At 61.9% G+C, this 57,671-nt stretch carries 50 protein-coding genes and 1 tRNA gene (2 of these 51 running past the window's edge); 39 read left to right on the plus strand and 12 right to left on the minus strand.

What is annotated here, in order from left to right:
* Positions 1-998 carry the 3' portion of a VWA domain-containing protein gene (locus tag FHP91_RS12395; protein ID WP_144309899.1) on the plus strand. Its footprint begins 586 nt before the window's first position, so the window shows 998 of its 1,584 coding nt (coding positions 587-1,584); its start codon lies beyond the left edge, outside the window; it ends in the stop codon at positions 996-998.
* Positions 995-1,828 (plus strand): Rossmann-like domain-containing protein, encoded by an 834-nt coding sequence (locus FHP91_RS12400; RefSeq protein WP_144309900.1) that lies wholly within the window; start codon positions 995-997, stop codon positions 1,826-1,828. Before FHP91_RS12395 ends, FHP91_RS12400 begins: the two co-directional genes overlap by 4 nt.
* Here FHP91_RS12400 and FHP91_RS12405 read toward each other — a convergent pair.
* The 3 genes from FHP91_RS12405 to FHP91_RS12415 are packed head-to-tail and all read right to left on the minus strand — an operon-like array spanning position 1,825 to position 3,335.
* Positions 1,825-2,205, minus strand: coding sequence for a VOC family protein (locus tag FHP91_RS12405; RefSeq protein WP_144309901.1), 381 nt, complete (start codon positions 2,203-2,205; stop codon positions 1,825-1,827). The genes FHP91_RS12400 and FHP91_RS12405 overlap by 4 nt on opposite strands.
* On the minus strand, positions 2,205-2,693 hold the full coding sequence (locus FHP91_RS12410; protein ID WP_144309902.1) for a hypothetical protein: 489 nt from the start codon (positions 2,691-2,693) through the stop codon (positions 2,205-2,207). The genes FHP91_RS12405 and FHP91_RS12410 overlap by 1 nt, the downstream gene beginning before the upstream one ends.
* A gap of 6 nt (positions 2,694-2,699) precedes the next feature.
* Complete coding sequence (locus FHP91_RS12415) at positions 2,700-3,335, minus strand: hypothetical protein (RefSeq protein ID WP_144309903.1); 636 nt, start codon at positions 3,333-3,335, stop codon at positions 2,700-2,702.
* Between the two features lie 188 nt (positions 3,336-3,523).
* Here FHP91_RS12415 and FHP91_RS12420 point away from each other — a divergent pair, with 188 nt between their 5' ends.
* Positions 3,524-4,663, plus strand: coding sequence for a 50S ribosomal protein L11 methyltransferase (locus FHP91_RS12420; RefSeq protein WP_144309904.1), 1,140 nt, complete (start codon positions 3,524-3,526; stop codon positions 4,661-4,663).
* A gap of 3 nt (positions 4,664-4,666) precedes the next feature.
* On the opposite strand, the gene FHP91_RS12425 is transcribed toward FHP91_RS12420, so the two are convergent.
* A complete protein-coding gene (locus FHP91_RS12425; RefSeq protein ID WP_186301536.1) occupies positions 4,667-5,383 on the minus strand; it encodes a response regulator transcription factor in 717 nt (238 codons plus the stop codon).
* A 9-nt stretch (positions 5,384-5,392) separates the two neighbouring features.
* Positions 5,393-7,435 carry a PAS-domain containing protein gene (locus tag FHP91_RS12430; protein ID WP_246116296.1) on the minus strand — a complete coding sequence of 681 codons (2,043 nt, stop codon included), beginning with the start codon at positions 7,433-7,435 and terminating at the stop codon, positions 5,393-5,395.
* 232 nt (positions 7,436-7,667) lie between these two features.
* Between FHP91_RS12430 and FHP91_RS12435 the strand changes: the two genes are divergently transcribed.
* The 7 genes from FHP91_RS12435 (at position 7,668) to moaE (ending at position 13,511) form a co-directional block, all read left to right on the plus strand.
* Complete coding sequence (locus FHP91_RS12435) at positions 7,668-9,308, plus strand: acyl-CoA synthetase (RefSeq protein ID WP_144309905.1); 1,641 nt, start codon at positions 7,668-7,670, stop codon at positions 9,306-9,308.
* 7 nt (positions 9,309-9,315) lie between these two features.
* Entirely contained in the window at positions 9,316-9,441 is a 126-nt protein-coding gene (locus FHP91_RS21625; RefSeq protein ID WP_281281789.1) for a hypothetical protein, read from the plus strand.
* A 45-nt stretch (positions 9,442-9,486) separates the two neighbouring features.
* Entirely contained in the window at positions 9,487-10,911 is a 1,425-nt protein-coding gene (locus FHP91_RS12440; protein ID WP_144309906.1) for a solute carrier family 23 protein, read from the plus strand.
* 172 nt (positions 10,912-11,083) lie between these two features.
* On the plus strand, positions 11,084-11,587 hold the full coding sequence (mobB, locus tag FHP91_RS12445; protein ID WP_144309907.1) for a molybdopterin-guanine dinucleotide biosynthesis protein B: 504 nt from the start codon (positions 11,084-11,086) through the stop codon (positions 11,585-11,587).
* On the plus strand, positions 11,584-12,783 hold the full coding sequence (locus FHP91_RS12450; protein WP_144309908.1) for a molybdopterin molybdotransferase MoeA: 1,200 nt from the start codon (positions 11,584-11,586) through the stop codon (positions 12,781-12,783). The genes mobB and FHP91_RS12450 overlap by 4 nt, the downstream gene beginning before the upstream one ends.
* A gap of 7 nt (positions 12,784-12,790) precedes the next feature.
* Positions 12,791-13,045 carry a molybdopterin converting factor subunit 1 gene (moaD, locus tag FHP91_RS12455; RefSeq protein ID WP_144309909.1) on the plus strand — a complete coding sequence of 85 codons (255 nt, stop codon included), beginning with the start codon at positions 12,791-12,793 and terminating at the stop codon, positions 13,043-13,045.
* 4 nt (positions 13,046-13,049) lie between these two features.
* A complete protein-coding gene (gene moaE / locus FHP91_RS12460) occupies positions 13,050-13,511 on the plus strand; it encodes a molybdopterin synthase catalytic subunit MoaE (protein WP_144173241.1) in 462 nt (153 codons plus the stop codon).
* A 102-nt stretch (positions 13,512-13,613) separates the two neighbouring features.
* On the opposite strand, the gene FHP91_RS12465 is transcribed toward moaE, so the two are convergent.
* A complete protein-coding gene (locus FHP91_RS12465; protein WP_144309910.1) occupies positions 13,614-14,150 on the minus strand; it encodes a phasin family protein in 537 nt (178 codons plus the stop codon).
* 278 nt (positions 14,151-14,428) lie between these two features.
* On the opposite strand from FHP91_RS12465, the gene clpB reads away from it, so the two are divergent.
* Positions 14,429-17,020, plus strand: coding sequence for an ATP-dependent chaperone ClpB (gene clpB / locus FHP91_RS12470; RefSeq protein WP_144309911.1), 2,592 nt, complete (start codon positions 14,429-14,431; stop codon positions 17,018-17,020).
* Between the two features lie 84 nt (positions 17,021-17,104).
* Here clpB and FHP91_RS12475 read toward each other — a convergent pair whose 3' ends face one another.
* The 3 genes from FHP91_RS12475 to FHP91_RS12485 form a co-directional block, all read right to left on the minus strand.
* Positions 17,105-20,488 (minus strand): EAL domain-containing protein, encoded by a 3,384-nt coding sequence (locus tag FHP91_RS12475; protein WP_144309912.1) that lies wholly within the window; start codon positions 20,486-20,488, stop codon positions 17,105-17,107.
* 228 nt (positions 20,489-20,716) lie between these two features.
* Positions 20,717-21,829: an Eco57I restriction-modification methylase domain-containing protein gene (locus tag FHP91_RS12480; RefSeq protein WP_186301537.1), complete on the minus strand. Its 1,113-nt coding sequence runs from the start codon at positions 21,827-21,829 to the stop codon at positions 20,717-20,719.
* 210 nt (positions 21,830-22,039) lie between these two features.
* Positions 22,040-22,249 (minus strand): cold-shock protein, encoded by a 210-nt coding sequence (locus FHP91_RS12485; RefSeq protein WP_144173251.1) that lies wholly within the window; start codon positions 22,247-22,249, stop codon positions 22,040-22,042.
* A gap of 295 nt (positions 22,250-22,544) precedes the next feature.
* Between FHP91_RS12485 and ylqF the strand changes: the two genes are divergently transcribed.
* From ylqF to FHP91_RS12590, 21 genes are all read left to right on the plus strand, one after another.
* Positions 22,545-23,459 (plus strand): ribosome biogenesis GTPase YlqF, encoded by a 915-nt coding sequence (ylqF, locus tag FHP91_RS12490; protein ID WP_144309914.1) that lies wholly within the window; start codon positions 22,545-22,547, stop codon positions 23,457-23,459.
* On the plus strand, positions 23,459-24,283 hold the full coding sequence (gene folP, locus FHP91_RS12495; RefSeq protein ID WP_144309915.1) for a dihydropteroate synthase: 825 nt from the start codon (positions 23,459-23,461) through the stop codon (positions 24,281-24,283). The genes ylqF and folP overlap by 1 nt, the downstream gene beginning before the upstream one ends.
* A 101-nt stretch (positions 24,284-24,384) precedes the next feature.
* Positions 24,385-25,746, plus strand: coding sequence for a phosphoglucosamine mutase (glmM, locus tag FHP91_RS12500; protein ID WP_144309916.1), 1,362 nt, complete (start codon positions 24,385-24,387; stop codon positions 25,744-25,746).
* Positions 25,747-25,832: 86 nt separating this feature from the next.
* Entirely contained in the window at positions 25,833-26,582 is a 750-nt protein-coding gene (gene tpiA, locus FHP91_RS12505) for a triose-phosphate isomerase (protein ID WP_144309917.1), read from the plus strand.
* 32 nt (positions 26,583-26,614) lie between these two features.
* Positions 26,615-26,965: a preprotein translocase subunit SecG gene (gene secG, locus FHP91_RS12510; RefSeq protein WP_144173261.1), complete on the plus strand. Its 351-nt coding sequence runs from the start codon at positions 26,615-26,617 to the stop codon at positions 26,963-26,965.
* 65 nt (positions 26,966-27,030) lie between these two features.
* Positions 27,031-27,116: transfer RNA gene (locus tag FHP91_RS12515), tRNA-Leu, on the plus strand.
* A 75-nt stretch (positions 27,117-27,191) separates the two neighbouring features.
* Positions 27,192-27,566 (plus strand): NADH-quinone oxidoreductase subunit A, encoded by a 375-nt coding sequence (locus FHP91_RS12520; protein ID WP_144309918.1) that lies wholly within the window; start codon positions 27,192-27,194, stop codon positions 27,564-27,566.
* A gap of 47 nt (positions 27,567-27,613) precedes the next feature.
* Positions 27,614-28,090: a NuoB/complex I 20 kDa subunit family protein gene (locus FHP91_RS12525; protein WP_144173266.1), complete on the plus strand. Its 477-nt coding sequence runs from the start codon at positions 27,614-27,616 to the stop codon at positions 28,088-28,090.
* A 16-nt stretch (positions 28,091-28,106) separates the two neighbouring features.
* On the plus strand, positions 28,107-28,712 hold the full coding sequence (locus FHP91_RS12530; protein WP_144309971.1) for an NADH-quinone oxidoreductase subunit C: 606 nt from the start codon (positions 28,107-28,109) through the stop codon (positions 28,710-28,712).
* A complete protein-coding gene (locus FHP91_RS12535) occupies positions 28,705-29,958 on the plus strand; it encodes an NADH-quinone oxidoreductase subunit D (protein ID WP_144309919.1) in 1,254 nt (417 codons plus the stop codon). The genes FHP91_RS12530 and FHP91_RS12535 overlap by 8 nt, the downstream gene beginning before the upstream one ends.
* Positions 29,959-29,998: 40 nt before the next feature.
* Positions 29,999-30,475: an NADH-quinone oxidoreductase subunit NuoE gene (nuoE, locus tag FHP91_RS12540; RefSeq protein WP_144173270.1), complete on the plus strand. Its 477-nt coding sequence runs from the start codon at positions 29,999-30,001 to the stop codon at positions 30,473-30,475.
* On the plus strand, positions 30,472-31,791 hold the full coding sequence (nuoF, locus tag FHP91_RS12545; RefSeq protein ID WP_144309920.1) for an NADH-quinone oxidoreductase subunit NuoF: 1,320 nt from the start codon (positions 30,472-30,474) through the stop codon (positions 31,789-31,791). Before nuoE ends, nuoF begins: the two co-directional genes overlap by 4 nt.
* Positions 31,785-34,127: an NADH-quinone oxidoreductase subunit NuoG gene (gene nuoG / locus FHP91_RS12550; protein ID WP_144309921.1), complete on the plus strand. Its 2,343-nt coding sequence runs from the start codon at positions 31,785-31,787 to the stop codon at positions 34,125-34,127. The genes nuoF and nuoG overlap by 7 nt, the downstream gene beginning before the upstream one ends.
* Positions 34,127-35,176, plus strand: a complete 1,050-nt coding sequence (gene nuoH / locus FHP91_RS12555) for an NADH-quinone oxidoreductase subunit NuoH (RefSeq protein ID WP_144309922.1) — start codon at positions 34,127-34,129, stop codon at positions 35,174-35,176. Before nuoG ends, nuoH begins: the two co-directional genes overlap by 1 nt.
* 10 nt (positions 35,177-35,186) lie before the next feature.
* On the plus strand, positions 35,187-35,672 hold the full coding sequence (gene nuoI, locus FHP91_RS12560) for an NADH-quinone oxidoreductase subunit NuoI (protein ID WP_144173279.1): 486 nt from the start codon (positions 35,187-35,189) through the stop codon (positions 35,670-35,672).
* 46 nt (positions 35,673-35,718) lie between these two features.
* Positions 35,719-36,321, plus strand: coding sequence for an NADH-quinone oxidoreductase subunit J (locus FHP91_RS12565; RefSeq protein ID WP_144173281.1), 603 nt, complete (start codon positions 35,719-35,721; stop codon positions 36,319-36,321).
* A gap of 34 nt (positions 36,322-36,355) precedes the next feature.
* Positions 36,356-36,661 (plus strand): NADH-quinone oxidoreductase subunit NuoK, encoded by a 306-nt coding sequence (gene nuoK, locus FHP91_RS12570; RefSeq protein ID WP_144173284.1) that lies wholly within the window; start codon positions 36,356-36,358, stop codon positions 36,659-36,661.
* Positions 36,662-36,673: 12 nt separating this feature from the next.
* Positions 36,674-38,698, plus strand: a complete 2,025-nt coding sequence (gene nuoL / locus FHP91_RS12575) for an NADH-quinone oxidoreductase subunit L (protein ID WP_144309923.1) — start codon at positions 36,674-36,676, stop codon at positions 38,696-38,698.
* Between the two features lie 69 nt (positions 38,699-38,767).
* Positions 38,768-40,246, plus strand: a complete 1,479-nt coding sequence (locus FHP91_RS12580) for an NADH-quinone oxidoreductase subunit M (protein ID WP_144309924.1) — start codon at positions 38,768-38,770, stop codon at positions 40,244-40,246.
* 37 nt (positions 40,247-40,283) lie between these two features.
* Positions 40,284-41,777: an NADH-quinone oxidoreductase subunit NuoN gene (gene nuoN / locus FHP91_RS12585; RefSeq protein ID WP_144309925.1), complete on the plus strand. Its 1,494-nt coding sequence runs from the start codon at positions 40,284-40,286 to the stop codon at positions 41,775-41,777.
* A gap of 84 nt (positions 41,778-41,861) precedes the next feature.
* A complete protein-coding gene (locus FHP91_RS12590; RefSeq protein ID WP_144309926.1) occupies positions 41,862-42,413 on the plus strand; it encodes an NUDIX domain-containing protein in 552 nt (183 codons plus the stop codon).
* A 170-nt stretch (positions 42,414-42,583) separates the two neighbouring features.
* Here FHP91_RS12590 and FHP91_RS12595 read toward each other — a convergent pair whose 3' ends face one another.
* Complete coding sequence (locus FHP91_RS12595) at positions 42,584-43,579, minus strand: formylglycine-generating enzyme family protein (protein WP_222105194.1); 996 nt, start codon at positions 43,577-43,579, stop codon at positions 42,584-42,586.
* Positions 43,580-43,874: 295 nt separating this feature from the next.
* On the minus strand, positions 43,875-44,864 hold the full coding sequence (locus tag FHP91_RS12600; RefSeq protein ID WP_144309927.1) for a DMT family transporter: 990 nt from the start codon (positions 44,862-44,864) through the stop codon (positions 43,875-43,877).
* Positions 44,865-44,963: 99 nt separating this feature from the next.
* Here FHP91_RS12600 and FHP91_RS12605 point away from each other — a divergent pair, with 99 nt between their 5' ends.
* From FHP91_RS12605 to FHP91_RS12635, 7 genes are all read left to right on the plus strand, one after another.
* The gene (locus tag FHP91_RS12605) at positions 44,964-45,908 is read left to right on the plus strand and encodes a LysR family transcriptional regulator (RefSeq protein ID WP_144309928.1); all 945 of its coding nucleotides are present in this window, start codon (positions 44,964-44,966) and stop codon (positions 45,906-45,908) included.
* A 272-nt stretch (positions 45,909-46,180) separates the two neighbouring features.
* Positions 46,181-46,393 carry a helix-turn-helix domain-containing protein gene (locus FHP91_RS12610; protein ID WP_144309929.1) on the plus strand — a complete coding sequence of 71 codons (213 nt, stop codon included), beginning with the start codon at positions 46,181-46,183 and terminating at the stop codon, positions 46,391-46,393.
* Positions 46,390-48,516: a type I restriction-modification system subunit M gene (locus FHP91_RS12615; protein WP_144309930.1), complete on the plus strand. Its 2,127-nt coding sequence runs from the start codon at positions 46,390-46,392 to the stop codon at positions 48,514-48,516. Before FHP91_RS12610 ends, FHP91_RS12615 begins: the two co-directional genes overlap by 4 nt.
* Positions 48,513-49,979 (plus strand): ATP-binding protein, encoded by a 1,467-nt coding sequence (locus FHP91_RS12620; RefSeq protein WP_144309931.1) that lies wholly within the window; start codon positions 48,513-48,515, stop codon positions 49,977-49,979. The genes FHP91_RS12615 and FHP91_RS12620 overlap by 4 nt, the downstream gene beginning before the upstream one ends.
* Positions 49,980-50,178: 199 nt before the next feature.
* Positions 50,179-51,558, plus strand: coding sequence for a restriction endonuclease subunit S (locus tag FHP91_RS12625; RefSeq protein ID WP_144309932.1), 1,380 nt, complete (start codon positions 50,179-50,181; stop codon positions 51,556-51,558).
* Entirely contained in the window at positions 51,555-52,481 is a 927-nt protein-coding gene (locus tag FHP91_RS12630; protein ID WP_144309933.1) for an FRG domain-containing protein, read from the plus strand. The genes FHP91_RS12625 and FHP91_RS12630 overlap by 4 nt, the downstream gene beginning before the upstream one ends.
* An 11-nt stretch (positions 52,482-52,492) precedes the next feature.
* On the plus strand, positions 52,493-55,612 hold the full coding sequence (locus FHP91_RS12635) for a type I restriction endonuclease subunit R (RefSeq protein ID WP_144309934.1): 3,120 nt from the start codon (positions 52,493-52,495) through the stop codon (positions 55,610-55,612).
* Between the two features lie 210 nt (positions 55,613-55,822).
* On the opposite strand, the gene FHP91_RS12640 is transcribed toward FHP91_RS12635, so the two are convergent.
* A protein-coding gene (locus tag FHP91_RS12640; protein WP_144309935.1) for an adenosylcobalamin-dependent ribonucleoside-diphosphate reductase crosses the window boundary here: on the minus strand, positions 55,823-57,671 show its 3' portion. The gene runs 1,019 nt beyond the window's last position; 1,849 of the gene's 2,868 nt are visible here — the last part of the coding sequence; the start codon falls outside the window, past its right edge — the gene reads right to left on this strand; its stop codon occupies positions 55,823-55,825.

Below are 57,671 nucleotides of genomic sequence, written 5' to 3' on the forward strand. Positions count from 1 at the left end.
GCCTGGGCCGGGCGCAAGCGGCTCGTCAGCCCGACACCGACAGCGCCCGACAAACCGACATCCAGCGCGCGGCACAAGCCACGCGTCAGTTCTCACGCCGCGTGCGCGTTCCCGACTTGCCCGGCGAAACCCGCGGGATTCAACGCTCGGACCGCATTAGCCGCATGCTGCCGGTGGAGTCGGTTCTGCTCGGGCACCCAAAACTTCGTTTGGTCTGGCACGCCCGACGCGCCGAGCGCGCCTTGCTGACCTACGAAGACGATGACCGGATGTCGGAGGTCGTGCACGAGATCAGCACGGTGTATTTGCCGACGCCCGCGCCCACACCGGCGCCGCGCCCCGAGATGGGGCCGATGCTCATTTGCGTCGATACCTCCGGCTCCATGCAGGGTGGCGCTGAGGCGGTGGCCAAGGCGGTGGTGCTGGAGGCGGCGCGCAGTGCGCATGCGCAGCGGCGCGATTGCCGGGTGTTTGCGTTTGGCGGGCCCGGTGAGGTGCTGGAAATTCAGCTGTCGATGGATGTAGACGGCGTGGTGCGCCTGACGCAGTTTCTTGGTCAGGCCTTTCGCGGCGGCACCGATATTGGTGGGCCGCTCGAGCGTTGTCTGGATGCGGTCGCCACGGCGCAGTGGGCGCAGGCTGACCTGCTGCTCGCCACCGATGGCGCCTTTGGTGCAACGCCGGCGCTGGCCGAGCGACTGGCCAGCGTAAAAGCGCATACGGGCTTGCGCGTGCAAGGCGTGCTGATCGGTGACCGGGAGACGGTCGGGCTGCTTGAGCTGTCGGATGCCATCTTCTGGGTGCGCGACTGGCGACGATTCGGCCCCAGCGATGTCGAATCGCCGGTCCACAGCAAGAGTCTTACCGCCGAGTACTTCCCTGGGGCGCTCAGAACGCCCGAGAACCGGCGTTCGACGGTATCGGGTGGCGAGGCCTCACAAGCGGTGCGCGCGGGCCAGCACGCGGCGATAACGCCGTCTTCAAAGGAGCGACCATGAGTTTTGCCAACGACTACCTGAAGCAACTCGAACAGATCGCCGCACGGCACCCGCTGCCATGCGTCCGTGCGTTGCATCTGCCGCCGCTCGAAGCGGCCGGCAGCAAGAACGGCGAGTTCTGCGCGATCGAGCTCGAAGACGGCGCGTTGGGGCTGTCGTATGTGCTGCTCGACGACACGCTGCGCCAACTGCTCGATGGGCGCGACGGCTTGGGCGTGGTCGGGGCCGAGGCCGTGACGCTGGCGCGTGCCTACGCCGAGGGTGAGGGCGTCGCACGTACGCTCGGCTTCGCCGCGGCCAATGCGATCACCCGGCATTTTCTCGACCGGACGGGTTACGCGCCGCCTGACAGCGTGGACTCCATCGGGGGGCTGCGGCCCGAGGCCGGCGACCGTATCGGCATGATCGGCTTCTTCCGGCCGCTGGCCGATCGCATCGTGGCATCGGGTGCGCGCTTGGTGGTGGTGGAGTTGAATGCCGATCTGGCCGGGATGCAAGCGGGCTATGAAGTCACCACGGACGCCTCGGCGCTGGTCGACTGCAACAAGGTGTTGTCGACCAGCACGATCCTGCTCAATGACACGCTCGAGGGCATGCTGGCGCGATGCGAGCGCGCCAACTGCATCGCCTTGATCGGCCCCAGCGCCGGCTGTCTGCCGGATGCCTTGTTTGCGCGCGGCGTCAGTTCGCTGGGTGGCAGCTGGGTGACGGACCGCGAGGGCTTCATCGCGGCGCTGGCGGCGGGTGAGGGCTGGAGCCGCCATGCGCGCAAGTGCGCCGTGACACCGGCCGACTGGCCAGGCTTCGAGCGGCTGCTGTCCAGCGTTTAGGCGGGGTTCGAGACTTCGATCAGGTTGCCGTCCGGATCGCGGAAATACACCGACAGGATCGGGCCGGTGGCGCCGGTGCGCGGAATCGGGCCGTCAAGCACCGCGACGCCGCAGTCGGCCAGATGGGCGATGACCTCGGTCAGCGGTGTGCTGCTAATGAAACACAGGTCGGCGCTGCCTGGCAGCGGCGCGTTGGCATGCGGTTGCAGCTCGGCGTGATGCTGATGCAGGTTGATCTTCTGGTGGCCGAAGGCGAGCGCGATGCGGCCGCCGCCAAAGACGACTTTCTCCATCTTCATGACGCGTGTGTAGAAGTCGCAACTCGCGGCGATGTCGGCGACCGTCAGTACCAGGTGGTCAAGGTGGCTGATACGCATCAGATCTCTCGTGTTTCTCCGTCGATGATGAAGCCGATGGTGCGCCGTGGCGCCTCGGGCTCCACCTTGGCCACATAGCACAGCAGCTGGATCGAGGATTGATGCGCAAGCAACATGCAGGGCGCGCCATTGAGCGTGCCTTCGACCCGGATGCCGTGAAAACTCTCTTCGGCCAGCAAGCTGACATTGATCTGCACGCCGCCATGCAGAATGGCGAGGATGGCGGGCTGCGCGTCGTGGGGCACCTGGGTGCGCCACTCGGTCACGGTGTCGGCCAGGCGGCGCATCAGGGCACCGGCTGACTGATACAGATTCTGCTCGGCCGGATGTGTTGGTTTGGCCGGCGTGGCTTGCGGCACACCGGCGCCGGGCGGCACGGGGCATTGCATCAGCTCGGGCTTGGCCGTGCGAATGCGGGCGATCATTTCGTCCGGGCCGACGACGATGGTGGTGGTGTCGTGCTTGGGCGGTGTCGGGGGTGATGACATGGCGTGTCAGAATCCTCTCAGCAGCTCGGTGATTATTTGTTCGATCGGCGCGATCAGCTCGGGGACGGTGCGGCGAAGCACCACGAACACCAGCAGCGCGATGGCAATCCAGATAGCCAGACGACTCAGCCCGCTGCCACCCGTGTCGCGCGGGAGTCGGCGCACGCCGGTGGCGAGGGCGGTGGCTTTTGAGTGGTCCGGGTCGGGGTCGGTCCGGTGGGTGTGTGTGGCGTGCGCATGCGCGGGTGCGGCCGTGGTGTTGCGGTTGTTCGGGTTCATGAATTCGGCGAGTTTTCCGGTCAGTTGAATCGCATGTTTGCCATGGTTCAGCAGGGCGGCTGTGCCGTTGAGTTGTTGTGTGGTGTCGACTTTTGGCAGCCACACCAGCCCGCCGCCAAAAATGGGATGCATCTGGACAGCATGGCCGGTGGCGTATTCGACCACGCGAATGCAGTTGGTGGCGCGGGCCCCGTTGACGACGGCACTGCCCCAGCCGGAGCGGCCCACGACCGGGCCGGCGTCGGCAGGCAGGCTGTCGGTCATGCGAGAAACGCGGCGCAGCACACGCATGATGACGCGCCAGATCATGACGAACACAAATAGACTGAAAATCAGCCCAAAGGGGATGGAAAAGTGATTCATGGGCCCGGATCGAGGCAGCAGGGGGATCAGCCTAGCCGAGCCGGCCGGCCGAGGGCAAGCCGGCGCGCGTACAATCCGCTTTTGCTATTGCGGTGTGCCACCAGGGCCACCGTGCCGACGATCGAGACCGATGTGAAAAACGCCCGCCTGTGTGTGACGCTTTGCCCGACCTGTTTTCGGAGGCCGGCATGACCGAATCCGAACAGCCGATGATCGAATGGACTGTAGGCTCGCGCACCCAAAGCGCGCAGTGGCGCTCTGAGCGGGGCGCGCCGCCGCCGCGTCGGGTGGTGACGGCTGACGACACCATGAGCGCCGACACCGCCTACCGGCTGGCCTGCGAGGGCACGGCCTTGTTGTGGAAGGGCGACTATCACAACGCGCGCCAGCTCCTGCAGGCGATGAGCCGACGCGTGCAGCGCAGCCGGCGGGGTCCGTCGGACGACAAATCGATCGCCGAGCGCTTTCATCTGCATCGCCAGGCGCAGGCGCAGCAGGCGCGCACCTTGGGCATGGTGCTGGTGCCGGTGGCGGCGGGGCATCGTGTGTCGCTGCGCCGCGCGCCGGACGTGGCCGAGGCCTGCATGAGCGTGTTTGGCGCGGCCAAGGTCGACTACGCCATCTCGCTGCGCGAACTGCTTGGCCTGGTGGGGGCGTATCAGTGGCGGCTCAAGGGCGTGAGCGTGCCCGCGCTGGACGCGACGATTACCCCGCACTACGGCGTGTTTTCGCCGATTCGGGGTGAGTATGTCGACCTGGTTGCACAGGCGCCGCTGCCGGCCACGACGCTGGCTTTTGACATTGGCACCGGCTCCGGCGTGCTGGCGGCCGTGCTGGTTAAGCGCGGGATAAAGCAGGTGGTTGCCACCGATACCGACCCGCGGGCACTGGCGTGCGCGCTGGACAACCTGACGCAGCTCGGTGTGGCCAAGCAGGTTGCGCTGCAGAAGATGGATCTGTTCCCTGAAGGCCGCGCGCCCTTGATTGTGTGCAATCCGCCCTGGGTGCCGGCGCGGCCATCGGCCCCGATTGAAGCGGCGGTGTACGACCCCGACAGCCGCATGTTGCGTGGCTTTCTGGCCGGGCTGGTCGAGCATCTCGCGCCGGGCGGCGAGGGTTGGCTGATTCTGTCGGATCTGGCCGAACACCTCGGTCTGCGCACCCGCGAAGAACTGCTGGCATGGATCGATGCCGCGGGTCTGGCGGTGCACAACCGCCATGAAATCCGTCCGCGCCACGCCAAGGCGCAAGACACGGATGACCCCCTGCATGCGGCGCGCGCGGCCGAAATGACCACGCTGTGGCGCTTGGTGGCGAAGCGCGCTTAGCGGCTACTGCCAGTCGACCGTCGCGGCGAGCAGGTAGCCCGCGCCGTAGACGGTCTTGATCAGCTTGGCGTGCTGGGGGTCTTCGTCCAGCCGGCGGCGCAGGCGCGAGATGCGCAGGTCGATGCTGCGATCAAGCGCGCACACGTCGCGACCATCAAGCAGCTGGTCGCGCGAGAGGATCTGGTTGGCGTGTTCGAGCAGAACGGTCAGCAATTGCGCTTCGGCCACGCTCAAGGTGTCTTCGGTGCCGTCGGGGCTGATCAGACGGTGCGTGCCGGTGTCGAAGCGCCAGCCGGCAAAATGCGCGCGTCGGGTTGCACTGCCGTTACCGACGGCCGGTTCGCTCTGGTAGCGACGCAGGATGCTGCGCACCCGGGCGATCAGTTCGCGCGGTTCGAAAGGCTTGGTCATGTAGTCGTCCGCGCCCAGCTCCAGACCCATCACCCGGTCGTGGGTGTCGCCACGACCGGTGACGATCAGCAGCCCGAAACGATGGCGCGCACGCAGTTGCTGCATGACGTCCAGCCCGTCCATGTCCGGCAGGCCGAGGTCGAGAATGGCGACCTGCGGGGTCTGGATACGTAGATGGCGCAGGAAGTCGCCGCCGGTGGCGAACAGTTCGCAGCGGAACTCAAAACGTTGCAGCGTCGATTCAATCAGTCGGGCGATGGCCGGGTCGTCTTCAATGACGTGGATCAGGGGCCGGGGCGGGTGTGACATGCCGGTCTCCTAGCGCGCGCCGCGGCGGTTGAGTGCGGCGGCGAGTTTCTCGCGGGTAAAGGGTTTCTCGAGCAGCGGGGCGCTGCTGTCATCCTGGTGACGTTCGCCCACCTCAGCGTAGCCGCTCATCAGAATCATCGGGATCTCCGGCCGGAATCGGCGCACGAAGCGCGCCAGCGCCCAGCCGTCCATCCCGCCGGGCATGACCACGTCGGAGAGCACCATGGCGATCTCCGGGACGTTCTCGACCAGGTCCGCCGCCTCGTAGCCATTCTCGGCCTCCAGTACGGTGCATTCGAGCGAGGCGAGCTGGGTGCGTACGACCTTGCGCACCTCCGGATCGTCCTCGACCAGCAGTACGACGCGGCCGCGCAGATCGATGTCCAAATCCTTGGCGTTCTTTGGGGGGGTAATGCTTTGGCTACCGGCGGGCGCGCTTGGCAAGAGCAGCGCTACCTGCGTGCCGACTGCCTGCCGGCTGCGGATGCGAATGGCGCCACCCGATTGCTTGACGAAGCCATACACCATGGCCATGCCCAGCCCGCTGCCCATGCCGAACTTCTTGGTGGTGAAGAAGGGCTCGAAAACACGCGCCAGCACGGCGCCGTCCATGCCTGTGCCGTTGTCGGCAATGGTGATCTGGACATAGTCGCCGGGGGGCACTTCCAGCTCGTCGGCGGCGCTGGCGTCGAGCGTGTCGAGTGAGGATTCGATGCGCAGCTCGCCGCCGTTGGGCATGGCGTCGCGGGCGTTGAGGGCGAGATTGAGCAGGGCGCTTTCGAGCTGATTGGGGTCGGCCAGCGCGATCAGATCTGCGGCGTGCGAGGCGGTTGAGAGTGCGATGGTGCTGGGCATCGAGCGGCGCACCAGACGCGCCATGCCGAGCACCAGTTCATTCACCTCGACCGGCTGGGCTTCCATCGGCTGCTGGCGCGAGAAGGCCAGCAGGCGCTTGATGAGCGCGGCGCCACCTTCGGCAGCGGTCAGGCACGGGGCGACAAATTCGCTGGTCTCGGGGGCATCGCCGAGTGCGTCGCCGAGCGCCATCAGGTTGCCCATCACCACGGTGAGCATGTTGTTGAAGTCATGTGCCAGGCCGCCGGTGAGCTGGCCGATGGCTTCCATTTTCTGTGCCTGGGCCAGCGCGTTCTGGGTGCGGCGTTGCTCGGTCATGTCGACCGCGTGCACAAAACAGCCGATCACCTCGCCGTCGGGGTTGATGTCGGGGAGCAGGGTACTGCGTGCAAAGATGCGGGCGCCGGTGGTGGAGGTTATGGCGTATTCGTAGGTGACTTCGTGGCCGTCGAGCGAGCGGCGCACATGCGGCTCGACCTGGCGGAAAAGTGTCTCGCCGATGACGTCGACAATTGGCTGATCGACCATGCTCTGGCTGGTCCAGCCGAACCACTCGGCGTAGCGCTTGTTGGCGTAGCGGTAGGTCCAGCTGGCGTCAAAGTAGGCGATGTGAGCGGGGATGGTGTCGGTGATCAGGCGCAGCTTGGCTTCGCTGTGCTGGAGTGCGGCGGTGATCTGGTGGTTGGCCTCGATGGCGGCTTTCAGCTCGGTGTTGGCGTCGGTCAGGGCGGCGGTGCGCTCGCGGATGTGGCCTTCGAGCTCGGCCTGATGGCGGTCGATCTGTGCGTGCTGGCGCTCGGCTTCGGTGATGTCGGAGTACAGCGCGATGAAGCCCTGGTGCGGCAGGGGAAAGCCCTGGATTTTCAACAGCGTGCCGTCGGGGCGCTGGCGCCGGGTGTCGTGCGAAGTGAAACGCTGCGCGGCGGCTACCCGTTCGGCCACTTGCTGCTCGATGTCGCCTTCGCCATATTCGCCGCGCTCCGCGTTGTGGCGGATGAAGGCCGCGAAAGGCGTGCCGGGCGCCGCCAGCGCCTCGGGGAAATCGAGCAGGGTGAGAAAGCTGCGGTTGCAGGTCACCAGGCGCAAGTCCTGATCGAAGATGGTGACGCCCTGATTGATGTGGTCGAGACCGGCGGCCACCATTTCGCGGTAGCGGGTGTCGCTGATCTGCTCGGGCGTGTCGGGAGTCGAAGTCATGGTCCTGTCCAAAAGGCGCCGACGCCGCGCCCGTGTGGAAACGCTTCGATTCTAGTGGCTGTCGGGCCGAATTTTCGGCCCGACAAGATTGAGTACATTTGCCGACAAGTTTCGACAAACTTTGATGTGACCCTTCGTCCTTGATGCACTGGCAGCTCGGCGAACGCCTGATGTTGCCAATCCGGAGTCCCGGCCTCGCTGCCGGCTCGTTACGGTCAACAAGGAGACGAAGGTGTCGAGCACTGCCTATCAAAACGGCCTGGAAAAGAATCCGGCCAACTATGTTTCCCTCTCGCCGCTGAGCTTCATCGAGCGCACCGCGGCGGTGTACCCGAAGCGCATCAGTGTGATCCACGGCGCGCGTCAATTTACCTGGGCCGAGACCTACACCCGTTGCCGGCAGCTGGCTAGCGCGTTGCGCCAGCGCGGCATTGGCGAGGGCGACACGGTGGCGGTGATGCTGCCCAACGTGCCAGCCATGTTTGAAGTGCACTTTGGTGTGCCGATGATTGGCGCGGTGCTCAACACGCTGAACACTCGGCTTGATGCCGAAGCGCTGGCCTTCATGCTTGGCCACGGCGAAGCCAAGGTGCTGATCACCGATCCGGAGTTCGCCGGTGTGATCGGCGAGGCGCTGGCGCTGCTCGACGGACCGCGTCCGCTGGTGATCGATGCGCTCGACCCCGAGTACCCGGCCACCGACCGGCTCGGCGAGGTCGAGTACGAAGATTTCATTGCCGCCGGCGAGCCAGACTTTGCCTGGCAGATGCCGACCGACGAGTGGGCGCCGATCGCGCTCAACTACACTTCGGGCACCACCGGCAACCCGAAAGGCGTGGTCTATCACCACCGCGGCGCGTATCTGAACGGCGCCTCGAACATCATCAGCTGGGGCATGCCGCAGCACGCCGTGTATTTGTGGACGCTGCCGATGTTCCACTGCAACGGCTGGTGCTTCCCCTGGACCATGGCAGCCAACGCCGGCGTGAATATCTGCCTGCGCAAGGTCGACGTGGCGTTGATTTACGAGCTGATCCGCAAATATCAGGTCAGCCACTTCTGCGGCGCGCCGATCGTGCACGGCATGCTGATCAATGCCAATGAGGCGCTGCGCGCCGGCATCAGTCACAAGGTGTCGGCGCTGATCGCCGGCGCCGCGCCCCCGGCCGCGATCATCGAAGGCATGGAGCGCATCGGCTTCGACATCACCCATGTGTATGGCCTGACCGAAACCTATGGTCCGGCCGCGGTGTGCGCCAAGCACCCCGAGTGGGACGCGCTGCCGATCGACCAGCGCGCTGAGCGCAACGGCCGCCAGGGCGTGCCCTACCACATGCAGCAGGCGATCAGCGTGCGCGACCCGCAAACGCTGGAAGCCGTGCCGGCCGATGGCGAGACCATGGGCGAGATCATGTTCCGCGGCAACCTGGTGATGAAGGGCTACCTGAAGAACGAGAAGGCCTCCGATGAAGCTTTTGCCGGCGGCTGGTTCCGCACCGGCGACCTGGCCGTGGTGCATGCCGATGGTTACGTGAAGATCAAGGACCGCTCCAAGGACGTGATCATCTCCGGCGGCGAGAACATCTCCTCGCTGGAAGTCGAAGAAGTGCTGTATCGCCACCCGGCGGTGATGACCGCCGCCGTGGTCGCCATGCCCGATGCCAAGTGGGGCGAAGTGCCCGCCGCCTATATCGAGGTGAAGGAGGGCGCGATGGTCAGCACCGACGACATCGTCAAGCACTGCCGCGCGCATCTGGCCCGCTACAAGGTGCCCAAGCACATCGAATTCTGCGAACTGCCCAAGACCTCGACCGGCAAGATCCAGAAATTCGTCCTGCGTCAGCAGGCCCGTTCGACCGATTGCATCGCCTGAGGCTGACATGACCGATACCGATTACCTGGCTGCCGTGATCCGGTGGCAGGCGCTGATGCGCCGCGTGCTGGCGGTTACCGCCTATAGCGGTCTGGTGCTTGCCTTTTACGCCCCCACGTTGCGCTGGCCCTGAGGTTGACGCGCTTAAACGATTTATCAGAAGGGAAGGAGACTGACTGTGCTGTTGAAAAGAGAACACGGGGCGGAACAACCCCATTGGCCACTCGGGCCATTCAAGATCCGGATTCCGTTCGTGCACTACCGTTGGGAATACCCGGAAATGATTCAGGGCCTGATCATGTTCGTGGTCGGCCTGGCGATGATTCCGTTGCTGCAAAAATACCTCGGCATGCCCTACGAGGCGGCGCTGGCCTTCTGTGTGGTTGCCGGTGTCGGCTACATGCTGCCCGCGCTGCTCGGCGTGCCGCTGGTGCCCGGCTGGATTACGCCGGCGATTCCGGTGGTGATCCTGTACCTGCAGGGTTTCGAGCCCGGGCCGGAGGCGATCAAGGCGCTGTTCGCGCTGCAGATCGAGGTCTTTCTCATCTTTCTGGTGCTGGGTATCACCGGTATGGGCAATCGACTGGTGACGGTGATTCCCAACTCGCTCAAGTCCGGCATCATCATCGGCGCCGGCATTGCGGCGATGATGGGTGAGTTGAAAGTGGGCGGCCGTATCGACAACACGCCGATCTCGCTGATCATCGGCTCCATCGTGTCGGCCTATGTGCTGTTCTCGCTGTCCTTCAAGAACATTGTCGAGAATAACGTGTGGGCCAAGCGCATCTCCAACTTCGGCATGGTGCCGGGCATGATTCTGGCCATGCTGGTTGGCTGGGCCGTGGGTGAATACCCCATGCCTGACGTGCAGTGGGGCATCACCAATCCGGACTTCGCGCTGATGTGGGACTACCTGGTGTTCAGCACCGGCATGCCCGACGCGAGCACCTTCATGCTGGCGCTGCCGACGGCTGTCATTGCCTATGTGATCGCCTTTGGTGACATTGTGGTCGGCTTCACGCTGGTCAAGCGGGTGGACCACCTGCGCGAGGACGAGAAGATCGAGGAGGGCATCACCCGGGTGCACCTGGTGACCGCCATCCGCAACGGTATCCACGCCTTCTTTGCGCCGTGGCCCGGTCTGGCCGGCCCCTTGTGGACGGCGGCCCATGCCACCGTGGCCGAGCGCTATGCGCTGGGTCGCAAGGCGATGGACTCCATCTACTCCGGTGGCGGCACCTTCTGGATCACCGGCTTCTTCGCGCTGTTCATGCTGCCACTGGTCAGCATCTTCAAGCCGGTGCTGCCGATTGCGCTGTCGCTCACGCTGGTGCTGACGGCCTACATCTGCATCATGGTGGGGATGGAAGAGCTGAAGAACTCGACCGAGCGCGGCGTGGCCGGCATTGTGGCGGTGACGCTGGCGATGCCTGATCCGAAATCGACGGTGTATGCCGTGGTGATCGGCCTGGTGCTGTACTTCCTGATCGAGCGCTCGCATCACATCGGCACGCGCGACAAGGAAGATCTGAGCATCCTGGGTGACAGCACCGCCGACCTCGAAGCCGGTGACACGCATGGGCGCAAGCTGCCGGCCAATTGATCGCAGCCGTCGTTGAATCGCGCCGCCGAACGCCCTCATCCGTGAGGGCGTTTTTTTGTCCACGTTCAACACCAATGCACCCCCGGATCTTGATCGAGATCGGAGGCGCCGCGCGGGTCTTCGGGGTATCCTTGGCCTCCTCAGTCGTAAAACCATTAGGGCGGAAACTACCTTGAAGGTCTTTGGCATTGCCGGGTACTCCGGTTCGGGCAAGACAACGCTCATCGAAAAACTGATTCCAGAAATCCGCTCGCGCGGCTTGGTGGTGTCGGTGATCAAGCACGCGCATCATGGTTTTGATCTCGACCGCCCGGGCAAGGACTCGTGGCGACACCGCGAAGCCGGTGCCCAGGAGGTGCTGATGCTCTCGAGTGGCCGCTGGGTCTTGATGCACGAGTTGCGTGAGACGCCGGAACCCACGCTGGACCAGCAACTGGCGATTCTGTCGCCTTGCGATCTGGTGCTCATCGAAGGCTTCAAGGCGGCGCCAGTGCCAAAGGTCGAGGTCTATCGCCCGGCCAATGGCAAGCCGCCGCTGTGGACCGACAACCCGCATGTGGTGGCCGTCGCCACCGACGCTGCGACTGATACGCCTTTGCCGGCGCTGGATGTGAACGATCCGGTGGCGGTGACCGATTTCATTCTCGACTACCCGATGGAAGACTTTCAGCCATGAGCCTTCTCTCTTTTGAAGACGCGCGCGCGCAATTGCTGGCGCAGGCCCGGCCAGTCGCTGGCACTGAACTGGTGAGCACACTCAAGGCCCGCGGTCGCGTGCTTGCCGATGATCTGGTGTCCGAATTCGATGTGCCGCCGCTCGATAATTCCGCGATGGATGGTTACGCCGTGCGCTGCGCGGATGTGTCCCTTGCCGGCACACGCCTGCCGGTATCGCAACGCATCCCGGCCGGTGCGGTCGGACATCCGCTCGCCGCCGGGTCGGTCGCGCGCATCTTTACCGGTGCGCCGGTCCCGCGGGGCGCTGATGCTATCGTGATGCAGGAGTTGTGCGAGCGCGAGGGCGACACGGTCACGATCAATCATGTACCGCAAAAGGGTGACTCCATCCGCCGGCGCGGCGAAGACATCGCTCTCGGAAAATCGGTGCTGACTGCCGGCACCCGCCTGCGCGCGCAGGAACTGGGTCTGGCCGCATCGATCGGCATCCCCGCCGTGTCGGTGCATCGTCGTCTCAAGGTGGCGATCTTCTTTACCGGTGACGAACTCGTGATGCCCGGCGAGCCGCTGCGCGAAGGCGCCATCTACAACTCCAACCGTTTCGTACTTAACGCGCTGCTCGATGGCATGGGCTGCGAAGTGACCGACCTGGGCATCGTCGCCGATACGCTCGACGCGACCCGCCAGGCGCTGCGCGCCGCCGCGCACGGTCACGATGTGATCATCACCTCGGGTGGCGTGTCGGTGGGTGAAGAAGACCATGTCAAACCCGCCGTCGAGGCCGAGGGCTCGCTCAACTTGTGGAACATCGCCATCAAGCCGGGCAAGCCGCTGGCCTATGGCCGGGTGGGGGAGGCCGCGTTTATCGGTCTGCCGGGCAACCCGGTGTCCACTTTTGTGACCTTTCTGTTGCTGGTGCGACCGTTTTTGCTCACATGTCAGGGCGTGCGCGAGGTGTTGCCGAAGCCGGTGCAACTGCGGGCCGACTTTGACTGGCTCAAGCCGATCAAGCGGCGCGAATTCCTGCGCGTTCAGGTCAATGCCGAGGGCGGCTTGAGCTTGTTCGACAATCAGGGCTCTGGTGTGCTGACGTCCACCGTGTGGGCCGATGGCCTGGCGGAAGTCCCACCGGGCGAACCCATCCGGCGCGGTCAGATGGTCTCCTACACGCCTTTCTCCGATCTTCTGGATTGATTCGCCAATGAATCTGACTATTCTTTATTTCGCCAGCCTTCGAGAGTCGCTGGGCATGGCAAAAGAGGCTGTCGTGCTGCCTGCCGATGTTGCTAGCGTTGGCGCGTTGCGCGTGCATTTGAGTGCACGCGGTGAAACCTGGCAGCGACTCGCGCCGGGAAACAATGTGCGGGCGGCTGTCAATCAGCACATGGCTGCGGACGAGCAGGTGCTGGCCGCGAACGACGAAGTGGCTTTTTTTCCGCCGGTAACAGGAGGCTGAGGCGATGGAAGTTCGAGTCCAGGAAGCCGATTTTGATGTGGGCGTTGAAACACGGGCCTTGTCTGCCGGGCGTACGGACATCGGCGCGGTCAGCACCTTTTTGGGACTGGTGCGTGGTGCGTCGGACGGCGTGCAGTGCATGACGCTCGAGCATTATCCGGGCATGACCGAGCAGTCGTTGGCCGAGATCGTCGCCGAGGCAAAGCAGCGCTGGAGCTTGCTCGCCGTGCGCGTGATTCATCGCGTGGGGCCGCTCCAGCCGGGGGCGCAGATCGTCTTTGTCGGTGTGGCCAGTGCGCACCGCGGCGAGGCGATTGCGGCCTGCGAGTTCATCATGGATTTTCTCAAGACGCGCGCGCCGTTCTGGAAAAAAGAACAGACACCCGAGGGCAGCCGGTGGGTCGATGCGCGCGACACCGACGATACTGCCGCAGCTCGCTGGCTGGATGTGGAGTCCCGACGCTGAGATGCCGGCGTTTTGATGTACGACCGCGTTGTGTCGTTGCATAAAAAAACGGCGTCCTCGAAAGGACGCCGTTTTCATACCTGGCAGTAAGCCGGGTCGGTATTACTTCCGGCGAGCCGGAGCGCGCTTGGCCGGCTGCTGGGCGGCGGCGCCGACCTGCGTGAAGGCCTGGAAGGCTTCGGTCGAGGCACGCGTCATTTGCTCGAAAGCAGCGCGAGCGTTGTCCATGGCACCTTGCACAGCGCCCATGGCGTTCTGGTCGGTGATGGGCATGCCGGTGAACATCTTGTTGATGGCTTCGAACACGTCGTTGCCGCCGGTGGCCAGCTGCTCGCTGACCATCTTGCCGACTTCGGTCTGTGCCTGAGCAGCCACTTCAGCGATCTCGCGGGCGCAAGCGAGCATGCGCTCGGTCGAAGCCTGTGCGTATTCGGTGCGCAGGCGAAGCATGTCTTGCGGGTCCTGCGTGGTGGTCATCGCCTTGGCGTTGTTGACACCGTCTTCGAACAGGGTCTTGGCCGTGCGAACCTGCAGTTCCATGATGCGCTGCGAGTTTTCGATCGACATCTGCGCCAGGCGCATCGCCGCTTCGAGGTTCTTTTTCTGCAGTGCGTTAAGTTGCTCGGGTTTGATCGCCATGGTGATTCCTCCTCGCTCAATGAATTGGATTTGAGCCGACTGACAGGTGTTGCGCCGTAGCAGAAAAAATTTCCGGCGGCCACAGACGTCTCAATTCACTCAAAGTAACACATTGAGGAATACGAGAATACGCTTATGGATCAGATATGTTCATGTTCAAACGGATGTTTGTTGCATTGCAGCAACAGATTCCGGATGAATGCTGCATTAGCGTCTTGAAATGTTCGTGGTGACGCCCCATTTAGGGAGCAACGGGTCAAACGGAAAAGGATGTCTTCATGCGCTTCGACAAGCTCACCACCAAATTTCAACAGGCGCTGTCCGATGCGGGCAGCATTGCCGTCGGAAACGACCAGCAGTTTATCGAACCTCAACACTTGATGCTGGCGCTGCTTGAGCAGGATGACGGCAGCACCGCGTCTTTGCTGCAGCGCGCGGGCGTCAATGTAGCGCCGCTGAAATCTGCGCTCAAGAGCAGCATTGAGCGCTTGGCGAAGGTTGAAGGGCATGGCGGGGATGTTCAGATCGGTCGCGATCTCGGCAACCTGCTTAATCTGACCGACAAGGCGGCGCAGAAGCAGGGCGATGCGTTCATCGCGAGCGAGATGTTCCTCCTGGCATTGGCTGACGACAAGGGCGAAACCGGCCGCTTGCTGCGTGAGCACGGGCTGGTGAAGAAGCATCTGGAGTCGGCGATCGCCGCGGTTCGCGGCGGCCAGAACGTGGGCTCGCAGGACGCCGAGGGGCAGCGTGAGGCCCTGTCAAAATATTGCCTGGATCTGACCGAACGCGCGCGCCAGGGCAAACTCGATCCGGTGATCGGCCGTGACGACGAGATCCGCCGTGCGGTGCAGATCCTGCAACGTCGCACCAAGAACAATCCGGTGCTGATCGGCGAGCCAGGTGTGGGCAAGACCGCCATCGTTGAAGGCCTGGCCCAGCGCATCGTCAATGGTGAGGTGGCCGAGACGCTCAAAGACAAGCGGGTGTTGTCGCTCGATATGGCGGCGCTGCTGGCGGGCGCGAAGTACCGTGGCGAGTTCGAAGAGCGGCTCAAGGCGGTGCTCAAGGATATTGCCCAGGACGAAGGGCGGATCATTCTGTTCATCGACGAGATTCACACCATGGTCGGCGCCGGCAAGGCCGAGGGTGCAATGGACGCGGGCAATATGCTCAAGCCGGCGCTGGCGCGCGGTGAGCTGCATTGCATTGGCGCGACGACGCTGGATGAATACCGCAAGTACATCGAGAAGGATGCCGCGCTGGAGCGCCGCTTCCAGAAAGTGCTGGTGGATGAGCCGAGCGTGGAGTCGACGGTGGCGATCTTGCGCGGCTTGAAAGAGAAATACGAAATCCACCACGGCGTGATCATCACCGACCCGGCGATTGTCGCTGCCGCGGAGCTGTCCAATCGTTACATCACCGACCGCTTCCTGCCCGACAAGGCGATCGACCTGATCGACGAAGCCGCCTCGCGGATCAAGATGGAGATCGACTCCAAACCCGAGGTGATGGACAAGCTGGACCGCCGCATGATCCAGTTGAAGATCGAGCGCGAGGCGGTCAAGAAGGAGAAGGACGAGGCTTCGATCAAGCGTCTGCAGCTGATCGATGAACAGCTCGAAAAGCTCCAGCGTGAGTACAACGATCTGGAAGAAATCTGGAAGGCCGAGAAGGCGCGGGCGCATGGCTCGGCGCATATCAAGGAAGAGATCGACGCCTTGCGCGCCAAGATGGCCGAGTTGCAGCGTGGCGGCAAGTACGAACAACTGGCCGAGCTGCAGTACGGCAAGCTGCCGCAGCTCGAGGCGCAGTTGAAGGCCGCCGAGCAAAATGGTGAGTCCGCTGTGCCAAACCAGTTGCTGCGCACCCAGGTGGGTACCGAAGAGATTGCCGAGGTGGTGTCGCGTGCGACCGGGATTCCGGTGTCAAAGATGATGCAGGGCGAGCGCGACAAGCTGCTCAAGATGGAAGACAAGATGCACGAGCGGGTGATTGGTCAGGATGAGGCAGTCCGGCTCGTATCGGATGCCATCCGCCGTTCGCGTGCCGGGCTGTCGGATGAGAACCGGCCCTACGGCTCCTTCCTGTTCCTGGGCCCCACGGGTGTGGGCAAGACCGAACTGTGCAAGACGCTGGCCGAGTTTCTCTTTGATAGCGAAGAGCATCTCATTCGTATCGACATGAGTGAGTTCATGGAGAAACACTCGGTGGCCCGCTTGATCGGCGCACCGCCGGGATACGTGGGTTACGAGGAGGGCGGGTATCTGACCGAACTGGTGCGTCGCAAGCCCTATTCGGTGATCTTGCTCGACGAGGTCGAGAAGGCGCATCCGGACGTGTTCAACGTGTTGTTGCAGGTACTCGACGATGGCCGCATGACCGATGGTCAGGGCCGCACGGTGGACTTCAAGAACACCGTGATCGTCATGACCTCCAACCTGGGCAGCCAGATGATTCAGCAGATGGCGGGTGATGATTACGGCGTGATCAAACTGGCGGTGATGGCCGAGGTGAAGACATACTTCCGGCCCGAGTTCATCAACCGCATCGACGAGGTGGTGGTGTTCCACAGCCTGGATGAGAAGCACATCGCGAATATTGCGCGCATCCAGTTGCAGCATCTCGAGAAGCGTCTGGCGCGCCTGGAAATGGGTTTGCAGGTGTCGGAGGCGGCATTGGCCCAGGTGGCCGACGCGGGCTTCGACCCGGTGTTTGGTGCGCGGCCGCTCAAGCGGGCGATTCAGGAGCGCATCGAGAATCCGCTGGCCAAGGCGATTCTGGAGGGGCAGTTTGCGGCCAAGGACGTGATCCGGGTCGACGCCGACGGCAGCAGAATGCGATTCGAAAAAGCGGCCGCAGTCGGGTAAGTCTTTCCGTTCTGCGGATCAACGCAAGTGAGGCGCCCCAGGGCGCCTCACTTGCGTATGCGCTTGATGTGCCGGGCGCTTGCCTTAACGGTGCGATCGGCCGTCGACGATGAACTGGATACGTTCAAGCAGGTCTTGGCTGCTTTCAGTTACATTGGCCAAGGCGCGCGTGGCGGCGTCAGCGTTGCCGGCGAGGTGGTGCATGACCAATTGTTCGCCATGGGCGTGCAGGTTTTGGTGCAATGTGTCTAGCGTAGCCAGCGGGCCAGGCGGGCGGGCGCCCGGCAGCTTCTTGTCGAGCCACTGACCAAAACGACAACGATGGGGGTTGGTTTCTGGCACGTCGGAAGATTCGTCGTGCACAAAGTGGTTGAGCTGGTTGATCCAGTCGCGGTGCTCGGAGGCGACATACAGCAGCTCGATATCCTGGTGATCCAATTGGCCGGTCTGTGCCCAGGCGACAGGGGCCGTCCAGCCTTGTGCCCACGCCGTGAGGGCTTCGGCGGACATCGGGCGGGCAATGCCATAGCCTTGCGCTTGCTCGCAGCCCAGTTGCAGCAAGAGTTTGCCGTGTTGTTCCGTTTCGACACCTTCGGCGATGACCTCGCGGTGAAACGCCCGCGCCAGTCCGAGCACGCCTTCCAGGATGGACAGGTCGCCGGGGTCGTGGAGCATGTCGCGCACAAAGCCTTGGTCGATCTTGAGCACGTGGACCGGCAGGCGTTTGAGGTAGATGAGCGATGAGTAGCCGGTGCCGAAGTCGTCAAGCGCGAAGCGCACCCCGAGATCGGCGCAGGCGGCGATGACCTTGGAGACATGGTTGATGTCTTCGAGCGCACTGCTTTCCAGGACTTCCAGTTCCAGGTGGGCCGGTGGCACGTCGGGGGCCTTGTCGAGCAAGGCCTGCAGTCGTTCGACAAAATCGGCTTGTTGCAGATGATTCGCCGAGACATTGACGCTGACCGTAATTTCGATGCCGGCTTGTTGCCACGTGTCGATCTGTGTCAGCGCCGCCGCGATGACCCATTCGCCCAGCGCAATGTTTGTCGGATCGGTTTCGATATCGGGCAGGAACATGCCGGGCTCCAGCAGACCGCGTTCGGGGTGCGCCCAGCGGATCAGCGCTTCGGCGCCGATCAGCGCGCCGGTCCGCATGTTTACTTTGGGCTGGTAATGCAGCACAAACTCGTTGTTGGTGAGGGCCTGCCGGATGCGGGCGATGCTTTCATGTCGGCCGCGTACGGCACGTTCGTGGTCGGCGTCAAAAAGGTGAAAACGATTCTTGCCGGTCTGCTTGGCCTGGTACATGGCCTGGTCTGCCTGACGTATCAGTTGGTCGGAGTCGAGGTCGACGTCGCCCTGATAGTGTGTCAATCCGATGCTGCCCGAGATCTGCAGCTGTTGCTGGTCGATATGGATGGGCTCTGAAATCTTGGTCAGCAACCGATGCATGATCGCTTCCACGGCGGCGGCGTCGTGGATGTCGGGCAGCACCATGACGAACTCGTCGCCACCGAAGCGTGCGACGGTATCTTCTTCGCGAAGCGTCTCCAGAAGGCGTTCGGCGGTGGCGACCAGCACGCGGTCGCCTACCGCGTGCCCCTGTGTGTCGTTGATTTTCTTGAAACCGTCGAGGTCGAGGTAGGCCAGGGCCAGCTGTGTCCTGTTGCGACGGGCCCGGGTCATGGTTTGGCCAAGGCGATCGGCCAGCAGCACACGATTCGGCAAGCCAGTGAGATCGTCAAAGAAAGCGAGGCGCTCGAGTTGTTGTTCGTTTTCCTTTTGACGACTGATGTCCGAGAACACAGCGACGTAGTGAGACACTGCGCCCTTGGTGTCGCGAACGGCCGAAATCGTGAGGAGCTCAGGAAAAATCTCGCCGGATTTTCGTCGGTTCCAGATCTCGCCCTCCCAGAATCCCGCTTCTAGAAGGTTTTGCCACAAGGAGGCATAGAACGCGGCGTCGTGACGGCCGGACCGAAAAATGCGCGGATTCTTGCCGATTCCTTCATCACGAGCGTAGCCGGTGATCCGGGTGAACGCGTCGTTCACGTTCAAAATCGTGCCCTCGGCGTCGGTAATGAGAATGCCTTCCCGGGCGGCGGCGAAGACACTCGACGTGAGCTGCAGCTCGACTTCGGCGACCTTGCTGGCTGATACGTCGATCTGGGTTCCAGAGACCGTTGCCGGCGCGCCGGAGGCCGTCCGTTCGGTAATCTGACCGCGCTCCAGCAGCCAGATCCAGTGCCCGCTCTTGTGGCGCATTCGGACTTCACATGCGTAGTGTGGGTTTTCTCCGGCGAGGTGCTGAGCGAACAGGGTCGCGGATCGCTCCCGGTCGTCGGGGTGAAGCAGTTGGTCGCGGCGGTGGGCGGTCAGTGTGTGCAACTCAGCGCGCGAGTAGCCGAGCATCTCGGCCCACAGATCATTGATGACGATGTTTCCGCTCTGGATATGCCACTCCCAGGTGCCCGCCCGCGTGCCCTGAATGATTCCTTCCAGGCGCATCTGGTTCTGAACCAGCAAGGCTGTTTTTCCGCGAACAACGTATCTGAGGCGCAGATTCCAGAAAAAAATCCAGGCCAGCAGCGCAAGGGTCGCCAGTGCGTAGGGCCAGTAGGCCAGGACATCAATACCTCGGTTGGGCAAATGGGTGCCGGCCCATTTCCAGTTCAATCCCTCCAGTGCACCAGTGCTCCGAGCGCGCGCGATTCCTTTGTTGAGAATGGAGCGCAGCAAGCGATTGCCGTCCTTGACGGCCATGGCATTGCGGCCGACATACAGCGGGTCGCCGACCTTCTTCATGCGCGTATTCAGGCCGTTGCTGTAGAGGTAGTGCAAGACAATCTGTTCGTCGCCGATCAGTGCGTCGGCGTGGCCCTCAATGACGGCCGCGCTGGCCTGGGCGAAAGAGTCGGTTGCCACAAGGGTGAAGTCGATGCCGCGGGCGAGCAGGTAGTCCAGTGCGTAGTCGCCGCGCTGAATGGCGATCCGCTTTCCGTGGAGGCTCGCGAGGTTGGTGACGTCCGGTCGGTCCGCCGCGACAAAAATGGTGGCCGGAATCTCGAAGACGGTATCGGTGAAGTCGAAATCACGGTCCCGCTCTTCGCTATAGAAGAAGCTGGTCAGCACCTGTGCGCGGTTTTCCAGGACGGCGCGTTGGGCTTCGAGGAAAACCGCGTCGGTGAATTCGGCGTGAAAACCGAATTCGGTGCTGATCCAGGTGGCAAGCTCGATCATCATGCCCTTGCGGGCGCCCGTGGCGGGGTCGACGAATTCGAAAGGCGGGTAGTTTGTCTGGCTGACGAAAACGATCGGGCCCGCCGTATTCAGGAATGCGCGCTCCTGGTCGGTGAGCGCCGCCGCGGACGCTGTTTGCGCCTGCGCAGAGGTGCTGACCATGGCGTAAAGACAGGCCAGCATCATACCTAGCAGGAGGTGCTTGATCGATCGGCGTGACATGCTCATGGGTCAGATCAGGGGCACGAGGCGCAACACGGATGCGTTGTCCCATGCGTCGGATTGGCAGCGAGGTCGTGGCGCGATGATAGCCGGAAACGGTCTGTTTCAGCCATGCGTCAGCGCTGGCGGTGATCTTGCGGCGCGGCCCTTTGGGCGCGGTCGGTCATCGGCTCGGGGCTGCGACGACAGTGCGTGCCGCTTGGAACGCCGGCGGGGCGGGGGGCCATGTGCTGCTCAGTGTTGGTCGGTGATGAGTGCGCGAAAGCCATCGGGCAGAAGCAGCGTTTGCAGGCTGCGCTGGGTAAACAAGAAGCGTCCATCCACCCGGAAGCCCAGCGCCTCCCAGGGCACCGCCGTATTCAGCAAATGGACGGCCTGGTCCATTGGCATGCGGGTGTCGTGGGGAAACAACGCGAGAATTGCGCCGTCGTAAGCGCGGGCCGGGTGCAGAAAAAAGGGCGCGTCGCGGCGGGTGCGGCCATTGACGTAGATGCGCGGCGCGTCGCTGAGCGGATACGTGCGGCCCCAGTGCCACCAGTTGCTTTCGTCGAATCGACGCACGCGACGAGAGAGCAGGCGGAGCTTGTGCGGGAGCAGGTCGGGGTGTGGCTGATTGTAGAGCATGCGCCGGGTGGTGCCGCTGTCGACAGTTTGGGAACACACAAACTCGACGTTGCCGCCCGGGTGCGCGAAGACATCATCGGCACCCGACACGGCGCCGACCTTGACCGAAAAGAGCTCGGCGAGCGCGACGGTCATGGGCGCCGGGGAGAAAGCGAGCTGCCCGTCCATTTCAATGAACTGGCGCTGCTGCCACTGCGGATTTTGCAGTGTGCGGTATTGCGTTCGGCGGCTGAAGTCGCCTTTCTCGAAACGAAAGATCGCACAGTTGGGGAGCGCGCCAGCGAAGATTCGCGTGTCGCCTGTTTCGATCCAGTGGGTGATGGTGCCGGTGTCGTACAGGTAGCGGTTCAGTTTGCGCGCGGCGGTCAGTTTGATGAACTCGCGCGGCACGATGAAGATCAGCTCGCCGCCGTCAGCGAGGTGGCGTACGCATTTGTCGATAAAGAACAGGAACAGATTGCTGCGCCCGTCGAAATGCTGCATGTCGAGCCGTGACCGGGTGACTTCGGGAATGTCCTGAAAGCGCACATAGGGGGGATTGCCGATGACGGTGTCGAAGCGCTCCGATTGCGGGTAGCTGAAGAAATCGGTTTGCAGCATCGAGGCCTTGGCCACTGCCGGGTCGAACTCAATGGCGACGCAGGATTTGATCTGGTCGCTGAACGCGCCGGCACCCGCCGAAGGCTCAAGGACGCGTCCCTCGCGCTGGCGCAGGTCGAGCATCAGCTTGACGATCGCGGCTGGTGTAAAGACTTGGCCAAGAGAGGTAACGTTTCTGTCGGGCAAAAGGGGCGCAGGCAGAGGAGTCGGAGGAGGCGCCACGGTAGCCGAAGCGACCGAACCGGGCAATGCCCAGGGGCGTGGTGCGGGGCGGGATGTCGACAAAAAAGCGCGGCCAGAGCCGCGCTTTTTTTCGTCAGACGCTAAATCCGATCAGACAGCGCGGATAGCAGCAGCCTGCAGACCCTTGGGGCCCGTGCGGATTTCGAACTCGACGCGCTGGTTTTCAGCCAGGGTGCGGAAGCCGTTGCCCTGAATTTCGCTGAAGTGCGCGAACAGGTCGTCACCACCGCCATCAGGCGTAATGAAGCCGAAGCCCTTGGAGTCGTTGAACCATTTCACGGTGCCGGTTTGAGTGCTCATTTATACGTGTTCCATAATAAAAACAAAATCTGGGCGTATAGCCCACCTGCAGGAACTATCAAGAAACGTACTGAGGGGATTCAAACGTGGGCGGTTTAACCAAACACCGCGAAGAAACACCTGCAAGGACAACTGCTTGAAGCGACTGCCCCGACACGATACACCTTTTTACCCGGGTGTCTAGTGCTTTGTGGCAGCGTCAAACCCCGGCGGGCAGTGCGATTTGACGATGAACCGCCGGGTGTGGCCGCGAAATGGGATAATCGCGCCTAAATCAAGTGGATCGAAGGCAAGCATGACTATTCAGTGGTTCCCGGGGCATATGAATTCGGCGCGCAAGAAAGCGGCCGAAGTCATGGCAAAGATCGATGTGGTGATCGAGGTGGTAGATGCGCGCCTGCCGGCGGCGAGCACGAACCCGATGATCGAGTCCTTGCGTGCGCACCGTCAACGTCCTTGCCTCAAGTTGCTCAACAAGTCCGACCTGGCTGATCCGGCCGCGACGGCGGAGTGGCTGACCTATTTCAATCAGCAACCGGGCGTCAAGGCGGTGGCGATTTCGTGCAAGAGGCCGGCGGAAGTGGCCCGTGTGCCCAAACTCTGCCAGCAACTGGCGCCGCATCGCAGCGATGGCACCAAGCCCTTGCGCATGATGATCATGGGGATTCCGAACGTGGGCAAGTCCACGTTGATGAATGCCATGCTCAAGCGCCGTGTGGCGGCCGTGGGCGATGAGCCAGCGGTGACCAAGTCTCAGCAGCGCCTCGATATCAGCCCCACCATGTCGCTGGTCGATACGCCGGGGATGTTGTGGCCGAAAATAGCATACGACGCCGATGGCTTCATGCTGGCGGCCAGTCATGCGATTGGCGTTAACGCCGTCGCCGAGTTTGATGTGGCGGTCGCGCTGGGTCAGTTGCTGCTGTCGCGCTATCCGGAGCGTCTGGCCGCGCGTTACAAGACCGACGTGGCGGGCTTTGATGGCGTGCGTCTGGTGGAGGAGGTGGCGCGTCGGCGCGGATGCCTGGTCAAAGGCGGTGGCGTGGACGTCGATAAGGCGGCGCTCGTGTTGCTGGCCGACTACCGCAGCGGTGCACTGGGGCCGATCAGCCTCGAAACGCCGAGCAGTCGGGCTGACATGATCGCGGCGGCCGCGGCGATGGCGGCAGCGGCTGAGGCGGTGTCTTCAGCGGCGGACGGCGAGGCGTAATGGCCGGCGTGCTGTTCTGCGGCCGTTTTCGGCTTGACCTGTCGACACCGAAAATCATGGCGATTCTGAATGTCACCCCGGATTCGTTTTCGGGCGATGGCTTGCTGAAACAGCGCGACGACATCTTGCGTCGCGCCGAGCGGGCCGTTCAGGACGGCGCGCATGTGCTCGATTTGGGTGGGGAGTCATCCCGGCCCGGCGCTGTGGCGGTGAGTGAGGCGGAGGAGTTGGACCGCGTGATTCCGATCATTGAGGCGCTGGCTGGTTGGGGCGTGCCATTGTCGGTGGATACGGTCAAGCCGGCGGTGATGACCGCAGCGATCGATGCCGGCGCGGACATGATCAACGATATCAACGCATTGCGAATGCCCGGCGCACTGGCAGCGGTGGCATCCAGTGGCGCCGCGGTGTGCCTGATGCATATGCAGGGCGCGCCCAGAACAATGCAGGATGCGCCGCATTACGAAGACGTGGTGGCGGAGGTCGAGGCGGCGCTTGTCGAGCGCATGGACGCGGTCTGCGCCTCCGGCGTGCTCAGAGAGCGCATTTTGATTGATCCGGGCTTCGGCTTTGGCAAAACCTTGGCGCACAACCTGAGCCTGTTCCGCGCCTTGCCGCAATTTGCGGCGTTGGCGCCGGTGCTGGTGGGGGTGTCTCGCAAGTCCATGCTGGGCGCGTTGACCGGGCAGCCGGTAGAGGCGCGTCTGGTGGCCAGCGCTGTTGCAGCCGCGTTGGCGGTGCAGTCGGGCGCGGTGTGCGTCCGTGTGCATGATGTGGCGGCGACCCGGGATGCACTGGCGGTACTCGACGCGGTGATGGCGTGAGCGTTTGCACGCTGAAAATCGACGGCAACTGTCATAATCGGGCGAGAATTTTTTGGGGCGGCCCTGGCCGCAACTGACAGCATATTGAAGCGGGAAGAGCGATGAGCAGAAAGTATTTTGGGACAGACGGGGTGCGCGGGCGAGTGGGTGATGCGCCGATTACGCCTGATTTCGTGATGCGCCTTGGTTACGCGGCGGGCGTGACCCTGGTCATGCGAGAGCAGCTGCCCAAGGGCGAGCGACCGACGGTGCTGATTGGGAAGGACACCCGGATCTCTGGCTATATGCTCGAAGCCGCGCTGGAGGCAGGTTTTTCGGCCGCCGGGGTAGACGTTATTTTGGCTGGACCCATGCCGACGCCGGCGGTGGCCTACCTGACGCGGGCGCTGCGTTTGCAGGCGGGCGTCGTCATTTCCGCGTCTCACAATCCGTTCTACGACAACGGAATCAAGTTTTTTTCGGCCGGCGGCGCGAAACTGCCCGATGCCGTTGAGCGCGAGATTGAAGCGCACCTTGATGAAGGCATGGGCTGCGTGTCGTCAGACCGCTTGGGGCGTGCGCGCCGTATCGAAGATGCGGCCGGCCGCTATATCGAGTTCTGCAAGAGTACCTTCCCGAACGAGCTTGATCTGCGCGGAATGAAAATCGCGCTCGATTGCGCGCATGGCGCGGCCTATCACATTGCACCGAAAGTGCTGCACGAGCTCGGGGCAGAGGTGGTGTCGGTCGGCGTTCGGCCGGACGGCCTCAATATCAATGATGGTGTCGGTGCAACTTCGCCCGAGTATCTGCGCGATGCGGTGCTGACGCACGGCGCGGATATCGGCATCGCGCTGGATGGCGATGCTGATCGTGTCGTGATGGTCGATGCGGCGGGTGAAATCTATGACGGCGACAAGCTGATCTATGTGATTGCCGTGGCCATGAAGCGCTCGGGCAAACTCAACGGTGTGGTCGGTACGCTGATGAGCAACCTCGGCTTCGAGCATGCCATCGGGCGTATGGACGTGCCGTTTGCGCGCGCCAAAGTGGGCGATCGCTATGTGCTTGAGATGATGCAGGAGAAGGGCTGGCGCCTGGGGGGGGAGAACTCGGGGCATATTCTGAGCCTTGATCACCATACGACCGGCGACGGCATTGTTTCCGCGCTCCAGGTCCTGGCCTCCTTGCGCGAGCGAGGCGTTTCACTCAAAGAGGCCTGCGTGGATCTGGTGTTCTACCCGCAGCGCTTGATCAATGTGCGAATGCCGCAGGGCTTCGACTGGCGCTCAGACAGCCGCATCGCAGCGGCCGAAACCGCGAGCGCGGAGGCTTTGGGCGATCGTGGTCGCGTCCTGTTGCGCCCCTCTGGCACGGAGCCCCTGCTCCGGGTGATGGTTGAGGGTAGCGACGCCGACGAGGTTGAGCGGCATGCGACCCATTTGGCGGATACTGTCCGTGCCGCGTTCGGCGAGACCGTTTGAGTCGCTGGATCCTGGTTCGCTTTGTTTGCTGAGGAGCGGGCGGGCGGTTACAATCGTGGGATTTTTCCGCCCTCGCAGCGAAGCGTATGAGATCGAAACTGGTAGCAGGCAACTGGAAGATGCATGGTCGGCGCGACATGGCGGCAGATTTGCTGTCCGCGCTCGCGCCGCATTTGCCAAGCGGCGTCGATGTCGCAGTTTGCGTGCCGTTCCCGTATCTGGATCAGGCTGGTGCTGCACTGGTTGGATCGGCGCTGCATCTCGGCGCGCAAGATGTGAGTGAGTGCGATGATGGCGCTTTCACTGGCGAAGTCAGCGCTGGCATGCTCCGGGACATGGGCTGTCGCTATGTGATCGTCGGTCATTCAGAGCGTCGCGCGCGTCACGGTGAGTCGAGTCAATGTGTGGCGGACAAAGCAGCGACGGCATTGCGAAACGGTCTGACACCGATCGTTTGTGTTGGCGAGACAAAAGAAGAGCGTCTGGCAGGTCAGACCGAGTCTGTCGTGTCGGAGCAACTGGCGCCGGTGCTGGCGCTCGGGGCTGAGCGGGTCGAGCGCCTGGTCATTGCTTACGAACCGATCTGGGCGATTGGCACTGGGCTCTCCGCTACGGTGGACGAAGCGGACGCGGTGCATTCAGCAATCCGCGGCGCGCTTGGCCGTGTTTCTCAGGCTGCGGCTGATCGCGTACAGATTTTGTATGGTGGAAGCGTGAAGCCCGAAACGGCCCCCGCGTTGTTTGCGGCAGACGATATCGATGGCGGGCTCATCGGTGGCGCTGCGTTGGATCCGGAAGCTTTTTTGGCGATTTGCAAGGCGGCAGTCGCTGTTTGATTAGAACTTACACGTTCAGGAACGAATGAATCATGGGTAGTTATCTCTTTTCGATTGTGTTGACGGTGCACGTGCTGGTGGGCATCGGGGTGATCGGCCTGGTTTTGTTGCAGCACGGCAAAGGGGCGGATGCTGGCGCCGCATTTGGTAGCGGTTCGTCGGGGAGCCTTTTTGGTGCATCGGGTTCGGCGAACTTCATGAGCCGCACCACGGGTGTGCTGGCGACAGTCTTCTTTATCACCAGCCTTGGCTTGAGCTACCTCGCAAGTTCGGCCAGAACCGTCCCTGCAAGCGTCATGGAGCAAGCGGTTCCGGCTGCCGGGCAGGCGACGTCCGAGCCTGCCGCGGGTTCGGATTCGAAGCTCAATACTGTTCCCAAATAAGGTGCAAAAAACTTTGCGCAGCGCGGCAGAAGTCGTATAATTCGTCCCGCTGTAACGCTATGAGTGCCGACGTGGTGAAATTGGTAGACACGCCATCTTGAGGGGGTGGTGACGTAAAGTCGTGTGAGTTCGAGTCTCACCGTCGGCACCAAAGAAATTATTGGACGCCCGCAGTAAGCGGGCGTTTCCATGCGGTTTATCCGCAAACAAAGACCGGGATCTATAAATGCTAGAAAACTACTTCCCCGTGCTTGTTTTCATCCTGGTCGGGCTCGCCTTTGGCGTGGCGCCGATCGTCATGGGGCGGCTTATTGCGCCGCACCGTCCTGACAGCGAAAAGCTTTCTCCTTTTGAGTGTGGCTTCGAACCCTTCGAAGATGCGCGCATGAAATTTGATGTGCGTTATTACCTGCTCGCTATCCTTTTTATTATCTTTGACCTAGAGATCGCGTTCCTGCTTCCGTGGGCGACGATTCTCCGGGAAATTGCAGGCACAGAATCTCTGCGCTTGTTTGGTTTCTTCGAGATGTTCGTATTTTTGGGCATTCTCGTTATTGGTTACATCTGGGTGTGGAAAAAAGGCGCACTGGACTGGGAGTGATTTTCCCTCCGCTTCACCCTTGAATCTGCCTTGCGGCAAGAGGTGACATGAGTATCGAAGGCGTTTTAAAAGAAGGATTCGTCACAACGTCACTGGATACGGTGATCAACTGGACGCGCACCGGCTCTTTGTGGCCGATGACGTTTGGATTGGCCTGCTGTGCCGTTGAGATGATTCATGCGGGCTGTTCGCGCTATGACCTTGACCGCTTTGGGGTGGTTTTTCGTCCCAGTCCGCGTCAGTCAGATGTCATGATCGTGGCGGGGACGCTTTGCAACAAGATGGCGCCAGCCTTGCGCAAGGTCTACGACCAGATGGCTGAGCCGCGCTGGGTGATTTCAATGGGTTCCTGTGCGAATGGTGGTGGCTATTACCACTATTCGTATTCAGTCGTGCGCGGTTGTGATCGTGTGGTGCCGGTAGATGTCTATGTGCCGGGTTGCCCCCCGACCGCGGAGGCCTTGATTTACGGCATCATCCAGCTGCAGCGGAAGATCCGGTCCACCAACACCATTGCGCGTTGACGGGGTAGGTGACGGGATGACTACAAAAATTGAACGTCTTTCGGCCTTGCTTGGCGAGCACTTCGGTGAGCGTGCCAAATCGATCGTTATTGATCGTGGTGAAGTGACGCTTGAAGTTGCCGCCGACGACTATCGTTCGGCCGCCATCGAGTTGCGTGATCGCGCCGAGTTTGCTTTTGAACAATTGGTCGATGTGTCGGGTGTGGATTATTCGGCATGGGCCAATCGTGAGTGGACGCGAGAGCGATACGCCGCTTCGACGCATCTTTTGTCGATTGCCAATAACTGGCGATTGCGTTTGCGCGCATTTGCGCCGGATGATGGTTTTCCGGTGCTGGATTCATTATGTGATGTCTGGCCGAGCGCGAACTGGTTTGAGCGAGAGGTTTTCGACCTGTTCGGCATCATGTTCTCCGGGCATCCGGACCTGCGTCGAATCCTCACCGATTACGGTTTTGTCGGTCATCCGTTCCGCAAGGATTTCCCGGTCTCGGGATATGTGGAAATGCGCTATGACCCCGAGCAACGGCGTGTTGTTTATCAGCCGGTGACCATCGAGCCGCGCGAAAATACGCCGCGGGTTGTGCGTGAGGCCAATTATGGAGACGTCGGCCATGGCTGAAATCCGCAACTATACGATCAACTTCGGGCCGCAACACCCGGCCGCGCACGGTGTGTTGCGCCTGGTGCTTGAGTTGTCTGGTGAAGTTGTCGAGCGAGCTGATCCGCATATCGGATTGCTGCATCGCGGCACCGAAAAACTGGCTGAAACCCGCACTTGGGTGCAGTCCGTGCCGTATATGGACCGTCTCGACTATGTGTCGATGATGTGCAACGAGCACGCGTACTGTCTGGCGATTGAGCGCCTGATCGGTGTCGAGGTGCCCGAGCGTGGTCAATATATTCGCGTGATGTTCGATGAAATTACCCGGATTCTGAATCACCTGCTGGCAATCGGCACCCATGCGCTGGATATCGGCGCAATGACCATGGTGTTGTACACGTTCCGCGAACGTGAAGATCTGATGGATGCCTATGAGGCGGTTTCCGGCGCGCGCATGCATGCCGCGTATTACCGGCCGGGTGGCGTTTATCGCGATCTGCCCGATCAGATGCCGCAATACGAAGCGTCGAAGTGGAAAAACGCCGAGACGGTTCGCCAGTTAAATGAGAACCGTCAAGGTTCGCTGCTCGATTTTCTGGAAGACTTCACCAATCGCTTCCCGAAATATTGCGACGATTATGAAACCCTGCTGACCGACAACCGGATCTGGAAACAGCGGACGGTCGGTATTGGTGTGGTGACGCCTGAGCAGGCCAAGGCCTGGGGCTTTACTGGCGCGATGCTGCGGGGCTCTGGCGTGGCGTGGGACTTGCGCAAGAAGCAGCCTTACGAAGTCTACGATCGACTGGATTTCGACATTCCGGTGGGCAAGGAGGGCGATTGCTACGATCGCTATCTGGTTCGCATGGAAGAGATGCGCCAGTCGAATCGCATCATCAAGCAATGTATCGATTGGTTGCGCAAGAACCCGGGGCCGGTCATTACGGGCAACCACAAGGTGGCCCCGCCGTCGCGCGAAGCGATGAAATCGAACATGGAAGAGTTGATTCACCACTTCAAACTCTTCTCGGAAGGCATGCATGTGCCGGAAGGCGAAGTGTATGCGGCCATCGAGCACCCCAAGGGCGAGTTCGGTGTGTATGCCGTATCGGATGGCGCCAACAAGCCGTATCGCCTGAAGCTGCGCTCACCTGGTTTCGCCCACTTGGCGGCCATGGATGCGATGGCGAAAGGACATTTGCTTGCAGACGTCGTCGCCATTATCGGCACGATGGATATCGTGTTTGGTGATGTTGACCGCTGAGGCGGACCGAAGAACGCAAACTATCGGGTATGGGCAGAAAATGCTGAGCCAGGAATCGCTGAAGTTAATCGACGTAGAGGTCGCCAAGTATCCGTCGGACCAGAAACAGTCCGCGGTGATGGCCGCGTTGCGCATCGCGCAGCAAGAAAAGGGCTGGCTGGCCAGGGAAACCATCGATGCCGTCGCCAGCTATCTCGATATGCCGGCAATTGCCGCGTTTGAGGTGGCGAGCTTCTACAACATGTACGACCTCGAACCCGTCGGCGAACACAAGATCACGGTGTGTACAAATCTGCCGTGTGCGTTGTCCGGTGGCGTGCATGCTGCTGACTACCTGAAGCAGAAGCTTGGTATCGAATTCAACGAGACCACACCCGACGGCAAATTCACCCTTAAAGAGGGTGAGTGCATGGGCGCCTGCGGGGATGCGCCGGTGCTGCTGCATAACAATCACAAGATGTGCAGCTGGATGACGACCGAAAAAATTGATCAACTGTTGGCGGACTTGGCGAAATGAGCGCACGCAATCTCATCCTCGCCGATCTGGACGGCGACCGTACATGGCGGCTTCAGGATTACCTCGCACGCGGCGGCTATGCCGCGCTGAAGAAGATCATCGCTGAAAGCACCCCGCCGGCGGACATCATTGCCGAGGTCAAGGCGTCGGTGCTGCGCGGACGGGGCGGCGCGGGCTTTCCGACCGGCCTGAAGTGGAGCTTCATGCCACGTTCGTTTCCGGGCGCCAAGTATCTGGCCTGTAACTCGGACGAAGGCGAGCCGGGCACATTCAAAGACCGCGACATCCTTCGCTATAACCCGCACTCCGTCATCGAGGGCATGATCATCGCCGCCTATGCGATGGGGTGCGAGCGGGGTTACAACTATATTCACGGCGAAATCTTTGAGGTGTATGACCGCTTCGAAGAGGCGCTGGCCGAAGCGCGCGCGGCGGGCCTGCTCGGCGACAAGATTCTCGGCTCCGACTTCAGCTTTGATCTGTTTGCGCACCATGGCTACGGCGCCTACATTTGCGGTGAAGAAACCGCATTGCTTGAATCAATCGAAGGCAAGAAAGGGCAGCCGCGATTCAAACCGCCGTTCCCGGCCAGCTATGGTCTCTACGGCAAGCCGACCACGATCAACAACACCGAAACCTTCGCCTCCGTGCCCTTCATTCTGCGCGACGGTGGCGAGACCTTCCTGAACTACGGCAAGCCGAACAACGGTGGCACCAAGCTGTTCTCGATTTCTGGTCATGTGAATCGCCCGGGCAACTACGAGATCGAACTCGGCACGCCGTTCTCCGAGCTGCTCGAGATGGCAGGTGGCATGCGCGGTGGTCGCAAGCTCAAGGGCGTGATCCCCGGGGGCTCGTCATCGCCGGTGGTGCCTGCCGACATCATGATGGATTGCACCATGGACTACGATTCGATCTCCAAGGCGGGGTCGATGCTCGGTTCGGGTGCAGTGATTGTGATGGACGAGACCACCTGCATGGTGCGAGCGCTTGAGCGTCTGTCCTACTTCTATTTCGAAGAGTCCTGTGGCCAATGCACGCCGTGCCGTGAAGGTACGGGCTGGCTGTATCGCGTGGTGCATCGTATCGAGCACGGCCTCGGCCGTCCGGACGACCTGGACCTGCTCAACAGCGTCACCACCAACATCATGGGTCGCACCATTTGTGCGCTCGGCGATGCGGCGTCCATGCCAGTGCAGAGCTTCGTCAAGCATTTCGGCGATGAATTCGCCTACCACATCGAACACAAGACCTGTCTCGTGCCGGACGACGTCCAGCGCGAAGGCAGCAAAATCTATGTAGGTCCGTCATGCTAGAAATCGAGATCGACGGCAAGCAGCTTCAGGTGGCTGATGGCAGCACCGTGATGGATGCGGCCAATCAGGTGGGGGCGTACATCCCGCACTTCTGTTACCACAAGAAACTGTCCATCGCTGCCAACTGCCGCATGTGTTTGGTGCAGGTCGAAAAGGCGCCCAAGCCGCTTCCCGCCTGTGCGACGCCAGTGACCAACGGCATGAAGGTGTGGACCAAGTCCGAAGCCGCCGTCAAGGCCCAGAAGGGCGTGATGGAGTTTCTCCTGATCAACCACCCGCTCGATTGCCCGATCTGCGATCAGGGCGGTGAGTGCCAGTTGCAGGATCTGGCGGTCGGCTACGGCGAGAGCAAGTCGCGCTATCAGGAAGAGAAGCGCGTCGTGTTCAACAAGAACCTCGGCCCGCTGGTGGCGACCGACATGACGCGGTGCATTCACTGCACCCGCTGTGTTCGCTTTACGCAGGAAATTGCCGGCTTGATGGAGTTGGGCCAGGCCTTCCGCGGTGAGCACTCCGAGATCATGCCCTTTGTTGAAAAGACCGTTGATTCCGAACTGTCGGGCAACATCATCGACCTGTGCCCGGTTGGCGCGCTGACCTCCAAACCGTTCCGTTTCGCCGCTCGCACCTGGGAGCTGGCCCGCCGCAAGTCGGTCAGCCCGCACGACTCGCTCGGTAGCAACCTGATCGTTCAGGTGAAGCACGATGTGGTCAAGCGCGTTTTACCGCTCGAGAACGAAGCCATCAACGAATGCTGGCTGTCGGACCGGGACCGTTTCTCTTACGAAGGCCTCAATTGCGCTTCTCGCCTGACCAAGCCGATGATCCGTCAGGGCGATAGCTGGCAGGAGACTGATTGGCAAACCGCACTGGAATTCGCGGCAACTCGTCTCAAGGCCGTTGTGGCCGCCGCGGGGGCTGAAGAATTTGGCGCGCTGCTGGCATCCAACGCCACCGTTGAAGAGCTCTACCTCGCGCAGAAGCTGGTGCGCGGCTTGGGTAGCGACAACGTCGATTTCCGCCTGCGTCAGACCGACTTCTCGGCCGATGCCGTCAGCCAGGGCGCGCCGTGGCTGGGAATGCCGGTCGCTGAAATCGCCGATTTGAATCGTTTGCTGGTGATCGGCAGCTTCTTCCGCAAAGATCATCCGCTGCTCGCGCAACGTGTGCGTCAGGCCGCCAAGCGGGGGCTCAAGGTCGCAAGCATTCACCCGACCGCCGATGACTGGCTGCTGCCGGTGTCGGCGCGGATGCAGCCCAAGCCGTCAGAAATGGTCGCTGCGCTGGCGGCTGTACTCAAGGCTGTTGCAGATGCTGAAAGTAAATCCGTTGATGCCGCATTGACAGTGCTTCTTCCGGCGGATATGCCGGCTGAAGCCAAGGCCATTGCCGACATGCTGCTCAGCGGCCGTCAATCGGCCATCTGGCTGGGCAACTTTGCGATGCAGCATGCCCAGGCGGCGACGCTGCGCCGTCTCGCGCAGGAGATCGCCAGCATCACCGGCTCCAGCTTTGGCGTGATCGGTGACGCCGCGAACAGTGTGGGTGGTTATCTCGCAGGTGCCGTGCCGGCCACGGGTGGGAAGAACGCCGCGGCCATGTTGAGTGAATCGCTCAAGTCGTATGTGCTGCTCAATGTTGAGCCGTCGCTGGATTCCGCCGCGGGCGAGCGCGCACGTGCTGCTGTGGCAGGGGCCGACTTTGTGGTCAACCTGACCGCTTTCAACAGCCCCGAGCTGCGCGCCATCAGCCATGTCATGCTGCCGGTTTCTCCCTTTACCGAAACTTCCGGCACCTTCGTTAGCTGCGAAGGGCGCGCCCAGAGTTTTGTGGCCGTTGCCAAGCCGCAAGGTGATACGCGTCCTGCGTGGAAGGTCCTCCGTGTGATGGGCAATCTGCTGTCACTGGATGGATTCGATTACAACGATTCGGAAGCGGTGCGAGCCGACGTGCTCGATATCACCGCCTTCCCGGTCGCAAATCTGAGCAATACGCTGGATGGTCTGACCGTGTCGGGGTCGGCAGCCTCTGCAGGTATCGAACGCGTGGCCGATGTGCCGATTTACGCGACCGACTCCATCGTTCGTCGTGCGCCCGCGCTTCAGCGTGCCCGCGATGGCGCAGCGCCGGCAGCCTATTTATCGGCGGCCACCATGACCTCACTTGGCTTGAATGCAGGCGACGCAGTCGAGGCGAAAACCGAGCAGGGCAGCGCCCGCCTGGTCGCAAAAGCTGACGATACGGTGGCCGACGGCTGTGTTCGGATTGCATCGGCACATGAAACAACGGCGGCGCTGGGTGGCCTGTCCGCTGTGGTGACCCTGGAGCGCGTTTGATGGAAGCCCTTCTCGAACCGATTGCCTCGCTGTTCGGTGCCGCCTGGCCCGCAGTGTGGACCCTCGCCAAGATCGTGGCGATCATCGCGCCGCTGATGATTGCGGTCGCCTACCTGACGTATTTCGAGCGCAAGATCATCGGCTACATGCAGGTGCGTATCGGCCCGAACCGGGTCGGTCCACTGGGCTTGCTGCAGCCGATTGCCGACGGCGTCAAGCTGTTGCTCAAGGAAGTCCTGGTTCCTTCAGCAACAAGCAAGGGCCTGTTTATTCTCGGCCCGATCCTTGCCATTGCACCGTCGCTTGCGGCATGGGCAGTCGTGCCGTTCTGGGATGGCGGTGTACTGGCCGATGTCGATGCCGGCCTGCTGTTCATTCTGGCGATTACGTCGCTCGAAGTGTATGGCGTGATCATCGCCGGCTGGGCGTCGAACTCGAAGTACCCCTTCCTGGGCACCATGCGCGCCGCGGCCCAGATGGTGTCATATGAACTGGCGATGGGTTTTGCACTGATCTGTGTGCTGATGATTTCGGCTTCACTGAACCTGAGCGAGATCGTTCGGGTGCAAGGGCAGGGGCAGTTTGCAGACATGGGACTTGGCTTTCTGAGCTGGAACTGGTTGCCGCTGTTCCCGATGTTTGTGGTGTATCTGATTTCCGGGATTGCCGAGACCAACCGCGCACCGTTTGACGTCGTCGAGGGCGAGTCGGAAATCGTGGCAGGTCACATGGTCGAGTATTCGGGCATGACCTTCGCGCTGTTCTTCCTCGCCGAATACGCCAACATGTGGCTGGTCAGCATCCTGACCTCCATCCTGTTCCTGGGCGGCTGGTTGTCGCCGGTCGGTTTCCTGCCCGATGGTTTCCATTGGCTGGCAATCAAGACGTCGATGGTTGTGTTGATGTTCCTCTGGGCGCGGGCGACATTCCCCCGTTTCCGTTATGACCACATCATGCGTCTGGGCTGGAAGGTGTTCCTGCCCGTGACGCTGTTCTGGGTCCTCGTTGTCGCAGTGTGGATCATGTCCCCGCTGTCGATCTGGAACTGAGAGGCGAACGATGGGTGCAAGAGATTATTTCGGTAGCCTTCTTCTGAAGGAACTGCTCAAGGGACTGGCGCTGACCGGGCGGCATTTCTTTGCGCGCAAGATCACCGTGCAGTTCCCCGAAGAGAAAACGCCGCAGAGTCCGCGTTTCCGCGGCCTGCATGCCTTGCGTCGCTATCCGAACGGGGAAGAGCGATGCATTGCCTGCAAACTTTGCGAGGCGGTGTGTCCGGCGATGGCAATCACGATCGAGTCGGATCAGCGTGACGATGGTTCGCGCCGCACGACGCGTTATGACATTGATCTGACCAAGTGCATTTTCTGCGGCTTCTGTGAAGAAGCCTGTCCGGTGGACGCGGTCGTCGAGACGCGGGTGTTTGAGTACCACGGCGAACAGCGGGGCGATCTGTACTACACCAAGCAGATGTTGCTGGCGGTGGGTGATCGAAACGAAGCACAGATTGCCAAGGATCGTGAGACCGAGGCGAAGTACCGGTAAAAGCGCGTAAGGCGAGGCCGCGATTGGCCTCCGGAGATACTCGAGCATGGAATTCAAGACTTTCGTTTTTTACCTGTTGGCCACCGTAATGGTGTTCGCCGCCTTGCGCGTCGTTACCGTACGCAATCCGGTGCATGCCGCGTTGTTTCTGGTGCTGACTTTCTTCAACGCCGCGGGTATCTGGCTGCTGCTGCAAGCTGAATTTCTCGCCATCGTGTTGGTGATGGTGTATGTCGGGGCGGTCATGGTGCTGTTCCTGTTCGTGGTGATGATGCTCGACATCAATATCGACCGACTGCGTGAGGGCTTCTGGAGCTACCTGCCGGTGGGCGCGGTGGTTGGCGTCATCATGCTGGCTGAGATGGTGCTGGTGCTGAGCGGTCCGTACTTCGGGCTGGATGCCATGCCGGAACCGCCGGCTGCGCAGGCTGGTTACAGCAATACGCGTGAGCTGGGTCGGGTGCTTTACACCGAATACGTCTATCCGTTCGAACTTGCGTCGTTGGTGCTGCTGGTGGCGATGGTCGCGGCGGTGGCGCTGACGTTGCGTAAGCGCACCGGTTCGCGCCATCTGGATCCGGCGCAGCAGATTGCCGTCAAACGTGCCGATCGCATCGCGCTGGTGTCGATGCCGGCCGAAAAAGAATAATCGAAGCGCGCGGGTCGCTTTCAGGGAGTCATTGATGCTTTCGCTTTCCCACTACCTCATTCTGGGCGCAATACTTTTTGCGATCAGCGTGGTCGGCATCTTCCTCAACCGGAAGAACCTCATCGTCCTGTTGATGGCGATCGAGTTGATGCTGCTTTCGGTGAATCTGAATTTTGTCGCGTTCTCCCATTACCTTGGGGATCTCGCGGGCCAGATCTTTGTGTTCTTCATCCTCACCGTGGCCGCAGCGGAAGCTGCAATCGGCCTGGCGATTCTGGTGGTGCTGTTCCGCAATTTGCGCACCATCCATGTGGATGATCTGGATAGCCTCAAGGGTTAAGGAAGCGTCTCGATGTCCGAAATGCAAAATCTCTATTTGGTCGTACCGCTGGCTCCGCTTGCGGGGGCGATTCTCGCCGGCTTGTTTGGCAAGGCGATTGGTCGCACCGGCGCGCATGTTGCGACGATTCTCGGTGTGGCCGTCGCATTGTTTGCTTCGATCCTGATCTATCAGGACGTGCAGGCGGGCAACACCTTCAACGGCACGGTCTACACGTGGGCGACCAGTGGCAACCTGAGCCTGGAGGTCGGCTTTCTGATCGACGAGCTCACGGTGATGATGATGCTCGTGGTGACCTTCGTGTCGCTGATGGTGCACCTCTACACCATCGGCTACATGCAGGAAGATCCGGGCTATCAGCGCTTCTTCAGCTACATCTCCTTGTTCACCTTCTCCATGCTGATGTTGGTGATGTCGAACAACTTCCTCCAGTTGTTCTTCGGCTGGGAAGCGGTGGGTCTGGTGTCCTACCTCCTGATCGGCTTCTGGTACACCCGGCCGACTGCGATTTTTGCCAACATGAAGGCCTTTCTGGTCAACCGGGTGGGTGACTTTGGCTTCCTGCTGGGTATTGGCCTGGTCGCCGCGCACACGGGCAGCCTGGACTACGCCGAAGTGTTCGCGCAGGCCGATGCGCTGTCCGCCAAGACCATCGAGCTGTTCCCTGGCGCGCCCTGGTTGCTGATCAGCGTGATCTGTATCTGCCTGTTCATTGGCGCGATGGGCAAGTCGGCGCAGGTGCCGCTGCACGTCTGGCTGCCAGACTCGATGGAAGGCCCGACCCCGATTTCCGCCCTGATCCATGCGGCCACCATGGTGACCGCCGGCATCTTCATGGTCGCGCGCATGTCGCCGCTGTTCGAACTGTCTGAGACCGCGCTGTCCTTCGTCATCGTGATCGGTGCGACCACGGCCTTGTTCATGGGCTTTCTCGGTATTGTTCAGAACGACATCAAGCGGGTTGTCGCTTACTCGACACTGTCGCAGCTGGGCTACATGACGGTTGCGCTCGGCGTGTCAGCCTATTCGGCGGCGGTCTTCCACCTGATGACGCACGCGTTCTTCAAGGCGCTGCTGTTCCTGGGTGCCGGCTCGGTGATTATCGGCATGCATCACGACCAGGACATGCGCAATATGGGCGGTCTGTGGAAGTACATGAAGATCACCTGGTTCACCTCGCTGGTGGGCTCGCTGGCACTGATTGGCTTCCCCTTCCTGTCCGGCTTCTTCTCGAAGGATTCGATCATCGAGGCGGTGCATTTCTCGACGATTCCTGGCGCAGGCTATGCCTACTTCTGCGTGATCGTCGGTGTCTTTGTGACCGCGTTCTACTCCTTCCGCATGTACTTCCTGGTCTTCCATGGCAAGGAACGTTTCGGTCAGGCGCATCACGATCACCATGGCGACCATGACGACGAGGAACCGTCCGACGATCACCATCACGGCCTCGCGCCGGGTCAGAAGCCGCACGAATCGCCGTGGGTGGTCACCGTACCGCTGATCCTGCTGGCCATTCCGTCGGTGCTGATCGGTTTCTTCACCATCGAGCCGATGCTCTTCGGTGACTGGTTCAAGCGCGCCATCCACGTGACGGCATCGCACGACACCATCGGCCAGTTTGCCGAGCACTTCCATGGCGCTGCCGCCATGGCCATGCACGGATTCACGACCTTGCCGTTCTTCCTGGCGATGGCCGGCGTGGTGCTTGCCTGGTTCTTCTATCTCGTGAAACCGGAAATTCCGGCAGCGATCATGCGGACCTTCAAGCCGCTGCATACGCTGCTCGACAACAAGTACTACTTCGATAAATTCAACGAAGTCGTTTTTGCGGGTGGTTCGCGTCTGCTTGGGCAAGGTCTCTGGAAGGGCGGTGATCAGGGCGTGATTGATGGCCTGATCGTCAATGGCACGGCTCGGACGATCAGCCTGGTCGCGCAAGCGAGTCGCTTGTTGCAGTCGGGTCACATCTACATGTACGCCTTCTCGATGATCATCGGTTTGTGCGTCTTGCTGTCGCTGTGGTTCAGCGTTGTTTGATCACGCCATGCCATACACGGTTACAACGAAAGAAATGCGTCGAGCTGACGCCTTGAACGGATAGTTACGATGACGGGTATGCCTCTTCTCAGTCTCGCGATCTGGGTGCCGATCGTCGGCGGCCTGCTGGTGCTTGCCACAGGTTCCGACCGAAACGCCCCCATGGCGCGATCTATGGCCTTGCTCACTTCGGTGATCGGCTTCCTCGTGACGATTCCGCTGTTCACTGGCTTCGACAACAGCACCAGCGCCATGCAGTTCGTGGAACTGGCCCGCTGGATTCCCGCCTTCAACGTCCATTACTACCTCGGGGTGGACGGCTTGTCGGTGCTTTTCGTCTTGCTCAACAGCTTCGTCACCATCCTGGTGGTGGTTGCCGGCTGGGAAGTGATCAAGACCAAGGTCGCTCAGTACATGGCTGCCTTCCTGATCATGTCCGGCCTGCTCAACGGCATTTTCTCGTCGCTCGACGGGCTGCTGTTCTATGTGTTCTTCGAGGCCTCGCTGATCCCGCTGTACCTGATCATCGGCGTGTGGGGCGGTGCAAACCGCGTGTATGCCGCGTTCAAGTTCTTCCTCTACACCCTGGCCGGTTCGCTGCTGATGCTGGTGGCGCTGATCTACCTGTTCATGCAGAGCGGCAGCTTCAGCATTCTCGACTGGCACGAGCTGCCGATCGCCATGGGCGCGCAGAACCTGCTGTTCTGGGCCTTCCTGATCGCCTTCGCCGTCAAGGTGCCGATGTGGCCGGTGCATACCTGGTTGCCCGACGCTCACGTCGAGGCGCCGACCGGAGGCTCGGTGGTGCTGGCTGCCATCGCGCTCAAGCTCGGCGCCTACGGCTTCCTGCGCTTTACCTTGCCCATCGTGCCGGATGCCTCGCAAGCCATGGCGCCGATGATGATTGTGCTGTCGCTGATTGCAGTGGTGTATATCGGCTTTGTCGCGCTGGTTCAGGCGGACATGAAGAAGCTGGTGGCGTATTCGTCCATCGCTCACATGGGCTTCGTCACACTCGGTTTCTTCATCTTCAATCCGCTGGGCGTCGAAGGTGCGCTGGTACAGATGATCTCGCACGGCTTTGTGTCCGGCGCGATGTTCCTGTGCATCGGGGTGCTCTACGACCGCATGCATTCGCGTCAGATTGCCGACTACGGTGGCGTGGTCAACACCATGCCAAAATTCGCCGCATTCTTCATGTTGTTCGCCATGGCCAATGCGGGCCTGCCGGGCACCAGCGGTTTCGTGGGTGAATTCATGGTGGTGCTGGGCGCAGTGCAGTACAGCTTCTGGGTGGCTTTTGCTGCTGCGACAACCTTGATTTTGGGTGCCGCTTACACCTTGTGGATGTATAAGCGCGTGGTTTTTGGTGCCATTGGCAACGACAAGGTGGCCAAGCTTGAGGACATCAATGGGCGCGAGTTTGCGTTCCTGGCCGTTCTCGCCGCTTGTACCCTGATCATGGGTATCTATCCGCTGCCGGTGACCGAGGTGATGCACGCTTCGGTAAACGAACTCTTGCAGCACGTTGCAACGAGCAAGCTTTGAGCATCCAGCTGAACAAATTTACGGGATTGGTCCGACGATGAACTTTGTAGTCCCTGACTTCGCCCCCGCCGTCACAGAGCTGTTCGTGGCCGGCATGTCGCTGGTGATCTTGCTGCTGACCGTGTTCATGCGCGAATCTGCGCGCAACATCGGTTATGTACTGACGCAATTGACCCTGATCGTAGCCGCGCTACTCACCATTTTCACCATGGACGGGCAGGTGCGCGTCACCCTCAGCGACATGTATGTCGATGACTTGATGGGGGATGTGCTCAAGATCCTGATCTGCTTCTCGGTGATCACGGCGCTGATCTATGGCCGGGGCTATGCGGCTGACCGCGGTTTTGATCGGCCGGAATATCATTTGCTTGCCTTGTTCTCAACGCTGGGCATGATGGTGATGGTTACCGCCAATCACTTCCTGTCGCTGTATATCGGCCTCGAAATGCTGTCGCTGTCGCTCTACGGCCTGGTGGCTTTTGATCGCGACTCGGCGCGCTCGACCGAAGCGGCCATGAAGTACTTCATCCTCGGCGCGCTGGCCTCCGGCCTGCTGCTCTACGGCATGTCGATGGTGTATGGCGCCACCGGCAATCTGTCGCTGTCTGGTGTGGCCCAAGCCATCTACAACCAGGCAGCCGTGTATGACGGCGTCTCGAGCAAGACCGTGCTGATGTTCGGCCTGGTGTTCATCGTTGCCGGCCTGGCCTTCAAGCTCGGCGTCGTGCCCTTCCACATGTGGGTGCCCGACGTCTATCACGGCGCGCCGACCTCGGTCACCCTGATGATCGGTACCGCGCCCAAGCTGGCCGCTTTCGCCATGGCCATGCGCCTGCTGGTGGGGGGCTTGTTCGACCTGGCCGAGCACTGGCAGACCATGCTCATGCTGATGGCCGTCGGCTCACTGGTGCTGGGTAACATCGCCGCCATCGCGCAGACCAACCTAAAACGCATGCTGGCCTACTCGGGTATTTCCCACATGGGCTTCCTGCTGCTGGGCCTGCTCTCGGGCGTGGTCGAGGGCGACCGCTTCAACGCGCTCAACGCCTACACCTCGAGCATGTTCTACGCGATCGCCTATGTGGTGATGAGCCTGGCTTCCTTCGGCATCATCATCCTGCTGTCGCGCTCGGGCTTCGAAGCCGAGAACATCGATGACCTCAAGGGCCTGAACAAGCGCAGCTCGTGGTTCGCCGCGATGATGATGATCATCATGTTCTCCATGGCCGGTATCCCGTTCTTCATTGGCTTCTTCGCCAAGCTGTCGGTGCTGCAGTCGCTCGTCGCCGCTGACATGGTGTGGCTGGCCGTGCTGGCGGTGATGATGTCGCTGGTCGGCGCCTTCTACTACCTGCGCGTGGTCAAGGTGATGTACTTCGACGAGCCCGTCGATACCGCGCCGATTCACGCCGCCTCCGACATCCGCGTGCTGCTGTCGGCCAACTGCCTGGCCATCGCCTTCCTTGGCCTGCTGCCGCAGCAACTGATCGATCTGTGCCAGCTGGCACTGGTGGCAAGCTTCCAGGGCTGACCGCCAACGTAATGAGACATCAACCGCACGGTCCGCAAGGGCCGTGCGGTTTTTATTTGGACGCCTGTCTTCCGGGAGGTTTGGATGCTCATCCAGAATCAGGACAGCCTGACTGAAACTCAGCTCGACACCGAGCGCGTGTTCGACGGCATACTGCTCAAGGTCGAACGCGACCATGTGCGCCTGCCCGACGGCAAGACCGCGGTGCGCGAATACATCCGCCACCCCGGTGCGGTCGTCGTCATCGCCACGCTGCCCGATGGCCGGCTGATCCTCGAACGCCAGTTCCGCTACCCCCTGCGCCGCAGCTTCATCGAGCTACCCGCCGGCAAGATCGACCCGGGTGAAGACATCGAAGCCTGCGCCCGCCGCGAGCTGCGCGAGGAGGTCGGCTACGAGGCCGCGCGCTGGACGCATCTGGGCACGCTGCACCCCTGCATCGGCTACTCCGACGAGCGGATCGAGGTTTTCCTGGCGGAGGATCTCACCCATGTCGGCCACCAGTGGGATGAAGGCGAGTTCCTCGAAGTGCTCTCACTGAGCCCGGCCGAGCTGGACGCCGCCGTGGCCAGCGGCGACGTCACCGACGGCAAGACGCTCTCCGCGCTATACATCGCCCGCGCGCGGGGCATCTAGTGTTGTCGCTACTGCTGTAGGGCGGGTTTCAACCCGCCACGGTCGGCTGAAGCCGACCCCATTCGGCAGGGAGACTTCGCCAGCACGGCAGCAGGCCGGGCAGGGCGCGCAGCCACGACGGTTTGCAGCGGATGACTGGCGCGGCTAAGCCGCATCGTCAGCCGAACTGATCAGTCCGCTTCCATGACCAGGCGGATGCCCACCAAGGTGTAGCGCGTGACCGGCGTGTTCCAGTTTCGATAGGCACAGCGCGCATACAGCGGCCAGGTGTGCCACGACCCGCCCCGGCGCACCTTCACCCGGCCCGCGTCCGGCCCCTGCGGATCATCCTGCGGCGAGTGGGCATAGTAGGTGGCGCCATGCCAGTCAGCCGTCCATTCCCACACGTTGCCGTGCATGTCGTGCAGGCCAAAGGCGTTGGGGGCAAATTGGCCCACCGGCGCGGTAAACGCAAACCCATCGGCGGTCGGCAGCGCGAAGGCTTGCCAGTCGGGCCAGTTTGCCGCCGCGTCGGTGTCAAATACATTGGCCACCGCGCTCAGCGAAGCCGGCGCATCACCACTGTGATACTGCGTGCTCGTGCCGGCGCGGCAGGCGTATTCCCATTCCGCCTCCGTCGGCAGGCGGTAGCGGCGCCCCTCGGTGGCACTCAGCCAGCGGGCCAGTGCCACGGCGTCGTGCCAGGTCACATTCACCACCGGGTGAGCGTCGCTCTGCGCAAAGCCCGGGTTTTGCCACGAATAGCGCGGGTGCCGGCCCTCGAAAGCGTCCCCCCGTTTGGTGGTGGCGGGATCATAGGCGGCGTTGTAGCCATAGCCGCCGGTGCCGTCGACGATCGACTCGGGCACATGGGCCGAGGCCTCGACGAACTGGCGGAACTGGCCGACCGTCACCTCGTGTTTCGCCATGTAGAACGGCCGCGTGATGCGCACCCGATGCGCCGGGGTTTCGTCGGCAAGGTCTGCCAGTCGGCGCGGTTCATAAGCCGGGTAGAGCGCGCTCATGGTCTCGATGGAGGCCGCATTGCCCATGGTGAATTCGCCCGCCGGCAGCAGCACCATCTGCATCCCAAGGCTGTTGGTGGTTGCCGTGGGCGTGCTCGCGCAGCCGGCCAGCGCGATGCAGGCCATTGCGGTGAACCCGTGTGTCATGGTGCTGCCGTTCATGATGCTCCCTGTTGCGCCGCCTGCCGCAGCGCGTGCCGTGTCCGGCAGGCGCACGCCTCACCCTTGAGGCACGCCACGTCGGTGTTGTGAGCGCGCAGCATGCCATGCGGCGCCACTGCTTGGGGGCAAATCAAGCATCACACCCCGGGCGGCAGGTTCCGCCCACCAGTTGCAGCGCCCGACCCACCCCCGAAGCCGCGGCAACGACACTCAAAGCGCCGCCCCCGCGGCCAGTGGAATCGGGCAGACCGCCAAACATCACGCTCAATAGGTGCGCACCCACCGACCCGACGCGCTACACCTCGTTTCGCACCCGACGTCGCCCCGGCGCTCGGATGACGCTCACCCAACGCCTCAAGCCCGATGTAGCCCGGGCAAGCGCAGCGCCCCCGGGGCCGCCGTGGCCAACGGGCACCGACACCCAAAGCGCCGCTCCCGCAATCATCACGCCACCCAACCAGCCGCTCGCCCCCAGCGGCTCGCCGAGCCAGAGCACGGCAAACATCGCCCCCCACAGTGGCTCGCTGCCCAGCAGTAGCGCCACCTGGGTCGGGCTGCTTTGCGCCAGCGCGCGATTCATGGCCCAGAACGCAAACAGCGTGCACGCCAGCGTGAGGTACATCAGTGCCGCCCAGAACGCGCCGACCGTGGGCAGCGCCGGCACGCCGCCGGTGAATACCAGCACCACCAACGCACCGCTGCCCACCATCAAACCCTGCGCTGCCGTGAGCCCCAGGTGGTCCACCGCCTTGCCGCGCAGCAGGCGGGTGGTCAGGCAGCCCTGAAAGGCGCGCAGCAACGCGGCCAGCAACATGAGGGCGTCACCGCCATTGAGCCCCCCGGCCGCCACATCGGTGAGCAGCCAGGTGCCCAGCAGCGAGACGCCCGCAGCCAGCCACAGCCGCGCGGCCGGCCGGCGACCAAACCACACCCATTCCACCGGCGGCGTCAGCAGCAGGCACAGGCTGATCAGAAACGCCGCGTTCCCCGCGCTGGTGTGCGCGACGCCCGCCGTCTCGGCAAACAAGATGGCCAACAGGCCGAGGCTGGTCGGCGCCGCCACCGCCAGCGTCTGCTGCCGCTGCGCCGCCGTCAGGCGCAACCAGTACGGCGCCAGCACCAGCGCGGTGAGCAGAAAACGGATGGCGATCACCCCCGCCACCGGATACCACGCAAGCGCGGTTTTCACCACGCTGTAGCTGCTGCCCCAGATGGCGGCGGTGAGCAGCAGCAAGACGGCGGGTGGCAGCTGGGGCAGGGCAGTGGCGGCGGGCAGGCGGATCATCGTTTCGGCTCACTCAGTGTGGTTGCATCGACTGGCAAGCAGTATGAAACTAGGCGATTGAAGCGATAATCCGTCAGTCAAGCAAAGGATTTGTGCGTAGTGAGAACAAATGAACTCCTCCCCCTGCTGTCCGACCTCGCCGCGCTGGTGAGCGTGACCGAAGCCGGCTCCTTCAGCGCCGCCGCCCGCGCGCAGGGCACCACGCCGTCGGCCGTCAGCCGCCAGATCGCTCGACTCGAAGCCGCGCTTGGCCTCACCGTGCTCGAACGCAGCACCCGCCGCCTGCGCCTCACCGCTGGCGGGCAGGAAGTGCTGCGCCACGCCCGCGCCATGCTCGACGCCACGCACGCCGCCTGCGACGGCGCCGCCAGCCACGCCAGCAATGTCGAAGGCCGCGTCCGCATCGCAGCCCCCAAAGCCGCGCTGCGCCAGCTTATCCACCCCCAACTGCCGGCCCTGCTCGACGCCTACCCCCGGCTCGACCTCGAACTGATGATGAGCGACCAGGCCGTGGACCTCATCGCCGAAGGCGTCGACATCGCCCTGCAATTCGGCGACCCGCCGCCGGGCTTCGTCGCCCGCCCCTTCATGGAAGTGCGCACGCTGCTCTACGCCAGCCCCGCCTACCTCGTGCGCGAAGGCACCCCGCAACACCCCGCCGACCTCGCCCGGCACAGCTGCCTGCACCTGGCCGAACTACCCGGCGACGACGAATGGTGCCTGGTGCGCGGCGCCGAACGCAGCGTGGTGCACGTGCGCGGCCGCTACGCCAGCAACCACAGCGAAATCCGGCGCGACGCCGCCGAAGCCGGCTACGGCATCGCCTGCCTGCCCGACTTCACCACCCGCCAGCAACTCGCCAGCGGCACGCTGGTGCCCGTGCTCCCCGGCTGGCAACTGCTCGGCCGCTACCAGGGCAGCACCTGGCTCATCTACCACGCCGACCGCTACCGTGCGCCGAGAGTGCGGGTGGTGGTGGATTTCATGTTGGGGATTGCGGATCGGTTGGGGAAGGGGGTAGTCGGAATGCCGGCGGGAAAATGAAGGTGTTTGTGAGGCGCGTTTGTCGCCTCATCGGCCTTAGCGGCCGGTCGGTCTTCCGTGAGTGAACGGCTGCTTCGGAATTCACGTCCCAAGTTCTCAGCGCCCCCACTGACGCGACCCTTGCGGCACAGACCGATTGCATTTAAATGGCCCACCAACGGGTCCTGAGTATTGCGCTGATGCAGACGTAATTCATGCTCTTGTAGTTAACGCTATCTAAGGTTATCGTTCGTTATCAATTTCTGACTAACTTTCTCCCCTATCGTGAGGCCATGGACGCACTCGATAAATGGCTGACCATTGACGAGTTGGCCAGCTACATCAAGCTGAGCCGCACCAAGCTCTACGGCATGGCTCAGCGCGGCGAGATCCCCGCCTCCAAGATAGGCAGCCAGTGGCGTTTCGACCGTGAGGCGATCGATCGCTGGATGAAGGCGCATACCAACGCAAGCAGCGGCTCCGACAAGAAAGACATGACAAAATGAACGGCGAAACCCACAGCCAACTGGCCAGCTTCATCTGGTCCATCTGCAACCTGCTGCGCGGCCCCTACAAGCGCAACGAGTACCGCAAGGTCATCCTTCCGCTGACTGTGCTGCGCCGCTTCGAGTGTCTGTTGGCGCCGACGCGCCACGCCGCGTTTGAAGCGTTTCAATCGCTCAAGACCAAGCCCGAGCGTGTCCAGCAGGCACGGTTGCAGCAGATCACCGGCCACCGGTTCTACAACCTGTCGCGAATGCAGCTCACCCTGCCGGGTGAGAAGAATCATTCATTGCTGGACGACCCCAACAACCTCGCACCGAACCTGAACAGCTACATCAACGGCTTCTCCCTCAACGTTCGCGCCATCATGGAAAAGTTCAAGTTCAGCGAGCAGATCGCACACATGGGGGAGAAGAACATCCTGTTCGAGGTGGTCAAGGCCTTTGCCAAAATCGATCTTTCCCCCCAACGGGTGGATCAGATACAGATGGGCTATGTGTTCGAGGAACTCATCCGCATTGGGGCGGAACAGTCGAACGAAGAGGCCGGGGAGCACTTCACGCCGCGCGAGGTCATCAAGCTGATGGTCAACCTGTTGCTGGCGCCCGAACAGGATCTTGCCAAGAGCCACGTGGTCAAGACCATCTACGATCCGGCCTGCGGCACCGGCGGCATGCTCTCGGTCGCCGAGGAATACATCCGTCATCTCAACAGTGAGGCAAAACCCAAGCTCTTCGGTCAGGACTGGAACGACGAGGCCTGGGCGGTGTGCAAATCGGACATGCTCATCAAGGGGGAGGATGCCGACAACATCATTCTCGGCGACACCTTCACTCGCGACGGCTTCGACCGTGATCCCGACGGCAACAAGTGGACCTTCGACTACATGCTGGCTAACCCCCCCTTCGGCGTGGAGTGGAAGCAGCAGCAGAAATACATCAACCATGAGGCAGACACCCTGGGCTACGCCGGGCGCTTCGGCGCCGGCACGCCGCGCATCAACGATGGGGCATTGCTGTTCCTGCAGCACATGATCTCGAAGATGCGCTCGGTCGATAAGGACGGCAGCCGCATCGGCATCGTCTTCAACGGCTCGCCGCTCTTCACCGGCGACGCCGGCAGCGGCGAGAGCGAGATTCGCCGCTGGATCATCGAAAACGACTGGCTGGAGGCGATCGTCGCTCTGCCCGAACAGCTCTTCTACAACACCGGCATCGCCACCTACGTCTGGGTCATCACCAACCGCAAGGCCCGGGCGCGCAAGGGCAGGGTTCAGTTGATCGACGCCCGCAACTTCTGGGTGCCGATGGAAAAGTCGCTCGGCAACAAGCGCCGCCGCATCGGCGACCCGCAGGACAAGGCCAGAGACCCGGACCATATCGCCGAAATCACCCGCATCTACGAGAGCTTCCAGGACGGCGAAACGCGCAGCTTCAGCCTCGACGGCAAGGAGAAAGAGCTGATCGTCAGCAAGGTGTTCGACAACGACGACTTCGGCTACCACAAGATCACCGTCGAACGCCCGCTGCGCCTCAACTTCAAGGCGACGGCCGAGCGCATTGCCCGCCTGGAGGAACAAACCGCCTTCAAGAATATCACCTCCAGCAACAAGAAGAATGAGACCATCCGCCAGCAGGAAATCGCGGCCGGCCGCGCGCGCCAGCAGGAGATCCGCGATCTGCTTGCCGCCTTTGCCGAACGGCACGGCGAAGCCCTGTTCAAGGACCGCAAACGGTTCCTGCTCGCCTTGCGCGACATCGACCGCGCCCACGGGGTGAAACTCTCCGCGCCCGAACTGAAGGCGGTGCTCGCCGCCATGAGCGAGCGAGATGAAACGGCCGAAATCTGCCGCGACAAGAAGGGCGAGCCGGAACCGGACACCGACCTGCGCGACACCGAAACCATACCGCTCAAGGAGAGCATCGAAGCGTACTTCCAGCGCGAAGTGCTGCCCCACGTGCCCGACGCCTGGATCGACCACAGCAAGACCAAGGTCGGCTACGAAATCCCCATGAACCGCCACTTCTACCGCTATGAACCACCGCGCGAGCTGGCCGAGATCGAGGCCGAAATCAAAGTGCTGGAAGGCGAAATCCTCGACCTGCTCAGGGAGGTCACTGCGTGAGCATCGACCGGCCGGAGAGCGATCTTCTCGGCATACTGACCGAGCTGCGCAAACTGCCTAGCGAGACCGAGTGGGTGGAGTTCAAGCACAACAACGCCGACCCGGACGAGATCGGCGAATACCTTTCCGCCCTCGCCAACGCCGCCGCCTTGACCGGCAAGGTCCACGCCTGGCTCGTCTGGGGCTTGGACAATGACTCCCACGCCATCATCGGCACCACGTTCAACCCGGCAGCCGCCCGCGTCGGCAACGAAGAACTGGAAAGCTGGCTGCTGCGTCTGCTCTCGCCCAAGATCAACTTCCGCTTCTACGCCCTTCAGGCAGAGGACAAACCGGTCGTTCTGTTGGAAATCGGTGCTGCCTTCCGCCACCCGGTGCAGTTCAAGGGCACGGAGTACATCCGCATCGGTTCCTACAAGAAGAAGCTGAAGGATTTCCCGGAAAAGGAGCGCGAGTTGTGGCGGGTCTTCGACCGCATCCCCTTTGAAAAAGAGATCGCCGCCGAAAACGTTGCCGCCGAGGAGGTACTCAGGCTGCTCGAGTACCCGGCCTATTTCGACCTGCTCTCGCTGCCGCTGCCCGAAGGCCGGGACGGCATCCTGGCCGCCCTGGCTGCAGACGACATGATCGCCCCCGGCAAGGGCGGCAAGTGGAGCATCACCAACCTGGGCGCCGTGCTGTTCGCCAAACGCCTGGCCAATTTCCGCATCCTCACCCGCAAGGCGGTGCGAGTGGTGCTCTACAAGGGCGAGAGCCGGGTGGAAACCGTGCGCGAGCAGGAGGGCGGCAAGGGCTACGCCGCTGGTTTCGAGGGGCTGATCGGATTTGTCACCAATCTGCTGCCCAGCAACGAAGTGATCGGCCAGGCCCTGCGCAAGCAGGTGCCCATGTTCCCGGAACTGGCCATCCGCGAGCTGGTGGCCAACGCCATCATCCACCAGGACTTTCATCTCACCGGCACCGGCCCCATGGTGGAGATCTTTTCCGATCGCATGGAGATCACCAACCCCGGCCTGCCGCTGGTGCAGACCGATCGCTTTCTCGACAGTCCGCCCCGCTCCCGCAACGAGGCTCTGGCCTCCTTCATGCGCCGCGTCGGCGTCTGCGAGGAGCGCGGCAGCGGCGTGGACAAGGTGGTCTTCCAGACCGAGTTCTACCAGCTTCCCGCGCCGTTGTTCGAAACCAGCAACGAACACACCCGCGCCGTCCTCTTCGCTCACCGCGAATTCAAGGAGATGGACAAGGGCGACCGCATCCGTGCCTGCTACCTGCACGCCTGCCTGCGCTACGTGCAGCGCGACTACATGACCAACACCACCCTGCGGGAGCGCTTCGGCATCGACGAGAAGAACAGCTCCATGGTCTCCCGCATCATCAAGGATGCCATCGAGGCCGGCCTGATCCGCTGCCATGACGAGACCGTCGGCAGCCGGGCCAGGAAGTACCTGCCGAGGTGGGCATGATGGAGATCCGGCCATTGCTTGACCGTTGTTTGACTGGAGGGCCGGTTTTCGGGTCGCCCTCCCTCCATCCCTTTGCATTTCAACACGTTGCGGCCAGCGTGTTGCGTGACCGTTGCTTGACTGGACACTCCCGCCAAGGTGGATTCGGGGGCTTGAGCCATACGAGTACAGCTCTGGACGACTCGCAAGGGAGGGGCGCATGAGATTCCCCGCCTATCCCAAGTACAGAGATAGCGGCGTCCAGTGGTTGGGGCGTGTGCCGGGGCATTGGGAGGTGAAGCGGCTGAAATTCTCGGCCACGATTAACGATGACGCCTTGCCGGAAACAACTGACCCGGATTTCGAGTTCTCCTATGTCGATATCGGCAGTGTGAGTCCGGGAGAAGGCATCACAAGCACCGAACCAATGATTTTCGAGAATGCTCCTTCAAGGGCACGACGCAAGGTCGCGCCTGGAGATTCCATTGTTTCCACCGTCAGGACCTACCTTCGAGCCATAGCCCCAATTCCAGAGATTTTCGACCCCCTTGTTGTGTCAACAGGGTTTGCGGTAATTCGCCCGAGGAAAGTGAGTTCAGCTTTTCTCGCATATGCGCTACGCGAGTCCTATTTCGTCGAAAGCATTGTCGCTCGTTCGACAGGCGTCAGTTACCCCGCGGTGAACGCATCGGAGATCGGCGACATAGCGATTCCGTTGCCTTCTGAAGATGAACAAACCACCATCGCCGATTTCCTCGACCGGGAGACGGGGCGGATCGATACGCTGGTGGCGAAGAAGCGCCGGCTGATCGCACTGCTCAAGGAGAAGCGCACCGCGCTCATCTCCCGCACCGTCACCCGCGGCCTGCCCGACGCCGCTGCCCGCGAGTTCGGCCTCCAGCCCCACACCCGCTTCAAGAGCTCCGGCATCGAATGGCTAGACGAGGTGCCGGCAGCGTGGGAGGCAAGGAAAGTTTGGATTGAACGAGTATCGAGAAATATTGAGCTACAAGATGGAAATCACGGTGAATTGCACCCGAAAGCAGAAGATTACGTGAGTGAAGGCATTCCTTTTGTCATGGCCAATCACATAGTCGATGGGAAGGTAGATTTTGACAGATGCAACTACATTGACAAGCAACAGGCAGATTCACTGAGGATTGGCTTTTCACTCAGGGGGGATGTGCTTCTTACTCACAAAGGAACGATTGGTCGTGTTGGGCTGGTCCAAGAGAGTGATTTTCCATATGTAATGTTGACCCCGCAGGTAACCTATTACCGGTGCTTAAGGGAAATACAAAATGTTTTTCTCTTTTGGTTTATGCAAAGCGATTTCTGGCAGGATCAATTGAGGTTGCTGGCGGGATTAGGATCAACAAGAGCGTACATTGGTTTGCTTGATCAAAAAAAGCTTTCATTCCTTATTCCGAATGAATTGGAGCAATCAGCCATCGTTACCTACCTCGACCGCGAAACCGCCAAGATCGACCGACTGGTGAAAAAGGTCGAGGCGGCCATTGCCCGTTTGCAGGAATACCGCACTGCCCTGATCACCGCCGCCGTGAGCGGCAAGATCGACGTTCGGGAGGCGGTGGTATGAACGAGTTCACCGTCGAGAACTTCGAGGACTACCTGACCACGGTTCGCGACAGCCTGGGTGTCGTGGAGAAGAATGGCAAGCGGGTGCGCCGGTATTTTCGCGGCCAGAGCAAGAGGGCCCTCGAAGGGTACGACCTCAAGCCTTCCATCGGCCGCTATGACCATCTGAGCGGCCTGCCGCCCGCGGAGCGCGACAGGCTGGAAAACGAGGTGCTGGAGACCTTCGGCAACCACCTCCTCACCTATGTGAATCACCTGCCGCGCAATGATTGGGAGGCGCTGGCTATCGCCCAACACCACGGCCTGCCCACCCGCTTCATGGACTGGACCACCAACCCGCTGGTGGCGCTCTACTTCGCCTGCCGCGATTCCAAAAAGAACAAGGATGGGAACCCGCTGGACAGCGCTGTGTACGTGCTGATCAGCGAACCGCCACGTTACAGCGAGTTGCGCCGACAGCAGAAGAACGGTGGCGCCAAAGTGGCGGAATCTGAGACCGCCATCGCAGTACCCGGCGATGAAGATGGCTACGAGGACTACGAGTTGGGTGAGGAGGGCGAGCCACCCGTGATCGAGGACGACGAGCTGGATACAGCGACCATTGCCAGACCTCGCACCCAGTCAGAAACCGTCAAGGAGGGTGAGCCGTCACCCTTCGACATCACCGGCAACGTCATCTACGACCCGCCGCATGTCTCGCCGCGCATCCGCGCCCAGGATGGCGTGCTGCTCGCCTGCCATCAACCGATGCAGCCGCTGGAGGAGAAGGACGTGCTGGAGATCGTGATCAGCCATGCGGCCCATGACGATATTCGCCGTCGGCTGGACCAGTACGGTGTCTTTGACAAACAGTTGTTCCCCGATCTCGACGGCATTGCCAAGTGGCTCAAGTATCGGGTGTTCGAGATCAACGGGATGACCTGACGGGAACCGCCATGACCCAGACCACCGAAAAGGCCTTCGAATCCTACGTGGCGCAGATGCTGCTGGCCAAGGGCTGGCAGCAAGGCGCCGTTAGTGGCTGGGACAAGGAACTGGCGCTCTTCCCGCAGGCGATCACTGATTTCATCGCCGAAACCCAGCCGCAGTTGTGGGAGGCGATGCGCGCTCAGCATGGGACACAGCTTGAGCCGATGCTGCTGGCGACGCTGGTGAAGGAGCTTGCCATCAAGGGCTCGCTGCATGTGCTGCGCCACGGCTTCAAGTTTTACGGCAAGACCTTTCGGCTGGCCTGGTTCAAGCCCGCCCATGGCCTCAACAAAGAGGTGTTGGCGCAATACCAAGCCAACCGCCTGACCGTGACCCGGCAGGTGCCTTGCCACCCGGGCGATCATTCGACGGTGGATCTGGTGTTCGCCGTCAATGGCCTGCCGGTGGCAACCTGCGAGCTGAAGAATCCCTGGACCGGGCAGAGCTGGCGCAACGCGGTGCGGCAGTACAAGGAGGACCGCAACCCGCGTGCGCCGTTGTTCGAGTTCAAGCAGCGGGCGCTGGTGCACTTTGCCGCCGATCCGGACGAAGTTCACATGACCACCCGGCTCGCCGGCGGCAAGACCTTCTTCCTGCCCTTCAATCGCGGCAGCCACCCCGGCGAGGTGCTGTGCGGCGCGGGCAATCCGCGGCACGCCTCCGGCTACCGCAGCGGCTATTTCTGGGAAGAAGTGCTGGAGCGGGAAAGCTTTCTCGACATCCTCGGCCACTTCGTCTTCGTCGAGAAGAAGGAAGAGAAGCTTGACGACGGCAAGGGCGGCATGCGCCTGGTGACCCGGGAGACGATGATCTTCCCCCGCTATCACCAGCTCGATGCCACCCGCAGGCTGATCGCTGCCGCCCGCGACGAGGGGCCGGGGCAGAACTACCTCATCCAGCATTCGGCGGGCAGCGGCAAGACCAACTCCATCTCCTGGCTGTCGCATCGACTCGCCAGCCTGCACGACGAGAGCGAGCACAAGGTCTTCGACTGCGTGATCGTGATCACCGACCGGCAGGTGCTCGACCGCCAGTTGCAAGACGCCATCTACCAGATCGAGCACGCCCAGGGGGTAGTCAAGGCGATCGACCAGGATTCGAAGCAACTGGCCGAAGCGCTGATAGACGGCACCAGGATCGTGGTCACCACGCTGCAGAAGTTTCCCTTCGTGCTGAGGGGGCTGCTCCACGCTGCAGGCGCTGAAAATGCTGACGAGCCGGACGAGGCGACCGAGAAGCAGGCAAAGGCCTGGGAAGCGCAGATCGGCAAGCGTCGCTACGCGGTGATCGTCGATGAAGCGCATTCATCCCAGACCGGCGAGACGGCGCGGGAGTTGAAGGCGATTCTCGGCACTGGCGCTGCCGACGGGGCAGGAGACGAAGCCGATCAGGAAGCCGACTGGGAGGACGGCCTTGCTACTGTGATGGCCTCGCGTGGCCGTCAGCCGAACCTGAGCTTCTTCGCCTATACCGCCACGCCCAAGGGCAAGACGCTGGAACTGTTCGGCCGCACCGGCCCCAGCGGCAAACCGGAGCCGTTTCACCTCTACAGCATGCGTCAGGCCATTGAGGAAGGGTTCATCCTGGACGTGCTGCAGAACTACACGACCTACAAGACCTACTTCAAGCTGGTCAAGGCAGTGGAGGAGGACCCCAATCTGCCGAAGAAGAAAGCAGCGCGGGCGCTCGCCAAGTTCCTGGTGATGCACCCGACCAACATCGGCCAGAAGATTGAGGTGATCGTCGAGCATTTCCGCAGCCATGTGCGCACTCACCTGGGCGGGCGTGCAAAGGCGATGGTGGTGACCAGTTCGCGCCTGCAGGCGGTGAAGTACATGGAGGCCTTCCAACGCTATATCGTGGAGAAGGGCTACGGCGACGTCCGCCCACTCGTGGCCTTCAGCGGTACGGTACGCGACCCGGAGTCCGGCCAGGAATACACGGAACCGGGCATGAACATCGATGTGGTCAGCGGCAAGCCGATCAGCGAGAAGCAACTGCCGGAGCGCTTCGCTTCACCGGACTACCAGGTGCTGCTGGTGGCCAACAAGTACCAGACCGGCTTCGACCAGCCGCTGTTGATGGCCATGTACGTGGACAAGCGGCTGGACGGCGTGCAGGCGGTGCAGACCCTGTCGCGCCTCAACCGCATGGTGCCGGGCAAGGAGACGCCCTTCGTGCTCGACTTCGTCAACGAGGCCGAGGACATCTACCGCGCCTTCAAGCCGTACTACGACGCCACCAGCCTGCAGGAAGGTTCCGACCCCGCTCAGCTCGAACAACTCAAGCACGAGCTCGACGCCTTTCAGGTCTACCACTGGAGCGAAGTGGAGGCCTTTGCCCACATCTTTTACCGGGCACCGGGAAAACAGAACCCGGCCGACCACGCCCATTTGCAGCGCCATCTGCAACCAGCGGTGGATCGCTACAAGGCGATGGAGGACGAGGAACGGCGCGGCGAATTTCGCGACAAGCTGAGCGGCTATGTGAAGGTGTACAGCTTCCTCAGCCAGATCATTCCCTATGGCGACGCGGACCTGGAGATGCTCTATAGCTATGGCCGCTTCTTGCTGCCGCTCCTGCCGTTGGCGCGCGATACCAGCGCCGTTAGGTTGGGCGATGAGGTCGGCCTACAGTACTACCGTCTTCAGCGGGTCTATTCTGGCGCCATTGAGCTGCGCGAGGGTGAAGCCGAGTACGGGGTCAAGAGCCCAACGGATATTGGCAGCGGCAGGGCCAAGGAGGACAAAGCCCCGCTGTCGGAAATCATCGAAGTGCTTAATGAGCGCTTCGGAACCAATTTTTCCGAGGAAGACCGGCTGTTCTTCGAGCAGATCAGGGAGAAGGCGACCAATAGCCCAGAGGTGGTTCGCCTCCGGCAGGCCAACCCCTTCGACAAGTTCCAGTTGGGCCTGCGCCAGATGCTGGAAGACTTGATGATTCAGCGTATGAGCGAGAACGACAAGATCGTTTCGCGCTACATGGATGACAAGGCGTTCGAAGATGCCGCATTTGCGGTGCTGTCCAAGGTTATATACGAGACGATCCCCGCTGAAGACGCGGTGGATTCTGTTCGCAATAGCTAACGAATCGAGTTCGCTCGACAGCTGTCATTCGAACGCAGGCTCTTGAACGGCTGCTTTGGCCGATGAGCCGACGTCCAACGATGACGAAGCGCATCGCATTGAAAACCGGTCACAAAACAGAAAAGGCCCAACTCCCCCAAGGAGTTGGGCCTTTCACCATCAGTCCAATGCGGCAGCAGTCTTCACCACCCACCGCATGCGAACCCTACCTCAACCGCAAGTCCCCACAGCCCCGCAGGCGGTGCAGAAGTCGCAGCCGTCCTTGCGGATCATGGAGTAGTTGCCGCATTCGGGGCACAGCGAGCCTTGCATGAGCTTGGGTTCGCTGTCGTCGCGCGGGGCTTCGAGCAGGCCCATTTCCTGGACCGGGTAGCCGCGCTCGTCGAGGACGCCGAGCATGGCGTAGCGGTGGATGATGAGCTGGCCGAGGTAGGCCACCGTCGAGGGGTAGTTCTGCTGCTTGCGCGAACCGGGCACGAAGGCCATGAAGTCGCCGAGCGGCTCGGGGTAGTTGAGCAGCTTGCGCAGTTTCATGCCGATCCAGGCCGGGTCCATGACGCGCATGTCGAGCGACAGGATGCGGCCGAGGCCGTCCAGGGCGCGCGGGTAGTTGCCCGACAGCCACATGGAGTAGGGGCGGGTGACGCCGTCGGGCAGGGTGATTTCCTTGATGCCGAGCACGAAGTCTTCGCCGGTGGCGGGGTTCTGGATGTCGACCGTCCAGGACAGCGTGCCGTCGGTGCCGGTTTTGGGCTCTTGCAGGCTGAACAGGGAGTCGAGCACCGGGGTGGGGCCTTCGACTTCAAGCGCACCGAGCTTTTCGCAGCGATAGCTCACTACCTGAGCGAAGGCGGCAACGGCGCCCGGCACCAGCTTTTTCTCGCCATGCGGGGGAAAGGCCATTTCGAAGGACTTCTCGCCGATGGTGCGCGAGAGGGTTTCGAGCTTGAGTTTGAGCCAGCCGCGGTCGTTGGTGCGCATGTCCATCGACAGCGTTTTGGCGACAGCACCGAGGCCGCGCGGTTGGTCGGCACCATTGACCCATACTTCGAACGGGAAGCTGCCCTTGCCGTTGTTTTCCATGTGGCCGACGAACAGACCGAACTCACCTTGCGGGGTGGACAGCATGTAGGTCCAGGCGGCGTTGCCGTCGGGCAGCTCGGGGCGACCCGGCCAGCGCAGGGACGACAGCACCGGGGCGGGCAGGCTCTTGATGGAGAGGCGCCGGTTGGCGTCGGTGATTTCGACGTCGTGCGGGGCTTTCTTTTCGCTGCTCGGGGTGACCGACAGGACGGAACCCAGCACCGAGTTGGGGCGATAGGTGGCCAGGCCTTTGAGGCCGGCTTTCCAGGCTTCGACATAGAGGTGTTCGAAGTCGGCGTAGGGGTAGTCGGCCGGCACGTTCACCGTCTTGGAGATGGAGGTGTCGATGTAGGGTGCGACCGCGGCGACCATGTCTTTGTGCGCTTTGGCGGAGATTTCCAGCGCGGTGACGAAGGCCTTGGGCAGCTTGTCGACATCGCCGCCGATGTGCTTGTACAGGCGCCATGCGTAGTCTTCGACGGCGTATTCCTTGAAGGTGCCGTCGGCCATCCGCTTGCGGCGGGTGTAGGTGTAGGAGAAGGGCGGCTCGATGCCGTTGGAGGCGTTGTCGGCAAAGGCGAGCGAAATGGTGCCGGTGGGGGCGATCGACAGCAGGTGCGAGTTGCGGATACCGTGCTTGCGGATCTCGTCCTTCACTTTGGTGGGCAGGCGCGAGGCGAAGTTGCCGCCCGACAGATACAGGTCGGCATTGAACAGCTTGAAGGCGCCGCGCTCCTTGGCCAGCTCGACCGAGGCCAGGTAGGCCTGATCGCGCATGAACTCGGAGATGCGGGTGGCCATGGCGCAGGCTTCGCGGGTGTCGTAGCGCAGGCCGAGCATGGCCAGGGTGTTGCCCAGACCGGTAAAGCCGAGACCAACGCGGCGCTTGGACTGGGCTTCTTCATGCTGCTGCTGGAGCGGCCAGTGGGTGGCTTCGAGCACGTTGTCGAGCATGCGGGTGGAGATGGCCACGACT

It is taken from the genome of Denitromonas halophila (genome assembly GCF_007625155.1).
Classification (GTDB): domain Bacteria; phylum Pseudomonadota; class Gammaproteobacteria; order Burkholderiales; family Rhodocyclaceae; genus Nitrogeniibacter; species Nitrogeniibacter halophilus.

Coding starts and splice junctions, on each gene's coding strand:
- FHP91_RS12400 (WP_144309900.1), top strand. CDS start 995: ATGAGTTTTGCCAACGACTACCTGAAGCAACTCGAACAGATCGCCGCA.
- FHP91_RS12405 (WP_144309901.1), bottom strand. CDS start 2,205: ATGCGTATCAGCCACCTTGACCACCTGGTACTGACGGTCGCCGACATC.
- FHP91_RS12410 (WP_144309902.1), bottom strand. CDS start 2,693: ATGTCATCACCCCCGACACCGCCCAAGCACGACACCACCACCATCGTC.
- FHP91_RS12415 (WP_144309903.1), bottom strand. CDS start 3,335: ATGAATCACTTTTCCATCCCCTTTGGGCTGATTTTCAGTCTATTTGTG.
- FHP91_RS12420 (WP_144309904.1), top strand. CDS start 3,524: ATGACCGAATCCGAACAGCCGATGATCGAATGGACTGTAGGCTCGCGC.
- FHP91_RS12425 (WP_186301536.1), bottom strand. CDS start 5,383: ATGTCACACCCGCCCCGGCCCCTGATCCACGTCATTGAAGACGACCCG.
- FHP91_RS12430 (WP_246116296.1), bottom strand. CDS start 7,435: ATGACTTCGACTCCCGACACGCCCGAGCAGATCAGCGACACCCGCTAC.
- FHP91_RS21625 (WP_281281789.1), top strand. CDS start 9,316: ATGACCGATACCGATTACCTGGCTGCCGTGATCCGGTGGCAGGCGCTG.
- FHP91_RS12450 (WP_144309908.1), top strand. CDS start 11,584: ATGAGCCTTCTCTCTTTTGAAGACGCGCGCGCGCAATTGCTGGCGCAG.
- moaD (WP_144309909.1), top strand. CDS start 12,791: ATGAATCTGACTATTCTTTATTTCGCCAGCCTTCGAGAGTCGCTGGGC.
- moaE (WP_144173241.1), top strand. CDS start 13,050: ATGGAAGTTCGAGTCCAGGAAGCCGATTTTGATGTGGGCGTTGAAACA.
- FHP91_RS12465 (WP_144309910.1), bottom strand. CDS start 14,150: ATGGCGATCAAACCCGAGCAACTTAACGCACTGCAGAAAAAGAACCTC.
- clpB (WP_144309911.1), top strand. CDS start 14,429: ATGCGCTTCGACAAGCTCACCACCAAATTTCAACAGGCGCTGTCCGAT.
- FHP91_RS12475 (WP_144309912.1), bottom strand. CDS start 20,488: ATGAGCATGTCACGCCGATCGATCAAGCACCTCCTGCTAGGTATGATG.
- FHP91_RS12480 (WP_186301537.1), bottom strand. CDS start 21,829: ATGCTCGACCTGCGCCAGCGCGAGGGACGCGTCCTTGAGCCTTCGGCG.
- FHP91_RS12485 (WP_144173251.1), bottom strand. CDS start 22,249: ATGAGCACTCAAACCGGCACCGTGAAATGGTTCAACGACTCCAAGGGC.
- ylqF (WP_144309914.1), top strand. CDS start 22,545: ATGACTATTCAGTGGTTCCCGGGGCATATGAATTCGGCGCGCAAGAAA.
- folP (WP_144309915.1), top strand. CDS start 23,459: ATGGCCGGCGTGCTGTTCTGCGGCCGTTTTCGGCTTGACCTGTCGACA.
- glmM (WP_144309916.1), top strand. CDS start 24,385: ATGAGCAGAAAGTATTTTGGGACAGACGGGGTGCGCGGGCGAGTGGGT.
- tpiA (WP_144309917.1), top strand. CDS start 25,833: ATGAGATCGAAACTGGTAGCAGGCAACTGGAAGATGCATGGTCGGCGC.
- secG (WP_144173261.1), top strand. CDS start 26,615: ATGGGTAGTTATCTCTTTTCGATTGTGTTGACGGTGCACGTGCTGGTG.
- FHP91_RS12520 (WP_144309918.1), top strand. CDS start 27,192: ATGCTAGAAAACTACTTCCCCGTGCTTGTTTTCATCCTGGTCGGGCTC.
- FHP91_RS12525 (WP_144173266.1), top strand. CDS start 27,614: ATGAGTATCGAAGGCGTTTTAAAAGAAGGATTCGTCACAACGTCACTG.
- FHP91_RS12530 (WP_144309971.1), top strand. CDS start 28,107: ATGACTACAAAAATTGAACGTCTTTCGGCCTTGCTTGGCGAGCACTTC.
- FHP91_RS12535 (WP_144309919.1), top strand. CDS start 28,705: ATGGCTGAAATCCGCAACTATACGATCAACTTCGGGCCGCAACACCCG.
- nuoE (WP_144173270.1), top strand. CDS start 29,999: ATGCTGAGCCAGGAATCGCTGAAGTTAATCGACGTAGAGGTCGCCAAG.
- nuoF (WP_144309920.1), top strand. CDS start 30,472: ATGAGCGCACGCAATCTCATCCTCGCCGATCTGGACGGCGACCGTACA.
- nuoG (WP_144309921.1), top strand. CDS start 31,785: ATGCTAGAAATCGAGATCGACGGCAAGCAGCTTCAGGTGGCTGATGGC.
- nuoH (WP_144309922.1), top strand. CDS start 34,127: ATGGAAGCCCTTCTCGAACCGATTGCCTCGCTGTTCGGTGCCGCCTGG.
- nuoI (WP_144173279.1), top strand. CDS start 35,187: ATGGGTGCAAGAGATTATTTCGGTAGCCTTCTTCTGAAGGAACTGCTC.
- FHP91_RS12565 (WP_144173281.1), top strand. CDS start 35,719: ATGGAATTCAAGACTTTCGTTTTTTACCTGTTGGCCACCGTAATGGTG.
- nuoK (WP_144173284.1), top strand. CDS start 36,356: ATGCTTTCGCTTTCCCACTACCTCATTCTGGGCGCAATACTTTTTGCG.
- nuoL (WP_144309923.1), top strand. CDS start 36,674: ATGTCCGAAATGCAAAATCTCTATTTGGTCGTACCGCTGGCTCCGCTT.
- FHP91_RS12580 (WP_144309924.1), top strand. CDS start 38,768: ATGACGGGTATGCCTCTTCTCAGTCTCGCGATCTGGGTGCCGATCGTC.
- nuoN (WP_144309925.1), top strand. CDS start 40,284: ATGAACTTTGTAGTCCCTGACTTCGCCCCCGCCGTCACAGAGCTGTTC.
- FHP91_RS12590 (WP_144309926.1), top strand. CDS start 41,862: ATGCTCATCCAGAATCAGGACAGCCTGACTGAAACTCAGCTCGACACC.
- FHP91_RS12595 (WP_222105194.1), bottom strand. CDS start 43,579: ATGAACGGCAGCACCATGACACACGGGTTCACCGCAATGGCCTGCATC.
- FHP91_RS12600 (WP_144309927.1), bottom strand. CDS start 44,864: ATGATCCGCCTGCCCGCCGCCACTGCCCTGCCCCAGCTGCCACCCGCC.
- FHP91_RS12610 (WP_144309929.1), top strand. CDS start 46,181: ATGGACGCACTCGATAAATGGCTGACCATTGACGAGTTGGCCAGCTAC.
- FHP91_RS12615 (WP_144309930.1), top strand. CDS start 46,390: ATGAACGGCGAAACCCACAGCCAACTGGCCAGCTTCATCTGGTCCATC.
- FHP91_RS12625 (WP_144309932.1), top strand. CDS start 50,179: ATGAGATTCCCCGCCTATCCCAAGTACAGAGATAGCGGCGTCCAGTGG.
- FHP91_RS12630 (WP_144309933.1), top strand. CDS start 51,555: ATGAACGAGTTCACCGTCGAGAACTTCGAGGACTACCTGACCACGGTT.
- FHP91_RS12635 (WP_144309934.1), top strand. CDS start 52,493: ATGACCCAGACCACCGAAAAGGCCTTCGAATCCTACGTGGCGCAGATG.